56 protein-coding genes (1 of these 56 running past the window's edge) are annotated in these 53704 nt (G+C 75.5%); 22 read left to right on the top strand and 34 right to left on the bottom strand.

Translation table 11 applies throughout. The features are described 5' to 3' along the window. The first annotated feature begins 257 nt into the window (after positions 1-257). Positions 258-500, top strand: a complete 243-nt coding sequence (locus ACIRBY_RS02715; protein WP_403894994.1) for a protealysin inhibitor emfourin — start codon at positions 258-260, stop codon at positions 498-500. A gap of 56 nt (positions 501-556) precedes the next feature. Here the strand turns inward: ACIRBY_RS02715 and ACIRBY_RS02710 are convergent, their stop codons facing one another. Next, positions 557-937 carry a helix-turn-helix transcriptional regulator gene (locus ACIRBY_RS02710; RefSeq protein WP_403894991.1) on the bottom strand — a complete coding sequence of 127 codons (381 nt, stop codon included), beginning with the start codon at positions 935-937 and terminating at the stop codon, positions 557-559. Positions 938-1110: 173 nt separating this feature from the next. Here ACIRBY_RS02710 and ACIRBY_RS02705 point away from each other — a divergent pair, with 173 nt between their 5' ends. Beyond that, on the top strand, positions 1111-2061 hold the full coding sequence (locus tag ACIRBY_RS02705; RefSeq protein WP_403894989.1) for a SigB/SigF/SigG family RNA polymerase sigma factor: 951 nt from the start codon (positions 1111-1113) through the stop codon (positions 2059-2061). A gap of 30 nt (positions 2062-2091) precedes the next feature. Here the strand turns inward: ACIRBY_RS02705 and ACIRBY_RS02700 are convergent, their stop codons facing one another. After that, positions 2092-2508, bottom strand: coding sequence for an ATP-binding protein (locus ACIRBY_RS02700; protein ID WP_403895275.1), 417 nt, complete (start codon positions 2506-2508; stop codon positions 2092-2094). Positions 2509-2578: 70 nt separating this feature from the next. Then, the gene (locus ACIRBY_RS02695; RefSeq protein ID WP_403894986.1) at positions 2579-3289 is read right to left on the bottom strand and encodes a hypothetical protein; all 711 of its coding nucleotides are present in this window, start codon (positions 3287-3289) and stop codon (positions 2579-2581) included. 177 nt (positions 3290-3466) lie between these two features. Here ACIRBY_RS02695 and ACIRBY_RS02690 point away from each other — a divergent pair, with 177 nt between their 5' ends. Continuing rightward, positions 3467-3817 (top strand): hypothetical protein, encoded by a 351-nt coding sequence (locus tag ACIRBY_RS02690; protein ID WP_403894983.1) that lies wholly within the window; start codon positions 3467-3469, stop codon positions 3815-3817. An 80-nt stretch (positions 3818-3897) separates the two neighbouring features. On the opposite strand, the gene ACIRBY_RS02685 is transcribed toward ACIRBY_RS02690, so the two are convergent. Together ACIRBY_RS02685 and ACIRBY_RS02680 are read right to left on the bottom strand one after the other, a co-directional pair. Then, on the bottom strand, positions 3898-4296 hold the full coding sequence (locus ACIRBY_RS02685) for a YybH family protein (protein ID WP_403894981.1): 399 nt from the start codon (positions 4294-4296) through the stop codon (positions 3898-3900). Between the two features lie 7 nt (positions 4297-4303). Further along, entirely contained in the window at positions 4304-5275 is a 972-nt protein-coding gene (locus tag ACIRBY_RS02680) for a hypothetical protein (protein WP_403894978.1), read from the bottom strand. A 284-nt stretch (positions 5276-5559) separates the two neighbouring features. Here ACIRBY_RS02680 and ACIRBY_RS02675 point away from each other — a divergent pair, with 284 nt between their 5' ends. Beyond that, positions 5560-7104 (top strand): SDR family oxidoreductase, encoded by a 1545-nt coding sequence (locus ACIRBY_RS02675; RefSeq protein WP_403894975.1) that lies wholly within the window; start codon positions 5560-5562, stop codon positions 7102-7104. A 13-nt stretch (positions 7105-7117) separates the two neighbouring features. Here the strand turns inward: ACIRBY_RS02675 and ACIRBY_RS02670 are convergent, their stop codons facing one another. Further along, positions 7118-8395 (bottom strand): MFS transporter, encoded by a 1278-nt coding sequence (locus ACIRBY_RS02670; protein WP_403894973.1) that lies wholly within the window; start codon positions 8393-8395, stop codon positions 7118-7120. A 126-nt stretch (positions 8396-8521) separates the two neighbouring features. Between ACIRBY_RS02670 and ACIRBY_RS02665 the strand changes: the two genes are divergently transcribed. Next, positions 8522-9466 (top strand): LysR family transcriptional regulator, encoded by a 945-nt coding sequence (locus tag ACIRBY_RS02665; RefSeq protein WP_403894970.1) that lies wholly within the window; start codon positions 8522-8524, stop codon positions 9464-9466. Positions 9467-9561: 95 nt separating this feature from the next. Here the strand turns inward: ACIRBY_RS02665 and ACIRBY_RS02660 are convergent, their stop codons facing one another. Further along, complete coding sequence (locus ACIRBY_RS02660) at positions 9562-10095, bottom strand: hypothetical protein (RefSeq protein WP_403894967.1); 534 nt, start codon at positions 10093-10095, stop codon at positions 9562-9564. 376 nt (positions 10096-10471) lie between these two features. Between ACIRBY_RS02660 and ACIRBY_RS02655 the strand changes: the two genes are divergently transcribed. Continuing rightward, on the top strand, positions 10472-11359 hold the full coding sequence (locus ACIRBY_RS02655; protein WP_403894964.1) for a DUF4436 family protein: 888 nt from the start codon (positions 10472-10474) through the stop codon (positions 11357-11359). Positions 11360-11408: 49 nt separating this feature from the next. On the opposite strand, the gene ACIRBY_RS02650 is transcribed toward ACIRBY_RS02655, so the two are convergent. The 4 genes from ACIRBY_RS02650 to ACIRBY_RS02635 form a co-directional block, all read right to left on the bottom strand. Further along, positions 11409-11780: a peptidase inhibitor family I36 protein gene (locus ACIRBY_RS02650; RefSeq protein WP_403894961.1), complete on the bottom strand. Its 372-nt coding sequence runs from the start codon at positions 11778-11780 to the stop codon at positions 11409-11411. After that, on the bottom strand, positions 11777-12382 hold the full coding sequence (locus ACIRBY_RS02645; RefSeq protein WP_403894958.1) for a hypothetical protein: 606 nt from the start codon (positions 12380-12382) through the stop codon (positions 11777-11779). The genes ACIRBY_RS02650 and ACIRBY_RS02645 overlap by 4 nt, the downstream gene beginning before the upstream one ends. 189 nt (positions 12383-12571) lie before the next feature. Then, positions 12572-12826, bottom strand: coding sequence for a hypothetical protein (locus ACIRBY_RS02640; RefSeq protein WP_403894955.1), 255 nt, complete (start codon positions 12824-12826; stop codon positions 12572-12574). Positions 12827-12915: 89 nt separating this feature from the next. Continuing rightward, on the bottom strand, positions 12916-13335 hold the full coding sequence (locus ACIRBY_RS02635) for a hypothetical protein (RefSeq protein ID WP_403894952.1): 420 nt from the start codon (positions 13333-13335) through the stop codon (positions 12916-12918). Between the two features lie 140 nt (positions 13336-13475). Here ACIRBY_RS02635 and ACIRBY_RS02630 point away from each other — a divergent pair, with 140 nt between their 5' ends. Further along, entirely contained in the window at positions 13476-14516 is a 1041-nt protein-coding gene (locus tag ACIRBY_RS02630) for a vWA domain-containing protein (protein ID WP_403894949.1), read from the top strand. Positions 14517-16220: 1704 nt separating this feature from the next. Further along, complete coding sequence (locus ACIRBY_RS02625; protein WP_403894947.1) at positions 16221-17003, top strand: polysaccharide deacetylase family protein; 783 nt, start codon at positions 16221-16223, stop codon at positions 17001-17003. Here the strand turns inward: ACIRBY_RS02625 and ACIRBY_RS02620 are convergent. The 3 genes from ACIRBY_RS02620 to ACIRBY_RS02610 all read right to left on the bottom strand — a co-directional run bounded on the left by ACIRBY_RS02620 (position 16975) and on the right by ACIRBY_RS02610 (position 19131). Further along, complete coding sequence (locus tag ACIRBY_RS02620) at positions 16975-17601, bottom strand: hypothetical protein (RefSeq protein WP_403894944.1); 627 nt, start codon at positions 17599-17601, stop codon at positions 16975-16977. The genes ACIRBY_RS02625 and ACIRBY_RS02620 overlap by 29 nt on opposite strands. 112 nt (positions 17602-17713) lie before the next feature. Next, on the bottom strand, positions 17714-18757 hold the full coding sequence (locus ACIRBY_RS02615; protein ID WP_403895273.1) for a DUF6745 domain-containing protein: 1044 nt from the start codon (positions 18755-18757) through the stop codon (positions 17714-17716). Positions 18758-18804: 47 nt separating this feature from the next. Beyond that, positions 18805-19131 (bottom strand): hypothetical protein, encoded by a 327-nt coding sequence (locus ACIRBY_RS02610; RefSeq protein ID WP_403894942.1) that lies wholly within the window; start codon positions 19129-19131, stop codon positions 18805-18807. 177 nt (positions 19132-19308) lie between these two features. Here ACIRBY_RS02610 and ACIRBY_RS02605 point away from each other — a divergent pair, with 177 nt between their 5' ends. The 6 genes from ACIRBY_RS02605 (at position 19309) to ACIRBY_RS02580 (ending at position 25739) form a co-directional block, all read left to right on the top strand. Then, positions 19309-20268 (top strand): STM4015 family protein, encoded by a 960-nt coding sequence (locus ACIRBY_RS02605; RefSeq protein WP_403894939.1) that lies wholly within the window; start codon positions 19309-19311, stop codon positions 20266-20268. 10 nt (positions 20269-20278) lie between these two features. Continuing rightward, entirely contained in the window at positions 20279-21385 is a 1107-nt protein-coding gene (locus ACIRBY_RS02600; protein ID WP_403894936.1) for an STM4014 family protein, read from the top strand. Positions 21386-21446: 61 nt separating this feature from the next. Next, positions 21447-22253 carry an STM4013/SEN3800 family hydrolase gene (locus tag ACIRBY_RS02595; RefSeq protein WP_403895271.1) on the top strand — a complete coding sequence of 269 codons (807 nt, stop codon included), beginning with the start codon at positions 21447-21449 and terminating at the stop codon, positions 22251-22253. After that, on the top strand, positions 22250-23638 hold the full coding sequence (locus ACIRBY_RS02590) for an STM4012 family radical SAM protein (protein ID WP_403894934.1): 1389 nt from the start codon (positions 22250-22252) through the stop codon (positions 23636-23638). The genes ACIRBY_RS02595 and ACIRBY_RS02590 overlap by 4 nt, the downstream gene beginning before the upstream one ends. 8 nt (positions 23639-23646) lie before the next feature. Next, a complete protein-coding gene (locus tag ACIRBY_RS02585; protein ID WP_403894931.1) occupies positions 23647-24510 on the top strand; it encodes an STM4011 family radical SAM protein in 864 nt (287 codons plus the stop codon). A gap of 518 nt (positions 24511-25028) precedes the next feature. After that, the gene (locus ACIRBY_RS02580) at positions 25029-25739 is read left to right on the top strand and encodes a DUF4190 domain-containing protein (RefSeq protein ID WP_403894928.1); all 711 of its coding nucleotides are present in this window, start codon (positions 25029-25031) and stop codon (positions 25737-25739) included. An 88-nt stretch (positions 25740-25827) separates the two neighbouring features. Here ACIRBY_RS02580 and ACIRBY_RS02575 read toward each other — a convergent pair whose 3' ends face one another. Beyond that, a complete protein-coding gene (locus ACIRBY_RS02575; RefSeq protein WP_403894925.1) occupies positions 25828-26691 on the bottom strand; it encodes an LLM class flavin-dependent oxidoreductase in 864 nt (287 codons plus the stop codon). Between the two features lie 132 nt (positions 26692-26823). Between ACIRBY_RS02575 and ACIRBY_RS02570 the strand changes: the two genes are divergently transcribed. Both ACIRBY_RS02570 and ACIRBY_RS02565 read left to right on the top strand, forming a co-directional pair. Next, positions 26824-27603: a class I SAM-dependent methyltransferase gene (locus ACIRBY_RS02570; RefSeq protein WP_403894923.1), complete on the top strand. Its 780-nt coding sequence runs from the start codon at positions 26824-26826 to the stop codon at positions 27601-27603. 438 nt (positions 27604-28041) lie between these two features. Beyond that, positions 28042-28851: a class I SAM-dependent methyltransferase gene (locus ACIRBY_RS02565; protein ID WP_403894921.1), complete on the top strand. Its 810-nt coding sequence runs from the start codon at positions 28042-28044 to the stop codon at positions 28849-28851. Positions 28852-28911: 60 nt separating this feature from the next. Here ACIRBY_RS02565 and ACIRBY_RS02560 read toward each other — a convergent pair whose 3' ends face one another. Continuing rightward, a complete protein-coding gene (locus ACIRBY_RS02560) occupies positions 28912-29094 on the bottom strand; it encodes a CsbD family protein (protein ID WP_403894918.1) in 183 nt (60 codons plus the stop codon). A 157-nt stretch (positions 29095-29251) separates the two neighbouring features. Here ACIRBY_RS02560 and ACIRBY_RS02555 point away from each other — a divergent pair, with 157 nt between their 5' ends. The 3 genes from ACIRBY_RS02555 to ACIRBY_RS02545 all read left to right on the top strand — a co-directional run bounded on the left by ACIRBY_RS02555 (position 29252) and on the right by ACIRBY_RS02545 (position 31536). Further along, the gene (locus ACIRBY_RS02555) at positions 29252-29407 is read left to right on the top strand and encodes a DUF6131 family protein (RefSeq protein WP_366454784.1); all 156 of its coding nucleotides are present in this window, start codon (positions 29252-29254) and stop codon (positions 29405-29407) included. A 243-nt stretch (positions 29408-29650) separates the two neighbouring features. Beyond that, the gene (locus ACIRBY_RS02550) at positions 29651-30877 is read left to right on the top strand and encodes a cytochrome P450 (protein WP_403895269.1); all 1227 of its coding nucleotides are present in this window, start codon (positions 29651-29653) and stop codon (positions 30875-30877) included. 65 nt (positions 30878-30942) lie between these two features. Then, positions 30943-31536 carry a TetR/AcrR family transcriptional regulator gene (locus tag ACIRBY_RS02545; protein WP_403894916.1) on the top strand — a complete coding sequence of 198 codons (594 nt, stop codon included), beginning with the start codon at positions 30943-30945 and terminating at the stop codon, positions 31534-31536. A 17-nt stretch (positions 31537-31553) separates the two neighbouring features. Here the strand turns inward: ACIRBY_RS02545 and ACIRBY_RS02540 are convergent, their stop codons facing one another. From ACIRBY_RS02540 to ACIRBY_RS02515, 6 genes are all read right to left on the bottom strand, one after another. Further along, complete coding sequence (locus ACIRBY_RS02540) at positions 31554-32255, bottom strand: DUF2993 domain-containing protein (RefSeq protein ID WP_403894913.1); 702 nt, start codon at positions 32253-32255, stop codon at positions 31554-31556. A gap of 107 nt (positions 32256-32362) precedes the next feature. Then, positions 32363-34696: an MMPL family transporter gene (locus ACIRBY_RS02535; protein WP_403894911.1), complete on the bottom strand. Its 2334-nt coding sequence runs from the start codon at positions 34694-34696 to the stop codon at positions 32363-32365. Between the two features lie 103 nt (positions 34697-34799). Further along, entirely contained in the window at positions 34800-35036 is a 237-nt protein-coding gene (locus ACIRBY_RS02530; RefSeq protein ID WP_403894908.1) for a hypothetical protein, read from the bottom strand. Positions 35037-35126: 90 nt separating this feature from the next. Continuing rightward, positions 35127-36347, bottom strand: coding sequence for a glycosyltransferase (locus ACIRBY_RS02525; protein WP_403894905.1), 1221 nt, complete (start codon positions 36345-36347; stop codon positions 35127-35129). Then, positions 36344-37144, bottom strand: coding sequence for a MerR family transcriptional regulator (locus ACIRBY_RS02520; RefSeq protein WP_403894902.1), 801 nt, complete (start codon positions 37142-37144; stop codon positions 36344-36346). The genes ACIRBY_RS02525 and ACIRBY_RS02520 overlap by 4 nt, the downstream gene beginning before the upstream one ends. A gap of 97 nt (positions 37145-37241) precedes the next feature. Then, positions 37242-37754 carry a GNAT family N-acetyltransferase gene (locus tag ACIRBY_RS02515; RefSeq protein WP_403894899.1) on the bottom strand — a complete coding sequence of 171 codons (513 nt, stop codon included), beginning with the start codon at positions 37752-37754 and terminating at the stop codon, positions 37242-37244. 79 nt (positions 37755-37833) lie between these two features. On the opposite strand from ACIRBY_RS02515, the gene ACIRBY_RS02510 reads away from it, so the two are divergent. Continuing rightward, on the top strand, positions 37834-38166 hold the full coding sequence (locus tag ACIRBY_RS02510) for a YnfA family protein (protein ID WP_403894896.1): 333 nt from the start codon (positions 37834-37836) through the stop codon (positions 38164-38166). A gap of 91 nt (positions 38167-38257) precedes the next feature. After that, positions 38258-39151 carry a TIGR03619 family F420-dependent LLM class oxidoreductase gene (locus tag ACIRBY_RS02505; protein ID WP_403894893.1) on the top strand — a complete coding sequence of 298 codons (894 nt, stop codon included), beginning with the start codon at positions 38258-38260 and terminating at the stop codon, positions 39149-39151. 61 nt (positions 39152-39212) lie between these two features. On the opposite strand, the gene ACIRBY_RS02500 is transcribed toward ACIRBY_RS02505, so the two are convergent. The 7 genes from ACIRBY_RS02500 to ACIRBY_RS02470 form a co-directional block, all read right to left on the bottom strand. Continuing rightward, positions 39213-39920 carry a helix-turn-helix domain-containing protein gene (locus ACIRBY_RS02500; RefSeq protein ID WP_403894890.1) on the bottom strand — a complete coding sequence of 236 codons (708 nt, stop codon included), beginning with the start codon at positions 39918-39920 and terminating at the stop codon, positions 39213-39215. 7 nt (positions 39921-39927) lie between these two features. After that, a complete protein-coding gene (locus ACIRBY_RS02495; RefSeq protein WP_403894887.1) occupies positions 39928-41334 on the bottom strand; it encodes a nucleobase:cation symporter-2 family protein in 1407 nt (468 codons plus the stop codon). Positions 41335-41715: 381 nt separating this feature from the next. Then, a complete protein-coding gene (locus tag ACIRBY_RS02490; RefSeq protein ID WP_403894884.1) occupies positions 41716-42297 on the bottom strand; it encodes a hypothetical protein in 582 nt (193 codons plus the stop codon). Positions 42298-42406: 109 nt separating this feature from the next. Beyond that, a complete protein-coding gene (locus ACIRBY_RS02485; protein WP_403894881.1) occupies positions 42407-44560 on the bottom strand; it encodes a hypothetical protein in 2154 nt (717 codons plus the stop codon). 54 nt (positions 44561-44614) lie between these two features. Continuing rightward, a complete protein-coding gene (locus ACIRBY_RS02480; protein WP_403894878.1) occupies positions 44615-45703 on the bottom strand; it encodes a cysteine synthase in 1089 nt (362 codons plus the stop codon). Positions 45704-45847: 144 nt separating this feature from the next. Continuing rightward, positions 45848-46462: a serine O-acetyltransferase EpsC gene (gene epsC, locus ACIRBY_RS02475; protein WP_390691413.1), complete on the bottom strand. Its 615-nt coding sequence runs from the start codon at positions 46460-46462 to the stop codon at positions 45848-45850. Continuing rightward, on the bottom strand, positions 46462-47034 hold the full coding sequence (locus tag ACIRBY_RS02470; protein WP_403894874.1) for an NADPH-dependent FMN reductase: 573 nt from the start codon (positions 47032-47034) through the stop codon (positions 46462-46464). The genes epsC and ACIRBY_RS02470 overlap by 1 nt, the downstream gene beginning before the upstream one ends. 425 nt (positions 47035-47459) lie before the next feature. Between ACIRBY_RS02470 and ACIRBY_RS02465 the strand changes: the two genes are divergently transcribed. Next, on the top strand, positions 47460-48650 hold the full coding sequence (locus ACIRBY_RS02465) for an MFS transporter (RefSeq protein ID WP_403894871.1): 1191 nt from the start codon (positions 47460-47462) through the stop codon (positions 48648-48650). A 59-nt stretch (positions 48651-48709) separates the two neighbouring features. Here the strand turns inward: ACIRBY_RS02465 and ACIRBY_RS02460 are convergent, their stop codons facing one another. From ACIRBY_RS02460 to ACIRBY_RS02440, 5 genes are all read right to left on the bottom strand, one after another. Then, positions 48710-49618 (bottom strand): amino acid ABC transporter ATP-binding protein, encoded by a 909-nt coding sequence (locus ACIRBY_RS02460; protein WP_403894868.1) that lies wholly within the window; start codon positions 49616-49618, stop codon positions 48710-48712. A 16-nt stretch (positions 49619-49634) separates the two neighbouring features. Then, positions 49635-50465: an amino acid ABC transporter permease gene (locus ACIRBY_RS02455; RefSeq protein WP_403894866.1), complete on the bottom strand. Its 831-nt coding sequence runs from the start codon at positions 50463-50465 to the stop codon at positions 49635-49637. Beyond that, complete coding sequence (locus ACIRBY_RS02450) at positions 50432-51202, bottom strand: ABC transporter substrate-binding protein (RefSeq protein WP_403895266.1); 771 nt, start codon at positions 51200-51202, stop codon at positions 50432-50434. The genes ACIRBY_RS02455 and ACIRBY_RS02450 overlap by 34 nt, the downstream gene beginning before the upstream one ends. A gap of 256 nt (positions 51203-51458) precedes the next feature. Beyond that, complete coding sequence (locus ACIRBY_RS02445) at positions 51459-51626, bottom strand: hypothetical protein (protein ID WP_403894863.1); 168 nt, start codon at positions 51624-51626, stop codon at positions 51459-51461. 165 nt (positions 51627-51791) lie between these two features. Continuing rightward, on the bottom strand, positions 51792-53704 hold the 3' portion of the coding sequence (locus tag ACIRBY_RS02440; protein WP_403894860.1) for a hypothetical protein. It continues 1621 nt past the right edge of the window; the window shows 1913 of its 3534 coding nt (coding positions 1622-3534); its start codon lies off the right edge, out of view; its stop codon occupies positions 51792-51794.

Raw genomic sequence — 53704 nt, 5'->3', positions numbered from 1 at the left:
GGCGGCGCCGCTCCCTCGGCCGGCTCACACGTCGCACGGCTGCGGCGGCGCGGCAGCGGGGACACCGGGCGCGGGGGCGCCCGTCGGCCACAGGACGGCGCTTTCCGGCCGATCCGCGGCGTGCGGGGCCGCGCGCCGGGACGCGGCCGCGATGCGGGGCAGCCGAGGCGGAGGCGGTCGAGGGGCCGCCCCCGCCGCGGCGGGCCCGGCCGGGTCACGCGGCGGGACACCGGAACAGGAAGGGAAGGCAGGGGACCATGCTGATCACCGTCACCCGCACCGGAGGGTTCGCCGGGATCGAGAAGGAGCGCGAGCTCGACACCACGGGCCGCCGGGACGCGCCCCGGTGGGAGGGCCTGGCGCACCGGGCCGTCACGTCCACGGCGGACGGCTACCACTACCGGATCACCGTCGACGGCCGGGCGGTCGACCTCCAGGACCCCTACCTGTCCGAGGACCAGAAGGAGCTGATCCGCGGGGTGCTCGGCGAGGGCGCCTGACCGGGGTCGGGGCGGCCGCCCGGACGACCCGGCCCCGTGTCCGCACCGGCCGGGGGCTACGCCGTCGCGCGGGGTCCCCGGTCGGCGGGGGCGTCGGCGGCCGCTCCCCCGACAGGGGGCGGTGTCGGTGCGGCCAACGGGGCGGCGAGGTAGGCGAGCAGGCCGGCGATCTCGTGGTCGGCCTCGGCCGGGTGGCGGAAGCGCGCCCCGGGGGCGATGACGTAGCGGTTGCGCCGGCCGTCACGGGTCCGGGTGAGGTACCCGTCGGCCTCCAGGTCCGTGACGATCGCCTGCACGGTGCGCTCGGTGAGACCGCAGGCCAGGGCGATGTCGCGCAGGCGGACTCCCGGGTCGCGCGCGATGGCGATCAGGACCCGGGCGTGGTTGGTCAGGAAGGTCCAGCGGTTGCGGCGGGACCCCACGTGCTCGTTCTCCACCCGGCCATTCTTGGGCGGCCACTCACGAAAGGCAAATCCAGAAATGTTTTTCCGGTATCACTTGACGTGTGTCCGTTCACCGGGCAGGGTGCAGGGTGAGCGGAATCGGACCTCCGTTTGAACGGACGATCGAGCCACGCACCGCAAGCCCACGTGCCCAAGGAGCGGAGACGATGACCTTTACGGCCACTGCCGAGGTGACGACCCGGACGACACCGGCCACGGCGCCCCCTGCGCCCGCGGCCTCGTGTCACGTCGCGGGAACCCCCGCGGACGCGACCGCGTTCGACGGGTTGCCGGACGTCCCCTGCCCCCGTGAGGTGGACCCGGGCGAGGCCCGGCAGCTGACGCGGGTGTTCTTCGAACGCCTGAGGAGCCTGGAAGAGGGCACCCCCGAGTACCAGTACGTGCGCAACACCCTGATCGAGATGAACATCTCCCTGGTGAACTTCGCCGCACGGCCGTTCCGGGACCGCCCGGGCGGCCCGGAGAACGAGGACATCGTGCAGGTCGGCGTGATCGGGCTGATCAAGGCCATCGACCGGTACGAACTCGACCGCAACACCCAGTTCTCCACCCTCGCCCTGCCGTACATCACGGGCGAGATCAAGCGGCACTTCCGGGACACCACCTGGACCGTACGGGTACCCCGCCGCCTCCAGGAGCTGCGGTCACTGCTGGCGAGGACCACGGAGGACCTGACCGCCGCGACGGGCCAGGCCCCCACCCCCGCCGAACTCGCCGCGCACCTCGACCTCGACGAGGAGGAGGTCCGCCAGGGCCTGGTCGCGGCGAACGGCTACTCCGCCCAGTCGCTCGACGCCCCCGCGGGTCCCGCCGAAGGTCGCGAGTCGGCCCCCGGACCCTCCCGGTCCGCGCACAGCCTGGCCGAGACCCTGGGCGGCGCCGACCCCGCGCTGGAGACGGTCGAGGACCTGCACGCCCTGGCCCCGCTCCTGTCCGGGCTCGACGAACGCACCACGCGCATCCTGCGGATGCGCTTCGGACAGGAGATGACGCAGCGGGAGATCGGCGAGGAGATCGGCATGTCCCAGATGCACGTCTCACGCCTGCTCACGCGCACCCTGGGGGCCCTGCGCGAGGAACTGCTGCACGACGACTGACCCCTCCCCCGGCACCTCGGACGGCCCGCGTCACGGCGGGCCGTCCTGCCGTACCGCGCCCTCGGGCGGCCGGAAGCACGCGGTGATCGTCTTCCTGTGGTCGCCGGGGTGCACCTCCCACGCGTCGGCGAGCGCGTCGACGATGCCCATGCCCCGCCCGGAGGTCGCCCGCTCGCCGGCCTCCCGGGGGCGCGGCGGGGTCGGGTCGGCGTCCGCCACGCTGACGTGCAGGCAGCGGCCGTCCCAGGTGAGGACCAGGTGTGCGGTGCTCACGGCGTGCACGTGGGCGTTCGTCACCAGCTCGGACACGGCGAGCAGGACGGAGTGCACCGTGTCCGGGGCGTCCCGGGCCCATTCCAGCGAGGCCAGGTGCCCGGCGGTCCACACCCGGGCCGCGCGGACCCCGTTCGCCACCGGGAAGGCGTGTGCCCAGCCGACCGCACGCAGTTCCACCGTCCTCGACCACCCTTCTTCCGACTGCTCGCGGTCCGCACCTACCCGCAACCCCCGCCCGCACTCACCGCGCCCCGGAGCCCGCGCCGGGACGGCGCTGGTGGCGCAGCCAGGCCGTCAGCGCGGCCTGGAGCTCGGCCACTTCGCGGTGGCTGAGGTCCTCGCCGGCGGGGCCGACGTTCAGGCGTACGCCCGCACCCGTGACGGTCCAGCCCGCGCCGCGCCGGGGACGGGAGACGAGGGTGCGGCCCTCGGCGAGGCAGCGCAGGGCCTCGCGGACCGCCGGGGGCACGCCGGGCGGGGCGACGGGCGGAACGGCGGCGGCCGGGCCCGGCGACGCGGTGCTCCCGGAGCGGGTCATGAGGCCGATAGCCCGGTAGAAGCCGGCCACCGCGTCCTCCAGCGAACCGGGACCGGCGGGGGCGGCGCCGGTGAACTCGGCGATCAGCTCCGGATGCGCCTTCGGCGCGTGCTCGCCCCACGGGCGGGGGTGGAGCGGGCGCTCCCCCGTGTCGAGCCGGACGCAGGCCGGGGCGATCAACGTGCGGGTGTAGCCCTGGTGGAGCAGCTCGGCGTACAGCTTGCGCAAGGTCGCGACCTGGCGCGGCACCGGGTGCGGGTCCGCGCCGACCGGGGCGTGCGGCCGGGTGGGCCGCGGCGCCAGGCCGAGGAGTCCGCTGCTGTGGTGCAGGACCCCCGCCTCGGTGAGCACCACCGTCGTCTGCCGGCCCTTCCTGTCCCAGCCGAGCCGGAACCCCACCACCGTGGTCCCCATCGAACGCGCTCCTTCCCGGCCGCCGTGCGGCGCGGCCGAGCACCCGACGGTAGTCAGGGCGACGCACGACGCGGGCCGACATCGCGGAGGTCCACACCCGGTCGGGCCGTTTGTGCTACGGCACACATGCGGCCCGTTCCGCTGATCACGGTCGGGCGCCCCGTCCAGGCTCACCGGATGGCCACTGCACTCGTCATCGGATACGACCCCACCGCGATACCCGGCGTAGACGCGACGGCCCTGCGTGCCTCGCTCGACGCGGAGTTGGCCCGGTTCGGCGAACACGGCATCGACGCCGCCATGGCGCTGGTCGTCTTCGACGGCTCGGCCGAGTCCATCCTCGTCGCCCCGCTGACCGAACGGCCCTGGGACGTGGTGGTCGTCGGCGGCGGGATCCGCAAGACGGAACAACTGCTCCCGCTCTTCGAGCAGATCGTGAACCTGGTCCGGCTCCATGCGCCCCAGGCCGCCGTCGCGTTCAACACCGGCGGCGGGGACAGCGTCGAGGCGGCACGGCGGTGGCTGTGACCACCGCCCGGACGGACGGCCGACGGCCGACGGAGGCACGGTGTTCGCCTCCACGGCCCCCGGAGGCGGCGCGCCGGGGGTCATCCGGTGACGGTGTCCCCGTGGCGGTGGGCCACCCTCCACTCCCCGCCCTCCCTGCGGTACACCTGGGTGACCCGCAGGGTATAGGTCCGCGGCTCCCCGTCGACCGAGACCGAGACGTGCTCGAGGCCGGCCGTGTAGGCCATGTCGCCAGCGACGTCGTACGCCTGGAGCTCGAACGCGTACGACGTGCAGGCGGAGAAGCTCTCCTCCAGGGCTGAGAAGAGCGCGTCGACCTCCTGCCGTCCGACTGCGTTGCGCCACGCCCCCAGCACGCTCACCGGCTCGTTGCGCGACCACAGCGCCCGGCGCGGGGCCGCGTCTCCGTCGTGCAGCGCGCGCTCCGCCGCGCGGAGGGCCGTCTCGACCCACCGCCGGAAGTCGTCGCGGTCGTTCATGCCCTCATCATGCACCCGCGGGGCCCGGGTGGGCCGGGGCCGCGGCGGAGGCGGCGAGGGCCTCGGCCAGGTTCTCCTTGCGCATCCGCTGGTCCACGTAGAGCAGGGACAGGACCAGCTGCGGGTACCCGAGCTGGAACACCGAGGCGATCACCGTGCCGATCAGGGCGCAGACCGCGTACCCGACGATGCCGAGGACCAGCGTGCCCGCGCGCGCCTCGTCGGCCGTCGCCATGACGGCGGGAACGAGCGCGACGATGCCGAGCAGGGTGAACGGCAGCTGGACGATGTAGCCGACCACCGACGCCAGGAGGTACGCCGCCGCCGAGACGCCGAACGTACGCCACCAGCCGCCCGCGACCAGACGGGAGGAGCGCCGCATCGCCGCGATCGGGCCGAGCCCCTCGCACACCGCGACGGCGGGAGCGAGGCTGAACCGGATGGCGAGCCACACCAGCACGGGCAGCCAGAGCAGCAGGCCCAGCGGCAGCAGGAACACGGCCGCCGGCGGGGCGGCGTCGTGCGCGGCGGCCGAGAGGAGCGGCGGGAAGCAGAGCGCGTAGAGGACCAGCACCGGCCCGCCCGCGAGCAGCCCCACGCACAGCAGGACGCCGAGGACGGAGGGCAGCCGGGACCAGCAGCGCCGCCAGAGCGCCGAGAAGGTCACGGCGCGTCCGAGCACCGCCTCCTGGATCACCGCGGGGCACGCGGCGCCGATCATCCCGGTGAGCAGCACCATGACGAGCAGCAGCAGTACGGCGACCGGTGCCAGGTACAGGAGCAGGGCCGCCACGTCGCCGGCCGCGGGCGTTTCGCCGTCCGGCAGGTTGAACACCGCGGCGAACCGGGTGTCGATGCCGAGGGCGGCGAGGCCGATCGCCGCGGCGATCAGCAGGATCCCGACGCCCTGGGCCAGGAGGACGACGCCGGTCAGGGGCTTCCAGTAGCGGCGGAACGCGGTGAAGGCGCCGCCGAGCACGTCGCCCGCCCCGAGCGGCCTGAGCGGTACGACGCCCGGTTGCGGCGGGGGCGGCGCCCACCCTCCCCACGGTGGTACCGGCTGTCCCGGGTGGTTCGGTCCCCACCCCGTGTGGTGCGACATCGCTGTCTCCCCCCTCGAAAGGGGACACCGTAACCCGCCGGTCCGCGCCCCCGGCCCGCCGCCCCCCGCGGGCGGCGGCGTTGCGCCCGGGCCGCGCCGGGTCCAGGCTCGAAAGGGCGGTGCCGCCCGTGCGCCGCCGCCGCACAGACAGGAGCGAGCCCATGGCGGGTGAGGAGTCGGCGGGTGCGCTGTGCCTGGTCACCGGGGCCACGGGATACATCGGCGGCCGCCTGGTGCCCGAGCTCCTCGACGCCGGCTACCGGGTCCGGGCGCTGGCGCGCTCCCCCGAACGGCTGCGCGACCACCCCTGGGCCTCCCGCGTCGAGGTGGCGCGCGGCGACGTCACCGACGGGCGCTCGCTGGACGCGGCCCTGAGCGGGGTGGACATCGCCTACTACCTGGTGCACGCCCTCAACGCCGGACCGGGCTTCGAGGAGCGCGACCGGGCCGCCGCCCGCCTGTTCGCCGAGCGGGCGCGGCGGGCCGGCGTACGGCGCATCGTGTACCTGGGCGGCCTCACCCCGGCCGGGCTGCCGCCCGAGGGGCTCTCCCCGCACCTGCGCTCCCGGGCCGAGGTGGGCACCATCCTGCTGGCGTCCGGCGTCCCCTGCACGGTGCTGCGGGCGGCCGTGGTCATCGGCTCGGGCTCGGCCTCGTTCGAGATGCTCCGCTACCTGACGGAACGGCTGCCCGTCATGATCACCCCGAGCTGGGTGGGCACCCGGGTGCAGCCCATCGCCGTGCGCGACGTGCTGCGCTACCTGGTGGGCAGCGCCTCGATGCCGCCGGAGGTCAGCCGGTCCTTCGACATCGGCGGACCGGACGTCCTCACGTACGAGGTGATGATGCACCGCTACGCCGAGGTCGCCGAGCTCCCGCACCGGCGCATCCTGCGCGTGCCCATGCTCAGTCCGGGCCTCTCCAGCCTGTGGATCGGCCTGGTCACCCCGGTGCCCCGGGCCCTGGCCCGGCCCCTCGCCGAGTCGCTGCGCCACGAGGTGGTGTGCGCGGAGCACGACATCACCCGCTGGGTGCCCGACCCGCCGGGCGCGCCCCTCCCCTTCGACCAGGCCCTGGCCCTGGCCCTGGAGCGGGTCCGCGAGGCCCGGGTGACCACCCGGTGGTCCAACGCCTCCCTGCCCGGCGCCCCCAGCGACCCCCTGCCCACCGACCCGGACTGGGCCGGCGGCAGCCTCTACACCGACCACCGCAGTGCCGGCGTGGCCGCCCCGCCGGGGGCCCTGTGGCGGGTGGTGGAGGGCATAGGCGGCGAGAACGGCTGGTACTCCTTCCCCCTGGCCTGGGCCGTACGGGGCTGGCTGGACCGGCTGGCGGGCGGCGCCGGCATCCGCCGGGGCCGCCGCGACGCCAGCCGGCTGCGGGTGGGCGACGCCCTGGACTTCTGGCGGGTCGAGGAGATCGAGCCGGGACGGCTGCTTCGGCTGCGCGCCGAGATGCGGGTGCCCGGGCTGGCCTGGCTGGAGATGTACGCCGAGCCCGACCCGGTGCACGCGGGCCGGTCGCGCTACCGGCAGCGCGCGCTGTTCCACCCGCGCGGCCTGCTCGGCCACATGTACTGGTGGGCCGTGAGCCCCTTCCACTCGGCGGTCTTCGGCGGCATGGTCCGCAACATCGCCCACGCGGCGGAACAGGCCCCGGCCGCCCCCGACGCGCCCGCGGGGGCCGGCCCGAGGACCCTGGGCTAGCGCCGGCGGTCCGTCAGGTACGGGTGGGGGCGGGTTCGGGTTCGGCGGGGGGCGCGGCCGTCCGGCGCGGGAGCAGCAGCGGGGTCGCCAGGAGGAGGAGTCCGGCGAGGGCGATGGCCGTGCGCGGGCCGAGCAGGCTGCCCAGGACGCCCCAGGCCGCCGTGAGCAGCGCGGCCGCGGCCTTGGTCGTCACCGACCACGCGGAGAGCGTACGGGTGACGTGGTCGGACGGGGTGCGCTCCAGGCGGTAGGTGGCGCAGACGGGGTTGAACACCCCGCAGCAGAGGATGAGCCCGAACTCGACGCCGATCACCAGCAGCAGCCCGCCGGTGCCCGGCCCCACGAAGGCCAGGCCGACGGACCACACCGCGCGCAGGGAGCCGGACACGGCCAGGACCCGGTGCTGTCCGTACCGGGTGGCGAGCGGGCGGGCCAGCCGGGAGCCGAGGAGCCCGCCGACCGAGGGCGCGGCGAAGGCGAGGCCGTACTGCCAGGGCTCGAACCCGAGGGGGCCGAGCATCAGGACGGCCAGCAGCGGCGAGGCGGCCATCACCAGGCCGTTGAACAGGGCGGTGTTGAAGAAGAGCGGGCGCAGCCCCGGGTCGGCGAGGACGCACCGCCAGCCGTCGAGCAGGTCCCCGGCCCGCGGGCGCCGGCTCTCCCGGCGCCCGGGCGCCGGCTCCTGCCCGCGCGTGGTGCGGAGGGCCAGGGCCGAGAGCAGGTGGCTGACCGCGTCGGCCACCACCGTCGCCACGGGTCCGAGGAGCCCGATCGCGAGGCCGCCCAGCGGCGGGCCGGCGATCGTGGTGGTCCAGGCCGTGGACTCCAACCGGGCGTTGGCCTCCAGCAGGTGCCCGGCCGGCAGCAGGGCCTTCAGGTAGGCGCCGGAGGCGGCCCGGAAGGTGATGTCGGCCGCCGCGACGACGACGGACACCAGCAGGAGCTGGAGGAAGGTGAGCGCGCCGAGCGCGAACGCGGCGGGGACCGTGAGCAGCGCCGCGCACCGCACCAGGTCCGTCGCGATCAGCACGGGCCGCTTGCGGCGGAACTCCACCCACGGGCCGAGCGGGACCGCCACGGCGGCGCCCACCGCGGCCCCGGCGGAGGAGAGCGCCGCCACCTCGGCCGGCCCGGCGTGCAGCACCTGGACGGCGATCAGCGGGAACGCCCCGAAGGCGAGCCAGGTGCCGAGCGCGCTGGTCCCGTACGCCGCCCGGAACCTGCCGAACGGGCGCCCCAGCCGCCCGCCGCGCCGGCGCCCCCGGCCCCGTCCGTCCCTCGTTTCCCACATCGCCCCTCACCCTCCCCGTACAACCGGTCGGCGTTCCGGAGCATCAAAGCGGGTGGTGCGGCCGGGGATCAAACAACCGGGAGGGACCCCGCCCACAACCCCTGGTTGTCCCCTTAGGGTGGCGGTATGGACCTCGACACCGTCCGCACGTTCGTCGCGGCCGCCGACGCGGGGCGGTTCCAGGAGGCCGCCGCCGAGCTGTCGGTGACCCAGCAGGCCGTCTCCAAGCGCATCGCCGCGCTGGAGCGCGGCCTCGGGGTGCGGCTGTTCACCCGTACACCGCGCGGCGCCGAGCTCACCATCGACGGGCAGGCGTTCCTGCCCCATGCCCGCGAGCTGCTGCGCACGGCCGAGCGCGCGATCGCGTCCGTGCGTACGGACCGGCGTCCGCTGCGCGTGGACGTCATCAACTCGCGCGGCGCGGCGACGGGCCTGATGCGCGACTTCCACCGCGCGCACCCCGAGGTCGAGCTCGACGTGGTGATGCTGCTGGAGATCGACGCGGCCGTCGCGGCCCTCCGCTCCGGTGCGATCGACGCGTCCTTCCGCGCCGTCACCGCGCCCGGCCGGCCCCTTCCGGAGGACGTCGAGGCCGTCCGGGTGCTGGACGAGCCCCTCCAGCTCCTCACCGGCCCCGACCACGCGCTGGCGGGCGCCCGGTCGGTCACCGTGGCCGAGCTGGCCGGGCACCGGATCTGGATGCCCGGCGTCGTCCCCGGCACCGAGTGGACCGCCTACTACGACGACCTCGTCGCCGAGTTCGGACTCTCCCTGGAGTCGACCGGGCCCAACTTCGGTTCCGACGCGCTCCTCGACACCATCGCCGACACCCCGGCCCTGGCCACCTTCATGAGCGAACGGACCCGGCTCGTCTGGCCGGCCGGGCACGGCCTGCGCCGCATCCCGGTGACGGATCCGACGCCCGTCTACCCGCACTCGCTGCTCTGGCGCCGCGACAACCCCCACCCGGGGCTTGCGGCCCTGCGCGCCCACCTCGCGACCGCGGCGGGCCTGCGCGCCCCCGCCGGGACCGCCGGGACCTGGATGCCGGACTGGGTGATCCCGCGCTGAGCCGCGCGCCGGCCGCGCGGCCCGTGCGGGCGCACGCGGAGGCCGCCCGGCGCCCCGCCGGTGGGGGCGGGGTGCCGGGCGGCCGGGTGAGGGGGTCAGCAGGGGCGGATGTGGTAGACCGGGGTCCAGGAGGCCGTGCCGCTGTCCTTGGCCACGTTCGACCAGCGCTCGCTGCCGTTCTGGTTGTAGAAGCGGGCCCGGGTGCCCGAGCTCTGGTTGTTGTTGAAGGTGCCGTCGCCGACGCCGCCGAAGTCGTAGTAGCCGCAGTAGTAGTAGTCGTAGTTGTTGCCCAGGCCGTCCCTGATGCACAGGTGGCCGTCGGCGCAGGCCAGCTCCGCGTCGGGGGCGGCCAGGTCGCGGGTTTCGGACCGGCCCGGAGCCCTGAGGACCAGGTCTCCGCCGGCGATGGCGAGTTTGTTCGCGGAGATCTGTCGGGCCTGCGGGTCGGACGCGAGCACGGCGTCGACCCGCTGCCGGAGTTCGGCCGCCTGCGCGGCGGTCAGTCCGGCGGCGCGGGTCTGCTCGGAGAAGGTGTTCCGGAGTGGGGTCGAGGCCTGGGCGGTCAGTACCGGGCCCGCGATCAGTGCCGCGGTGGCGGTCATCATCGCCAGGATCCTGCGCGGTGACATGCGTGTTCCCCTCTGGTTCGGCGGCCGGGAGGCCGACCGCTCGCAGCGGCGGCCCTGGAGTCGCGGAGCCCATCGTTGCGAAGCGGCACCCGGCGCCTGAAGAGGGAAATCAGCCGGATCGCGGCTCTTGTGCGGATACCTCGGGTACGCCCGGGTCCCAGCGGGCACGGCAGTATCCGATCAGATGTATGGGCCGTGCATCGTTTCCCCTGGCGGGGTCTGGTTTTCACCGTTCCGCCGGGAAGGCCCGTTACGGGTGGCGCGATGGGAGGGGCCGCAGGGGCTCCACCCGGGCCATCCGGGGTGGCGGCGGCACCGCCGAAAGGTTTCGCTTGCCGGACGAGAACGTTCCGCCCCCCGTCCCGCCGGAGCCGCCATGACCCCGCCCTCGGAGGCGCCTCCCCCGCGCCGCTCCGGGACCTCGCTGCTCCCCGTCCTGCTGCCCATCGCGCTGCTCATCGTCGCGGCGGTGGCCGTCGGATCCTGGCTGCAGTTCGCGGAGCGGCAGGCGGGCGACACGGTCCACGCGGTCGGCTCCACCGCCCCCGACCGGGTGGACGTCGAGGCCACCGTCCAGCACGTCGACGCCGCGGCCAGGGAGCTGGTGCTCCGGGTCCGGGTCGTCCCGCGCGGAAGCCTCGGCGAGGCGGAAGGCACCGCCCCGGTGGACGACCTCGCCCTCCAGACCTCCGCGGCGACCCTGGGCGACCTGGCGTTCAAGGCGCACGAGCGGCTCGCGACCAGGGACGTGAAGGTCGCGCTGGCGGGCGGGTCCATCGGCGACTACCCGTTCGACAGCTACGAGACCGACGTGGAGTTCTGGGCGGTGCTGGGCGGCAGGCAGGTGCCGGTGCGGATGCTGTTCTCCAACAACGACACGCTCTTCTCCGTCTCCGCCGAGCCCCTGTCCTCCCGGCCGGAGGCGGTCTTCGGACTGGAGCTGAGGCGTTCGGGCAGCCTGCTCGTCTTCGCGGTCTTCATGATGATGGTGATGTGGGCGCTGGCGGCGTCCGTGCTCATCGGGACCTGGTACCTGATGACACGGCGCGAAGGCCTGGTCTGGCCCGCGCTCTCCTGGATGGCCGCCACCCTGTTCGCCCTCGCGGCCTTCCGCAACACCGCCCCCGGGACACCGCCCATCGGCTGCGTCCTGGACTGGTTCGCCTTCCTGTGGGCGGAGACCGTCATCGCCCTCTGCCTGATCGCCGTGGTCCTCGCCGGCGTCCGCGCCGCCCTCCACCCGGACGGCGCCCCGCGCACGTAGCGGGGCGCCGGTGCACGGGGCGGGGCCTGAGGAACGTCCGGGGACCGCCTCAGCAGCCGGTGGACCAGGTGTGGGATCCGCCCCGGTCGTTGGCGCCGGCGTCGTAGCCGACCTCCTGACCGGGAGCCAGGCAGAGCGTGACCCTGCCCAGCAGCTCACGGCCCTCGTACACCTTGACGTGGTCGGCCACGCCCGGGCCGGAGAGGCCGTGGTTGGCCCAGGAGGAGTCCTGCTTGAACATGTCCCCCTCCCACCAGTGGTCGTCGCCGCTGTGCTCGATCTTCATGCCGTTGAAGTTCGCGTCCGTCCAGACGCAGAAGTAGCCGCTGCGGCAGTCGGCCGCCTCGGCGGCGGCCGAGGTGGCCAGGACCGCGCCGGTGGTGATCACGGCGGCGGCGAGGAGGGTGGTGAAGCGCTTCATGCGGGCGGGTTTCCCTTCGGTGGCGGGTTCTCGAGCACGGCGGTGGCTTCGGTGAGGGCGTGGGCGCGCAGCCGCTCCCACGCGGCGATCTCGGCGCGGTGGCGGGCGCGGACCTCGGCGAGGTCCCGGTGGCCGCGGTCGGCTTCGGGCCGGAGGTTGTTGACGACGACCGAGGCGCGGAACCAGCCGGGCTGGTCCCCGTACAGCCGCTGCTGGGCGGCGGCGAGGCAGCCGTCGGTGTGGGCGCGGACGACGTAGCCGGTGGGCAGGGTGAGCGACAGCTCGGCAGGGCCCGAGCCGAAGAGGGCCGCACCGACCCGCTCCTCGTCGGTACCGGGCGGCCTGCCGGCCCCGCTGCGGGGCGGGACGAGCCCCTGGCGGACCAGGCACGCGTCGGTGAGGCGCTGGGTGGCGGCCTTGATGACCTCGTCGGGGTCGGGGGCCCGCCCCGGGGGCCCGGCGGTGCAGCCCGTCAGCAGCGCGCAGGCCGCGACGGCGACGCGGGCCAGGGCGGCGGCGCGGGCCGGGCCGGCCGCGGTCGACGGCCTCGCGGGCGGGCGTGCGCGCTGTCGCCACCCGGTCCCGGACGGTTCCTTGATCACGACATGCTGTCTACCGGCCCGGGCCCCCGGCGCGACAGGGCGGGGGCCCGGGGCTCACCCGAGCGGGTGCAGGTTTCACCCGGGGAAACGTTCCGGCAGGACCGCACCGGGGCGGCGGGGCGGGAACGCCGCGGGGGCGGGCCGACCTCGCGGTCGGTCCGCCCCCGCGTTTCGGGATCCGTTCCTGGATCAGGCACCCAGGTGGGCACCCTTGAGCCACTCCTTCTCGCCCTCCTTGGCGCAGGTCGAGTTCCAGACCGGGCCGGCGAAGGACGGGAGGTTGTGGGGCACCGCGGCGAACGAGGAGCAGTTCGACGACCAGCCGGCGTGGCCGCCGGAGAAGTAGTCGATGTCGACGCCTTCGTTGGCCAGGGCGGCGCCGGCGCCGCCCAGGAGGATGCCGGCGGCCAGGACGGAAGCGGTGACGGCGGAACGAATACGCATGACTCCCCTAGGGATCGGTAGGAACGGCGCGCGGTCGGTGTGCGCGTCGGCCGGTCCAACCGACGTGGACCCCGGACGGGAACGGCCGTTCACTCAGATGCCACAGACGTATCGTTTCGCCGCCGGTCGAGCTCGGTCAGGACCCGCGCCCGGAGGAGTTCGTACTCCTCGCGGAGCCTGCCCCATTCGGCGACGGGCGGGCGGGGGACCACGACTCCCCCGGTGACGGTCTCCTGCGGCCCGAACTGCTCGCGGGTCAGGTCGACCTCGACGCCCGCGCCCAGGCGGTTCCACCAGTGGTAGTCGACGCGGACCCCGTCGACGTGGACCTCGCCGCGGATCAGCTCGCCGCCCAGCAGGTCGTTGAGGACCATCGCGGTGACCCCGCACTGGTCGCGTGCGGGGTTGTCCTCGGTCCAGCGCGACCGGTACTCGGGGGTGCAGGTCCGGGCGCTCCAGCCGTTCCGGACGGCTCGTTCGATGTCGGTGAGCAGCAACGGTGTCGTCATGCCGTCGATCCTGCCGCGGACCACTGACAACGGCCCCCGCGCGCCGACCCGTTGCGATCCGCCGGGAGAAGCGGTCGGGGACGATTGTCAGTGGTGGCTGCGAGGATCTGTTCATCACGTCGGAGAAACGGGGAGCGGCCATGTCCGGAAACCAGAACTACATCAATCACGTTGCCCTTGTGCTGGATGCCAGTTCGTCGATGTCGCACCTCAGGAACAAGGTCGTCGAGGTCGCCGACCAGCAAATCGCCTATCTGGCCCGGCGGTCGCAGGAACTCGACCAGGAAACCCGTGTCACGGTGTACGTGTTCGCCGACAAGGTGGAATGCGTCATCTACGACAAGGACGTGCTGCGCATGCCGTCCCTGAAGGAGCTCTACCGGGTCGGCGGGATGACCGCGCTGCTGGCGGCCACGCTCAAGTCGCAGCAGGAGCTGGCGCAGACGGCCCAGCTCTACGGCGACCACAGCTTCCTGACGTTCGTGCTCACCGACGGGCAGGAGAACGCGAGCCACCGCTGCCCGGACGTCCCGTCCCAGTCGCAGCGTGCCCTGCGGCAGGCCATGGCGACGATGATCGAGACGCAGCAGGACAACTGGACCCTGGCCGTCCTCGTGCCGGACCAGATGGGCAGGCGGGAGGCCATGCAGTGCGGTTTCCCGAAGGACAACATCGCCATCTGGGACGCCACGAGCACGCGGGGCCTGGAGGAGGCCGGACAGGTCATCCGGGAGGCCACCGAGAAGTTCATGGTGGGCCGCACCAAGGGAATCCGGGGTTCCCGTGCGGTTTTCTCCACGGGCGCCGAGACGGTCAACAAGAAGTCCATCGAGGCCGCGGGCCTCACCCCTGTGGATCAGACGCGGTATCAGCTCATTCCCGTGGCCCGTGCGGCGGCGATCCGGGAATGGGTCGTGGAATCCGGGCACACCTACCGCACGGGTGCCGCGTATTACCAGTTGAGCAAGGTGGAAAAGGTCCAGGCGCGCAAGCTGATAGCGGTGCTGGAGAAGAAGACGGACCGGGTGTACACGGGTCCGGAGGCGCGCGCCCTGCTGGGTCTTCCGGACGCGGAGGTCCGCGTGAAGCCGGACCACAACGACGACTTCACCATCTTCGTGCAGAGCACCAGCGTGAACCGGAAGCTGGTGCCCAACACCCGGCTGCTGCTGATGGGCTGACGCCGTGGAAGCCCCGCCGGCCGGGCCGGCGGGGCTGCGCGGGCCGATCTCGTGGCGGCGCTCCGACACCGAGATGATCACCCCGTTGGCCACGCCGACCCCGCCCGCGAGCAGGGTGATCGCGCCCGGCCCGAACAAGAGCGCGCTGATGGCACCCTCGGCGGCGGCCTTGGCCTGCAGGGCCGCGGAGGGATCGGTCACCGACACCGCGGTCGGGCCCTGGGGGTCGGCCGTCCGCGCGATCAGGGCCCGGACCTGGGCGACGCGGTCGTCCGCGGACCGCTCGTACACGGCCGTCGGGTGTCCGCGGAAGCCGAGCAGCTCCTCGGCCGCCTGCCAGCCGACCAGCGCCGAGCGCTCGATCTCGGGCGCCGGCGGGATCACCGGGCGGCCGGACTCCGTGTCGAGCGCGCCCGTGGCGTCGGCGGGGAGCAGGTCCGGTGCGCGGGCCACCACCCGGGCGATGGCCACGCGCTGCTCCTGCCCGCCGAACAGCTCGTGCGGCCGGTGTTCCAGCCGGTCGCCGAGGCCCACGCGTTCCCCGCGCAGGGCCCTGACCCCGCCGGAGTACTGCTCGCTGCCGAAGCCGCCGCCCGCGAGGGCGAGCAGGGCGTTGACGGGGACGGAGAGCACCCCCGTGCGGGTCTCGCCGGTCAGCCGCCCCGATCCCGGGGACTGATCGGGGCCGGTGGCCCGGGCGGCGTCGTCCAGGGCCACGGTGACCTGGATCTTCGGTGTGCCGCTGCCACCGCCGCCCGGCCCGCCGGAGCCACCGCCCACCGAGTCGGTCTTCCCGGTGGCCGTCCCGCCGCCCGGCAGGGTCACGGTCACCGGGTCGCTGCTCTTCACCGTGCCCGCCTTGGCGGGGTTCAGCTGGACTGGAAGCGGGCCGTCCGCTCGGTGCCGGTCAAGGTGAGGACGGGCGTGCCCGGGCCGGGCTCGTCGCCGACCTGGGCGTCGTTGCGCCGTACCCGTTGCGGGCCGGAGGCGAAGGCGATGTCCTCCTTGCCGACCTCGCCGGCCCCGGGCAGCGTGCGGGCCTTCTGCCGGCGCTCGACCGCGGTCGCCGTGCCGGCCGCGGGTCGAGCCCGGTCCCGTACCCGAGGGCGACGAGGTTGCGCTTGAGCTGTCGCACGCCCTCGCCCTTGTCGCCCGCCTTGAGCTGCCGGTACACGGGCGTGGTCCCGTACATCAGGCGGACCGCCCCGCCGCCCACGTGGTAGAGCCTGCCGTGCCGGCAGACCTCGCGGCCCTGGCCGGGCCTTTCCGGCACCGGGCCGAGCGCCGTCACACGGCGGGCGAGGGTGCCGGCCCCGGTCTGTCGATCGTCGCCTCGATCAGCCGGGCCCACGGCGCCCGCGCGCGGGCGGAGGCGAATCCGGCGCCGGACGGGGGGGACGACCATCCGGGTCCGCTTCCGGCCCGCAGACGGGCCCCAGGACGACCGGAGCGGGCGATCTGCACCTTTTCACCCGGTGTGAGGCGCCCCACGCTTCCTTGACCCGGAGCGGAAGGGGTCCCTAGCTTCGATGGGGTGGCCCTGGGCCCCCTCCGCGGCACGGCCGCGCCGGCAGGGGCCGATCGGGGGGACGACGGGCGCGGTTCCCGCTCCCCGGACCGCATCGCACCGCACCGCACCGCACCGCACCGGCCACACGCGATCCGGCGACCGTACGCACCCGCAGAGGAAGAGCATCCATGGGCATGAGCAGCAGTTCCGTGCGCCGTCGACGGACGGGAGCCGCCGTGGCGGCGACCGTCCTCGGCCTCCTGGCGGCGGCCGGCACGCCGGCCTTCGCCGCGACGGACGCCTCCTCCGCCGCCGGCCGGTCGCCGGCCACGTCCTCGGCCGGTCCGGTCCACGCGGCCGCCGCCGTCCCGCAGGGCATCTCCCGGCTCGCCCAGGGCACGGGCCGCGACATCGCGATCACCGTCGACGACGGGCCGGACCCGACGTGGACCCCGCAGGTCCTGCGGGTGCTGCGGGAGAACCACGTCAAGGCCACGTTCTGCCTGGTCGGCACGCGCGCCCGGCAGTACCCGGAGCTGGTGCGCGAGATCGCGGCCGACGGACACCAGCTGTGCGACCACACCGTCGACCACGACGAGACCATGGACCACAAGCCCGTCGCCTACCAGCGGCAGCAGATCCTCGACGGCAAGGCCATGATCGAGGCGGCCGTACCGGGTGTCGCGGTGAACTACTACCGCGCGCCGGGCGGCGCCTTCACGCCCGAGAGCCGGGCGATAGCCGCGGCGAACGGGATGCGCCCCCTGGGCTGGAGCGTGGACCCCAAGGACTGGAGCCGCCCGGGCCTGCCGGCCATCGTCTCCGCGGTGGAGGGCAAGCTCCCCGAGCTGCCCACGGTCCTCTTCCACGACGGCGGCGGCGACCGCAGCCAGACCGTCGCCGCACTGCATCAGTACCTCCCCTGGCTCAGGTCCCAGGGCTACGCCTTCACCTTCCCGGCGCGGGCGGCGCACTGACGCGCGCGCGGAGCGCCGCCGCGAGCTCGGACGGGGAGTCCGCCGACGCGTAGAGCGTCGTCGCGTCCAGGCGTCCGAGGCGGCCCAGGTCCAGTCGGACGGGCGGGTCCAGGCGCAGGGCGACGTTGAGGGACGCCCCCACCGAGCAGGCCACCGCGCCCGGTTCGCCCGGCACGGGGCGCGGGCCGCGCCCCGGGACGGTGCGGATCACCGGCGCCGAGGACCGGACGGCCGAGCGGGGCAGGGCCACCTCCCCGAGGAACCCGGTCCGCACCACCACCCGCTCTTCGTCGACGGTGTGCGGATGCCGCAGCAGTGCGGCGACCAGCCCCAGCCCGGCCAGGACCACGAGCAGTTCGCACACCGCGTGCACGGGCCGCACGGCGGGCGGCAGCACCGAGGAGAGCACGACCGCCGTCACGACCTCCGTCACCGCCATGACCAGCACCAGCTGCCGCGTCGCCGCCGAGTGGCGCAGCCCCGGCCCGGTCCGGCGCACGAGCGGCCACCGCACCAGTGATCCGGCCCACACCCGCACCATCGCGGCCGTGGAAGGCCTGGGCGTCACGGCCCCCGTCATCCGCTCCTGCGCCGTCATACGCTCTCCCCGCCTCGTCGTCCCGTCCTCGTCCCTCCCAGGTTCGGGCCGGACCGCTCGGGCCGGAAGTGACGTATGTCAGGGATCTCCCCGCACCGGCCGACGCGACGGGTCAGGTCTCGCGCAGCGGGGCGTAGGCCTCGGCGTCGACTCCGAAGGTCCAGGCCACGCCCTGGCGGGCGGTGCGGGTGTCCGGCGGGACGCGGAGCCAGTACGTGCGGTGCGTGCCGTCCGGCTCCGGCGTGGAGTTGACGACCTCCACCATCACGACGTCCTCGTCGTCCGCCAGGGGTATGCGCCACAGCACGCCCGCCTCGTCCCGGTGCACCGGCTCGGCCCCGGAGGCGTCCAGGTAGCGCTCGTAGCCGTAGTGCTCCAGCATCACCCGGCGCAGCTCGGCGTTCTCCTCGCCCCGGATCCGCTCCGGCGTCAGCTCGCCCAGCCCGGCCAGGAAGCCGGCCGGTACGGGCATCCCGCGCCAGGCGTGCAGGGCGAAACCGTCCGGGAAGGCCAGGGCCGGCCCGTCGGCGCGGTCGAGGCGGCCCGCCTCGTCCCGGTGTAGTTCCACCGGGCGTTCGCAGACGACGGCCAGCCGCTCGTAGGGCCACCACCAGCCGGCCGTACGGGCCACCGCGGCGAGCCCGGCGAGCGGTGAGCCGGCCGCCGTGTCGAACGCGCACAGCCAGGCGGCGTCGTGCTGGCCGAGCACCGCGTCGAGGAGCAGCAGCCGCAGTGCGGACTCCTCGGCGGGATCCGCCGCGAGCGTCTCGACCAGCCCGGTGCGGATGCGCTCCGCCAGCCGCTCGGTGTTCTGCCACAGGCGGGCGCCGGTCAGGGCCCAGCGCCGACCCCAGCCGCGGGGTCCCAGCTCCGTGTGCAGCCGGTCGCGCTCGGCCGCCCACGGAAGGCTGCGCACCTGCTCGCGGACGCTGCGGCCCCTGGCCCCCGGTCCCCACTCCCCGTCGGGAGCGCCCAGCAGGAGGACCGCGGCGCGGGGCGAGTCCGCCCACAGGATCCGCTCGGGCTCGGGCAGCCCGGCCGCGGTGTAGGCCAGGCGGACCCCGGCCTCCGCGGCTTCCCGGTCCGCGGCCCCGGTGGCCGCGGCGGCAGCCCGCCACGGGCCGGTCCCGTCCGCCTCCCGCGCCGTCTCCGTCATGTCCGTGTCGTCCACCGCGGTCTTCGTCCTCACGGTCCCCACTCCCCTCAGTCCGCCACGATCCGTACGGCGCCGGGCACGTACTCCCGCTGCCGCACCACCCGGTACCAGCCCTTGGGCAGCGCGATCGCGGCGTGCTCCTCGTGCACCACGCGCCCGCCGTCGGGCAGGTGCAGCAGTTGCGGCCCGAACGGGCCCGCCTCGCGGACCAGCCGCCCCGGCCCCACCACCGCGTGCGCGTGCCCGGTCACCTCGCCCCGGGCCAGCACCAGCCGCCCCCGCGCGTCCCTCGGCTCCTGCGGGCCGTCGGCCGCCTGCGGCGGCACCGCAGACTCCCCGATCGGCACGATGAGCACGTCCCCCTGCCGGTACACGGCTGTCCCCTTCCCACGCGCCGCCCGGTGCGGCACATCCGGTTCCGAAGCTACGGGGAGGGTCTGACAACGGCCGCCGGCCCGCCCCGCCAGGGGCGCTGTCAGAGCCGCTTGCTACAACTTGCAGCACATCTCCGCGGCGGACGACGGCGCGACGGACCAGGAACGGCGAGGGACATGAGCTACGCGAGGCATCTGACGGAGTCGTACGGACTGCCCGTCTTCACGTTCCCGGGCCCGGGGAGCGAGGGCCCCGCCCCGCTCCCCGAGGCCGGCTCCGTCGCCTGGCGCATCGTCTCCGACGCCTACGACGCCGAGGAGACCTGGACGGAGGCCTTCGCCCGGTTCACCGCCGCCGTCGACACCTCCGGCGTCCGGGCGATCGTCGTCGGCGCCTGGGAGGAGGCGTACGACAGCGGACCCGAGGACATCGTCGAGGCGCTCGTGGCCGCTCGCGCCCAGCTCCCGGCCCTGCGGGCCCTGTTCCTCGGAGACATGGAGTCCGAGGAGTGCGAGATCTCGTGGATCAACCAGGGCGACGTCGGGCCGCTCCTGGAGAACTTCCCCGAGCTGGAGGAGTTCGGGGTCCGCGGCGGCACCGGGCTGGTGCTGGCCCCCTTCACCCACCGCCGGCTGCGCTCCCTGACCGTCGAGACCGGCGGCCTGCCCGCCCGGGTCGTCCGCGGCATCGCCGCCTCCGGGCTGCCGGCCCTCGAACACCTCGACCTCTGGCTCGGTACGGCCGAGTACGGCGGGGACTGCGCGCTCTCCGACGTCGAGCCCGTCCTCCAGGGGGACAGACTGCCGAGCCTGCGTCATCTGGCCCTGCGCAACAGCGACATCCAGGACGAGATCGCCGCCGCCATGGCCTCCGCGCCGGTGGTCGCCCGGCTGGAGACCCTGGACCTGTCCATGGGCGTCCTCACCGACCAGGGAGGCGCCGCGCTGCTCGGCGGCCAGCCCCTCACCCACCTCAAGAAGCTCGACCTGCACCACAACTACCTCGGCGACCCGCTGAAGCAGCGCTTCCGGGACACTCTGGACAGCGCCGGCGTCACCCTCGACCTCGACCGCGGCCACGCCGAGGAGGACGAGTGGGACGACCGCGTCTGGCGCTTCGTCGCCGTCGGCGAGTAGCGAGCCGGTCATGACGCAGCACACGCCCCCGCGCTGGGCGGTCGTCGGCAATCCGGAGAACCGCCGCGTCGCCCTGTTCCGCCGGGCCGTACGCGAGGCCGGGCAGCCCGCGCCCCGCATCGTGCCCTGGACCTCGGTCCTGCGCGGGGGCGGTGCCGCCTTCGCCGCCGACGAGCTGGTGCGCCTCGACTCCCCCGGGGAGGACCCCGAGGTGGACGCGCTCCTGCGCGGCGCCGCCGAACCCACCCGGGTCGAGGGCGGCGCCCGCTGGTACGCCCGCTTCACCGCGGCCGTCCGGAGCCTCAGCGGCGGCCTGCGCCTCGACGACCCCGGGGAACTCGCCGTCCTGTTCGACAAGCGGCTCTGCCACGCGGCCCTCGCCCGGGCCGGCGTGCCCGTGCCGGCGTCCCCGACCTCCGGCGGCGCCGTACCCGTCCGCGGCTGGGACGACGTACGGGAGCTGATGGCCGCGCACGCCATGCCGCGCGTGTTCCTCAAACCGGCGCACGGCTCCTCCGCGTCCGGCGTGGTCGCCGTCGAGACGGCCGGCCGGGGCCGGATCCGGGCCACCACCTCCGTCGAGACGGCCGCGGACGGCGGCCTGTACAACTCCCTGCGGGTGCGCCGCATCACGAGCGAGCAGGAGACCGCCGCCCTCGTCGACGCCCTCGCCCCCGACGGGCTCCAGGTCGAGCGCTGGTGGCCCAAGGCCTCCCTCGGCGGCCGGGCCGCCGACCTGCGCGTGGTCGTCGTGGCCGGCCGGGCCACCCACGCCGTCGTCCGCACCAGCCGCTCGCCCATGACCAACCTCCACCTCGGCGGCAGCCGCGGCGACCTCGCGGCCGCCACCGGGGAGGCGGGCCCGAGGTGGGCCGACGCCCTGAAGACCTGCGAACGGGCCGCCGCCTGCTTCCCCGGCACCCTGTGCGTGGGCGTCGACCTGCTGCCCGCCGTCGGCTGGCGGCGGTTCGCCGTCGCCGAGGTCAACGCCTTCGGCGACCTGCTCCCCGGGCTCACCGGCCTGCCCGGCAGCGGGGCCGAGGGCCTGGACACCTACGCGGCCCAGGTGGCCGCCGCACCGCACCACATCTCAAGGAACCACCGTGCACCTGCCTGACACCCACCCGGCGGCCGGAGCGGCCCTCCCGGCCCCCCGGCCCCGCGCCGCGGATCCCGACATGAACGAGGTCGTCGGCCGCGACGACCTGCTCCTGCTCACCCTGGACACCCTCCGCCACGACGTCGCCGCCGAGCTGGCCGCCGCCGGACGGATCCCGCACCTGGCCCGCCACCTGCCCGGCGGCGCCTGGGAGCGCCGGCACGCCCCGGGGAGCTTCACCTACGCCTCCCACCAGGCGATGTTCGCCGGATTCCTGCCCACGCCCGCCGCACCCGGGCCGCACCCGCGCCTGTTCGCCGCGCGCTTCGCCGGCAGCGAGAGCACCGCCGGGCGCACGTACGTCTTCGACACCCCCGACCTGGTCTCCGGGCTCGCCGCGGCCGGGTACCGCACGGTGTGCATCGGCGGCGTCGGCTTCTTCAACAAGCAGGGCGCGCTGGGCGGCGTCCTGCCCGGCATGTTCCAGGAGAGCCACTGGGAGCCCGCGTTCGGCGTGGCCTCGCCCTCCTCCTTCGAGGCCCAGGTGGAACGGGCCGAGCAGGTCGTCGCCGGACTCCCCGCCGACCAGCGGCTGTTCCTCTTCCTCAACGCCTCGGCGCTGCACCAGCCGAACTGGTTCCACCTGCCCGGCGCCACCCGTGAGGCCGGGGACACCCGCGCCAGCCACGCCGCCGCCCTGGAGTACCTGGACCGGCACGTCGGCCGCCTCTTCGCCGCGATGAGCTCGCGCCGCCGCTGCTTCGCCATCGTCTGCTCCGACCACGGCACGACCTACGGCGACGACGGCTACACCGGCCACCGCCTCGCCCACGAGGCCGTGTGGACCGTGCCGTACGCCCACTTCTTCCTGGAGCCTTCCGCATGACCGCCCCCGCCGCGCCCGCCGCCACCGCGCCCGTCCCCGCCCCGCACACGGCCACGGCGCCCCGGGCCGTCCGCCCGTACGAGAGCTACGTCTACGCCTACCCCCACAAGACCGCCTACCGGCCCCTGCCCGGCCGGCCGGACCTGCGCGAGCTGTGGCGTGACGAGCCGAAGCAGGCCCTCTCGCTCTACGTCCACATACCGTTCTGCGAGGTCCGCTGCGGTTTCTGCAACCTGTTCACCCGCATCGGCGCCCCCGAGGGCCTCACCGGCCGCTACCTCGACGCCCTCGACCGCCAGGCGGCAGCCGTGCGCGAGGCGCTCGGCGACGACGGCCCGGTCCGGTTCGCCAACGCCGCCTTCGGCGGCGGCACGCCCACGTTCCTCACCGCCGACGAGCTGAACCGGCTGTGCGACATCGCCGAGCTGCGCATGGGCGCCGACCTGCGGGCCGTGCCGCTCTCCGTGGAGGCCTCCCCCGCCACCGCGACCGCCGACCGGCTCGCCGTCCTCGCCGAGCGCGGCGCCACCCGCCTCAGCCTCGGCGTCCAGAGCTTCGTCGAGGAGGAGGCGCGCGCCGCCGTGCGCCCCCAGCGGCGCGCCGACGTCGAGGCCGCGCTCGGCCGGATCCGCGAGGCCCGCATCCCCGTCCTCAACATCGACCTCATCTACGGCATCGACGGCCAGACCCCCGCCGGCTGGCGCGCCTCCCTGGACGCGGCGCTCGCCTGGGAGCCCGAGGAGCTGTACCTCTACCCCCTCTACGTCCGCCCCCTCACCGGCCTCTCGCGGCGCACCGCCCACACCGACCGCGAGTGGGACGAACAGCGCCTGGCCCTGTACCGGCAGGGCCGCGACCACCTGCTGGCGCAGGGGTACGAGCAGGTGTCGATGCGGATGTTCCGCCGGCCCGGCGCGGCGCCCCAGGGCCCCGACGACCACGCCTGCCAGACCGACGGCATGATCGGCCTGGGCTGCGGCGCCCGCTCCTACACCTCCGCCCTCCACTACTCCTTCGACTACGCCGTCGACATGGGCCAGATCCGGGCGATCGTGGACGCGTACACGGCCACCGCCGACTTCGGGAGCGCCGTGCACGGCCGGTACGTCGACGGCGACGAGGCCCGCCGCCGCCACCTCCTGCAGTCCCTGCTCCAGGCACAGGGCCTGCCGGTCGCCGACTACCGCGCGCGGTTCGGCACGCACCCGTCCGAGGACTTCCCCGCCGAGCTCGCGGACTTCGCCGCGCGCGGATGGCTGGACGGGACGGCGCCGGACGCCCTGCTGCGCCTGAGCCCCGAGGGGCTCGCGCACTCCGACGCGCTCGGCCCGGCGCTCTTCTCCCCCGCCGTCCGCGCCGCCATGGCCGCCTACGCACCGAAGTAGGCCGCCCCATGGACCTCACGATCCTCTACCGGGGCCCGCTCGCCTCCTGCGACTACGACTGCCCGTACTGCCCGTTCGCCAAGCGCCGTGACGGCCCGGAGCTGCTGCGCGCCGACCGGGCCGCCCTCGAACGCTTCACCGCCTGGGCGGGGGCGGCCTCCGGCGACCGGCTCAGGATCCTGTTCACCCCGTGGGGCGAGGGGCTGGTCCGCTCCTGGTACCGGCGCGCCCTGGTGGAGCTCTCGCACCTGCCGCACGTCGAGCGCGTGGCGATCCAGACCAACCTGAGCTGCCGCACGGACTGGCTCGCCGACGCCGACCCCGACACGCTCGCCCTCTGGTGCACGTACCACCCCGGGCAGACCCCGTACGACCGCTTCCTGACGAAGGTCCACGACCTCGCCGACCGGGGCGTGCGCCACAGCGTCGGCATCGTGGGCCTGCCGGAGAACCTCGCGCACGCCCGCCGGCTGCGCGCCGCCCTGCCCGCGCAGGTGTACCTGTGGGTCAACGCCGCCGAGGGCCACGCGTACACCGACGCCGAGGCCGACGCGTGGACGGCCGTCGACCCGCTGTTCCCGTACAGCCGCCACCCGCACCGCTCGGCCGGCCTGCCCTGCCGTACGGGCGAGTCGGTGGTGTCGGTGGACGGCGAGGGCACGGTCCGCCGCTGCCATTTCGTGCGCGCGGAGCTCGGCAACCTGTACGACGGCTCATACCGCGCCGCGCTCGGCCCGCGCCCCTGCCCGCTGGCCGTCTGCGACTGCCACATCGGCTACGTGCACCTGGAGACGCTCCCGCTGTACGACGTGTTCGCGGGCGGGGTCCTGGAACGCGTCCCCGCTCCGGGGGTCCTCGGGGGCTCCCGGTGACGGGCCGTCGACCGCACGGCCTGCCCCGGTGACGCCGGGTTCCAGCGCGCGGTGCGGTCGCGCCGGCTCGTCCGGGTGCCGGGCGGCGGCGATGCGGGCACGGGCCCACAGGGGATGGCACACGGGATGACTCCTGTCGTCGCGGGCGGCCGGCGGGACCGCGCAAGGCGCGGTCGTCCGGATGTCGGAAGGCTAAGTCCGGGCGCCGGGCCCGTGCTTCTCCGATCCTGACCGGTCCGTCCGCGACGGCCCGCCCGCCCCCGGCGGCCCGGACGGGCACCGGTGCCCCGTCAGGGGATACTGGGGCGCGGCCGATTCGAACATCATCCGTACACCGAGCCCCGCCCCGCGGCTTCACCGCCCGGCCGGCGGTCCTGTCCCACCCTCCCGCGAGGAGCACCACGCGCATGTCGACACCCCCTCAGCCACCTCCGTACGGTCAGCAGCCGTACGGGCAGCAGCCGTACGGGCAGCAGCCGGGGCCTTACGGACAGCCCGGACCTCCGGGACCTCCCGGAATGCCCGGGCCCGCGGCGCCGTACGGCGCTCCGCAGGGCTGGTACCCGCCGCCGCAGAAGACCAACGCGACGGCGATCGTGGCCTTCGTGATGTCGATCGTCTGCGCGATACCGACGGTTCCGCTGATCCTCGGCATCGTCTCCCTCTCCCAGATCCGCAAGAACGGTGAGAAGGGCAGGGGGCTGGCGATCGCGGCCATCGTCATCCACGGCCTGACCATCGCGTTCTACGCGGTCGCGATCGTCCTCGGGCTGTCCGGGGCCTTCGACGAGGGCCCGCGGCCCCAGCGCGACACCCAGGGCCAGGTCACCGCGCCGGGCTCCAGCAAGGTGGAGGACATCCGCAAGGGGGACTGCTTCAACACCGACGACGACCTGGCGAAGACCCAGAAGGGCGACGGCACCCAGGCCCGCCTGTCGGTGCGGACCGTTCCCTGCACCCAGCCCCACGAAGGCGAGGCCTACGCCGTCTTCACGCTCGACGGCGGTGTGTTCCCGGGCGCGGAGAAGGTCGTCGCGATCTCCGAGGAGAAGTGCGGCGGGACCGCGCTGACCGACTACGTGGGCAGCGCCGCGAAGCTGCCGAAGAGCCTCGAGGTCTTCTACTACTACCCGCAGCCCAGCAGCTGGGCGCTGGGCGACCGCACGGTCACCTGCTTCCTGGGCAGCTCCGGCGGCACGAGCACCGGCTCGGCCCGCGCCGGTTCCTGACCCTCCGTCCTCGGCCGCCGTCCCACGGGAGCGGCGGCCGAGGACGAGCCGGAGCGGCCTTCTGTACGGGCGTCCCGGCCGCGACCGGTCAGAGGACGGGCGGCCCCGCCTCGACGCGGCGCAGCACGGCGGGCAGGCTGTCCAGGTCGGGGCCGCCCTGGACCTGGCGTTCGTCCCACCAGGTGGCTCCGGCGTCTCGGAGCGGCCCGATCACCTCCCCGGCCTTGGCCGCGTCGGGGGGCGTGGCCCCGCCGAGCACGAGCTCGAAGGGGCGCCCGGCCCCCTCCGTGCGGTGTTCGTCCACATAGGCCACCAGCTCCCGCACCTCGGCCACATCGGGCACGTGCCCGTGCCGGGCCGTCTCGAAGAGCGGGACCGCGCCGTCCCACCGGGCCGCCCTTCTCATGGGCGCGCGGTGCGGCCAGAACCCGCCGATCCACACGGGCGGGCCGGGCCGCTGCACGGTGGCCGGCAGCAGGGCGACGTCCCGGACCTCGTAGTGCCGGCCTCGGTGGTCCACCGGCTCCCCCGACCAGAAGCGCGCCAGCAGGTCGAGTCCCTCGTCGAGGCGTTCGGCCAGGACGCGCGGCCCGGCGGTGTCGCCGAAGCTGTGGTACTCGTCCTCGGCCGGGCCGCCCAGGCCGGCGGCGAAGACCACCCTGCCGCCGGTGAGCTGGTCCAAGGTGGCCACCTGGCGGGCCAGTTGCTGCGGCCGGTAGCGGGGGACCGGGGTCAGGAGGGTGCCGATCCGGATCCGGGAGGTCGCCAGCGCGGCGGCGGTCAGCAGGATCCAGGGGTCCGCGAAGGGCCGCCCCTGGTGCCTGCGGTGCAGTACGTGGTCCCAGACGAAGAGCCCGTCCCAGCCTGCCTGTTCCGCGGCCGTCGCCACTTTCGCGACGTTGCGGGGATCTGCGAAGTCACCGAAGTTCGGGATGTTGACGGAGAAGCGCATCCCAGCATGATGCGCGGCCGGCCGGTCCCGGGCCATCGAATTCCCGGCGGCCCGGTGCACCGGGCCGGTGTCCCCGGGCACGGTCCGCGAGGCGGCCTGGTGCGGGGCGGGGGCCGGCGTCATAGTCGGGGCATGACCCACGAGATCCCCGCCGCCGCCGAACGGGCCCTCGCCTTCGACCGGGCCGCCCGTGCCTACGCCGCCTACCGGCCCGCGTACCCGGCGGGCGTCCTCGACGCCGTCGAGGAGCTCGGCGGGCTGCGGCTGGCCGGGGCCCGGGTGGCCGATGTCGGCGCCGGCACCGGCATCGCCTCCGGGGCGCTGCACGGGCGCGGGGCCCGGGTGACCGGTATCGAGCCCGGGGCCGCCATGGCGGCGCAGTTCCGCCGGGACCTCCCGGAGGTGCCGCTGGTCCGCGGCGACGGCAACCGGCTGCCGCTGGCGGACGGCTCGCTGGACCTGGTCGCGTACGCCCAGTCCTGGCACTGGACCGACCCGGCGCTGGCGGTCCCCTCGGCCCTGCGGGTCCTGCGCCCCGGGGGCGCGCTCGCCCTGCTGTGGAACGATCCCGACCCGTCCGTGCCGTGGGTGGCCGAGCAGCAGGCCCGGATCGTGGAGCGGATCGGCGACGGCTGCTACATCAGCGACCGCACCCTGCCGGGCGGGCTGTCCTGGCGCACCCGGGAGCTGCGCTGGTCGCGCGCGGTCACCGTCGACTTCCACCTGGCGAAGCTGGCGACGCACTCGGCGTTCATCCTGCTGGGCGCGGCCGGCGCCGCGGAGTTCCTCGCGGAGGAGCGCAAGCACCTGCTGCGGCGCTTCCCCGACGGTGCGCTGGAGGAGCCGTACACCGCCTTCGTCGCGGTGGCCCGCCGGCCCGACGCTCCGGCCGGCGGGCGCCCGTCGGGCTGATGCGAGCAGCGGGCGGGGGTCCGCCTCGACGGCCCGGCCTGCCGGTGCGCCAGTCCTCGGTCCTTCTTCTGCGCCGGGTTCTCGACGAGGTCCTGCGCCTGGTCGACCGCCGTGTCGATCGACCGTCTCCTCCGCTGGATTCCTGCAAGGGACATGATTCCACGGCGGCGCCGTGGCGAGCGGCGGGAGGGGCATCCGGACACAGGTGCGAAGGACGGGAGCCGCCGGACGCGGAGGACGGCCGTCCGGGCGATGCCCGGGGCGCGCGCACCCGGTCCCGGCGCGCCTCGGCCCCGGGCGGGGCCCGCGGTGCAGGATCGGGGGCGGCGGCCCCGACGGGGGCGCCCGGCACCGCCCCACCGTGTGAAGAGGTCCGGCCATGAGGCTGCTCGACGATCCGCCGCCCCCGTGCCCCGGCCCCGTTCGGGCGGTGGCGCCGTGACCACCGGGCCTGAGGGCCGCTACGGCGAGTCAGTCTTTCGCCCCGAGCAGGCGGGCGAGGGGGAGCGCATCGACTTCGGCGCCCTCGCGTACGACGACGTCACCATGGCCCGGCTGCGGGCGCTCGGGGTCGGCCCCGGGTGGAGCTGTCTCGACGTGGGCGCCGGGACGGGTACGGTCTCGCGCCGGCTGCTGGACGAGGCCGGGGTGGCGGGTGTGCTCGCCGTGGACCGGGACGTGCGGTTCCTCGCCGCGCGGCCCGGCCTGGAGGTAGTGAAGGCCGACGTCACCGGCCCGGGGTTCGCCGCGGGCCGCCGCTTCCGCCTCGTGCACGCGCGTTTCGTCCTGATGCACCTGCCCGAGCGCGAGCGCGTCGTCGCGGCTCTGGCGGAACGCGTCGAGCCCGGCGGTGTGCTGGTGCTCAGCGACGCGGTCGACCTGGCGGGCGACCGGGCGCCCGCCACGCCGTACACCGACGCGATGCGGGCGATGTGGGCCGGGCTGCGGACCACGATCGGGACGGACGTGTCCCGGGTGCCCTCGTACCCGCGGCTGCTGCGCGGGGCGGGACTCCTGCCGGTCGCCGCGGAGGTGTACGTGCCGCCGCTGGTGCCCGGCAGTCCCATCAGCCGCTTCTGGGCGGACACCTGGGAGCGCAGCCGCACGGCGATGGTCGGCACCGGCCTGGTCGACGACGCCGCCCTGGACGCGGCGGTCCGCTACCTGGCCTCCGAGGAGTGCGCCGCGCTGTCGGCCGGCATGCTCACGGCCTGGGGGTGGAAACCGGCGGGGCCCGCCGCGGGCTGACCCCGTCCGCGCGGGCGGCGGGCACGGCGCGCGTGCGCCGTGCCCGCCGCGCTGGGTCGGTCACCGGTTCGCTTCGTGGATCTTCCTCATCCGGGCCGCCGCGTCCGCCCTGGACTCCTCCATGCGGCCCTCGGCCTTCTCGGCCCGGCCCTTCATCTCCATGCCCTTGTCATCGGCCATCGAGCCGATCTCTTCCTTCGTCCTGCCCTTGCGCTGCTCGGCCTTGCCCTTCGTCTTGCCCATGTCGGCCTCCCGGCTGGGGTACGGAATGCCTGGCGGCTACCCGGAATGCGGGGCCGCATGCTCCCCGGATCGGCTGGTGCCGCGCCGCAGGCATGAACGCGCGCGACGGTGGTAGACGCAGTGGGTCCCCCCGTCCGAGAGGGACCAGGAGGTACTCATGATTATCCTCGGTGTCATTCTGCTGATCATCGGTTTCCTGACCGGGATCTCGATCCTGTGGACCATCGGCGTGATCCTCGTGGTCATCGGCCTCGTGCTGTGGCTGCTGGGCGCCGTCGGGCACGCGGTGGGAGGGCGGAAGCACTACTACTGACCGGCCGCACCCGGGGCACGGCGCACACCGCGACGCCCCCGCCCCCCGCCTCCCCGGCGACCCCTCGCCGCCGGGGGGCCGGCCGGGCCGGACGACGGGCTCCCGACGAAGCGCCTCGGTCCCGAGCCCCCACCTGTGACCGCCGCCCGGCAGCCGAACGGGCCCGGCGGTCTTCCGGGTGGGGCGGTGAACCGGCAGGATGGCGCGGCGGAGGGGACGGTGGCGGGCGGGGTGGAGGGGCTTGTGGGGGCTGGGCCGGAGCATGAGCTGCGGGACGGGCTGTACCGGGATCCGTATCCGCTGTACGAGCGGGCGCGGCGGGCCGAGGGGCTGGTGTTCGTGCCCGAGGTCGGTGCCTGGCTGGTGGCGCGCGACGAGGACGTCCGGGAGGTGCTGCGGCGGGACGGGGACTTCTCCTCCGCCAACGCGCTGCTGCCCGACGTGGTCGTGTCGGAGGCGGCGCTCGGGGTGCTGGCGGGCGGGTTCGGGCCGCGGCCGACCGTCGTCTCCTGCGACGGGGCCGCCCACCGCCGCCACCGCGCCCCGCTCAACCGGGCGCTGTCCACCGCGCGGTCGGCGGCGCTGCTGCCGTACGCCCGGGAGTGCGCGCGGGAGCTGGTGGCCGAGTTCGCCGGGGCCGGTTCCGCCGAGCTGGTGGAGGCGTACGCGCGCAAGCTCCCCGGGCTGGTGGTGGGGCGGCTGGTCGGACTGGACCCGGCGGACGTGCCCGCCGCCGTGCACGGCGGCTACCGGGCCGAGGAGCTGCTGTTCCGCCCGCTCGCGCCCCGGGAGCAGGTGGCCGCCGCCGCGGACGTCGTCGCCCTGCAGCAGCTGCTGGACGGGTACGTCCGCGAGCGCAGGGCGCGGCCCCGTGAGGACCTGTGCTCGGACCTGGCGTCCGCCGCCGCCCCGCCGGGCGCCGCACTGGGCCTCGAAGAGCGTCACGAGCTGGTGGCCCACCTGCAGAACCTGCTGATCGCCGGCTTCCTGACCACCGGCGCCCTCATCGCCACCACCCTGCTGCACCTGCTCTCCGACCGCAGGCAGTGGGAGCTGCTGTGCTCCGATCCGGCGCTCGTACCGGCGGCGGTGGAGGAGGGCCTGCGGTTCGACACCGCGATCCAGGCCTTCCGCCGGGTCACGACCCGTCCGGTGGAGCTCGCCGGGACGGAGCTGCCGGCCGGCGCCGCCCTGCTCGTGGCGTACGCCTCGGCCAACCGTGACGGGCGCCGGTACGAGGACGCCGGCGTCTTCGACGTCCGCCGGCCCGGGGGCCCGCCCCACCTCGCCTTCGGTCACGGGCCCCACGCCTGCCCGGGCGCGCACCTGGCCCGCGGCCAGCTCCGGCTCACCCTGGAGCTGTTCACGGGGGCCCTGCCGGGCCTGCGGCTCGACGGGACCCGGCCCGCCCCGCGGATGCGCCCCACCCTCATCCACCGCTCGCCCGAGGCCCTGCACGTGACCTGGTGAAGCCCGTCGGGTGCGAAGATGCTGCTGTCGGAGCGGATGGACGGGCGGCGGAGGGCGGGCGAGCGGTGGCGGACGGCCGGACGGAGCGGGGACGGCGGACCCGGGAGAAGATCGCGGACGCCTTGCTCGAACTCCTCGACGAGGGGGTCGTGGAGTTCCCAGCGGAGCGCGTGGCCGAACGGGCCGGGGTCTCGCGCCGGCTGGTGTTCCACCACTTCGCCGACATGTCCGAGCTCGTCGACCTCGCCATCACCCGGCGGCTGGAGCAGCTGGCCGAGCAGATCCGGCCGCTGCCCGTGACGGGCCCGCGGCGCGAGCGGGTGGCGGCGCTGGCCGAGCAGCGGGCCCGCATCCTGGAGTGGATCACCCCGGCCCGGCTGACGCTCATGCGGATCGAGCACCCCTCTCCGCGCATCGTGCAGGTCACGGACGAGGCGTTCGCGGACGCCCGGCGCCGCGTCGCGGAGATCTTCGCGGAGGAGCTCCGCGTTCTCGACGGGGACCGGGCGGCCGCCCTGCTGGACGGCTTGGACGCGGTGACCACCTGGGGGGCCTGGCACCACTGGCGCTCCGGCGGGAAGAGCCCGGCGCAGGCGCGTGCGGCGATGGAGGCCACCGTGCTGAACCTGCTGGTCGCGGCGGACCACCCGCGGCCCTGAGGCCGCCCGCCGGCGGGTCAGCCCAGGGCGACCTCCCCGGCCCGCGCGGTCACGGTCACCCCGGCCGCCCCGACCGAGACGCCCGTGGGCCGCAGGCCGAGGGGCAGGGCCGGGAGGGTGCGGGTCTGGCGGGCGAGCGCCCGGGTGATCAGCGGGCTGCCGGGGTCCAGGGGCCGTCCGGCCAGGGAGGCGGACTCCGCGTGCAGGGACAGGACCGCGCCGTCGAGCCGGACGTCCGCCGTCAGCGTGAACGGGGCGCCCAGGACGCTGCGCCGGACGAGCAGTCGGCCCCCGCCCGCGTCGGAGAGGCTCGTGCCCCCGTCCGCGGCGTCGCCGAGGGAGGCGTAGGGGGCGGTGAACCGGGCCGAGGCCGAGGACGCCCGGTATCCCCCGCCCCCGCCCTGCGGGGTGACGTCGTCGAGGGTGACGTCGGCCGTGACGGGGCGGCCGCGGTCGGTGGTCGCGCCGGCGCGCACCCGGACCTCGGGGTAGCCGTGGCGGGCGGCGTGCAGGAGGAAGGGGAACCCCTCGACGGTGACCTCGGGCCGTGCCGTCAGGCCCGGCTGCCGCCGGGCGATCCGGTCCGCGAGTCGGCTCTCGGCCAGGCCGCGGGCGGTGGCGTCGGCGACGGGCAGGGCGAGCAGCAGGACGGCGGCGGCCGCGGCGAGGGCCGTGCGGGGGCGCCGGAGGGCGCGCGGGGAGGGCATGCGGATCCTCATCGGGGGTTTCTCGCGGTCCCTTCGGGGGCTCTTCACGGTCTCCTCGGCGGCTTCTCGGGGGCTTTGCATGCTCTTCGGGGGACTCTTCCGGGGGCGCTTCGGGTGTCTCACGGGGTGGGGAGGGCGGGCCGCGCGGGGTGCGGGACGGCGGGGTCGGCCTCCCCGCCGTCCGTCCCCTCCCCGCCGTCCGTCCCCTCCCCGGCGTCCGACGGCCCCGCGCCGGCCGACGCCGGACCGGTGTGGGCGGAACCCTCGATGTCCAGGTCGGGCAGGATCCGGTCCAGCCACCGCGGCAGCCACCAGCCCCGGTCCCCGAGCAGGGTCATCGTGGTGGGCACCAGCAGCCCGCGCACGACGGTGACGTCCAGGGCCACGGCCGCGGCCAGCCCCGTGCCGAACATCTTCACCACGGGGTCGTCCGAGAGCAGGTAGGCGAGGAAGACGCTCACCATGATCAGTGCGGCGGAGGTGATGATGCGGCCGGTGGAGGCCAGTCCGAGGACGACCGCCCGGCGGCCGTCGCCGGTTTCGAGGTACCGCTCGCGGACCGCGGTGAGCAGGAAGACCTCGTAGTCCATGGACAGGCCGAACAGCACGGCGAACATCAGCAGCGGCACGTATCCGGGCACCGGCACCGGCCCCTCCAGCCCGATGGCCCGCGCGCCCCAGCCCCACTGGAACACCGCGGTGAGGACCCCGTACGCGGCGGCGACCGACAGGAGGTTGAGCACGGCCGCCTTGAGGGCGAGGAGGGGTGAGCGGAAGGCCGCCAGGAGGAGCAGCCCGGCCACGGCCACGACCACGCCGATCACGGCGGGCAGCCGGTCCGCGAGGCGGTCGTTGAGGTCGGCGACCGCCGCCGGGGCGCCGCCCACGTGCGCGGTGCCCGCGCCGCCGGCGGTGGCACCGGGCAGCACCCGCGCGCGCAGGGTGTCGACGAGCCGTGCCGTGTCCGGGTCTCCCGGGGCGGTCGTGGGCGTGACCTGCCAGCGCACGGTGCGGGCGTCGGCGGAGATCTGCGCCGGGCCCACCGAGGCCACGCCCGGGGTGCGGGCCAGGGCCGTCGAGACCTTCGCAATGCGGGGGTCCTGGGGTCCGGCGGGGGCGGTGGGGAGGGTGTCCGTCACCTGGAGGGGGCCGTTGACGCCCGGTCCGAACGCGGCCGAGAGCCGCTCGTAGGCGGTGCGGCTGGCGGAGCCGGCCGGCTTGTCCCCGGCGTCGAGCTGGCCGAAGGCGAGTCCGGCGGCCGGGGCGGCGAGCAGGAGGAGCAGGGCGAGGCCGGCGAGCAGGTGGCGCCAGGGCCGGGCGGCGACCCGTTCGGCCAGCCGATGCCAGCCGGCCGCGGGCCGGCCGGAGGCTGCGGGGTCGGCGGCCGGCGGGGCGGAGCCGAGGAACCGGCCCAGCAGGCTCAGCAGGGCGGGCAGCAGGGTGAGGGTGGCCGCGACGGCGACCAGCACCGCCACCGCCGGGGCCAGCGCGAGGGCGTGCAGCAGCGGCAGCCCGCCGAGGGCGAGCCCCGCCAGCGCGGCGATCACCGCGCAGCCGGCGAAGGCGGCGGCCTTGCCGGCGGTGGCCGTGGCGAGGGCCGCCGCCTCCGCCGCGGCGGCGCCGCGGCCGCGCAGCTCGCGGAAGCGGGTGAGGCTGAACAGGGTGTAGTCGATGCCGACGCCCAGGCCGATCATGGCGGCGATGGTGGTGCCGGAGGAGGGCATGTCCATGAGGTGTCCGGCCAGGCCGACGGCGGCCAGGGACACGGCCAGCCCGGCGATGCCGATGACCAGGGGGAGCCCGGCGGCGGCCGCCTTGCGGAAGCCGAGGAGGAGCACCACGGCGGCGGCCGCCAGGCCTATGAGCTCGCTGTGGCCGGTGTCCGGCCGGTCCACGGCGGCGGCCAGGTCTCCGCCCGGGGTGACCTCGACGCCGGCGGCGCGGGCCGGGGCCGCGGCGTCGACGATCCGGTCGGTGAGGCCGGGCGTGATGTCCCGGCCGGTGACGTCCAGCGCGACGGAGAGGTAGGCCGTGTGCCCGTCCGCGGCGACCGCCGGGCCGCCCGGGCGGTCGTAGGGCGAGACGACGCCCACGACGTGCGGCACGCCGGCCACCGCCCGGGCGCTCTGCTCCACCGCGGCCCTGGCGGCCTGCCCGGTCAGGACCGGGCCGTCGGCCGCGGTGTGCAGGACGAGCGGCTGGTTCCCCGAGGCGGGCCCCGGGAAGGCCCGCGCCGCGGTGTCCAGGGCGGCCTGGCTGTCGCTGCCGGGGATCCTCACCGCCTCGCTGGTGACCCGTCCGTAGGCCAGGACGGCGCCGCCCAGCGCCAGGAGCAGCAGGAGCCACGCCGCCACCACCCGTTTCGGCCGGTGGGCACACCAGCGCCCCAGTGCGAGGAACATCCGGTACTCCCCTTCCGTCCGGCGCGGGCGGGCCGCGCCGGAGTCGATCACACATTCATTGCACTAGCCGTGCAGCCATTACGCTTGCACTCGGCGTGCAACAATGTCAATCGGAGAGTCGGACCGGTGGGGGAGGCCGTGGGTGCAGGCCCCCTCAGGGCATGGTCCAGTGGAACTTCCCGCCGCCGACCCACCGGACCTCGTCCAGGTCGTCGAGGTCGTGGATGGTGACGCCCTCCTCGGCGGCGATCAGCAGCACGTCCGTCATCGACGTCGCCCTGCCCACGACCTCTCCGTCGAACTGGACGATGCGGAAGGGCGGTTCGCCGGGCTGGACGCCGAGGACGGTGATGCGCGCCGGGGAGATGTGGGGTGCCGATCCTTCAGTCATGGGAAGACGGTTCCACGAGGCGGCCGGGGACGGGCCCGGCGACACGTTTTCGGGGCTCCGATCCACCGCTTGCGGTTCCCGGCGCACCCCTCACCGCCCGCGGGCGAGCCGCTCGACGGCCTCCAGGACGCGTCCCGCTCCGTCCTCGGTGCGCATGCGCTCCGCGGCCGCCCGGGCGGCCCGGGCGTACTCCGGGCGCTCCACCGCCCGGCCCAGGGCGTCGGCGAGCAGCTCGGCGGTGAGGGACCCGAAGGGGATCGGGGCGGTGGCGGCGCCGGTCGCGGCGAGGCGGCGCGCCCAGAACGGCTGGTCCGCCGTGACGGGGACCGGCACCGCCGGGACGCCGGCCCGCAGCGCGGCCGCCGAGGTGCCGGCCCCCGCGTGGTGGACGACCGCGGCCGTCCGCGGCAGGAGGAGGGCGTGCGGGACGTCCCCGACGGTGAGGACGTCCGGGCCGTCCGCGGCCGCGAGTCCGGCGCTGCCGCCCTGGAGGATGCCGCGCAGCCCGGCACGGCGCAGGGCCCGTACGGCGAGCTCGCCGAGCCGCTCCCCCTCGCCGGAGGCCATGCTGCCGAAGCCGATGAGGACGGGCCGGGGGCCGGCGTCGAGGAAGTCCTCCAGGGCCTCGGGGAGCCGGGCGTCCGCGTCGACGTGGGGCCACCAGTTGCCCACCACGTCCAGGCCGGGCCGCCAGTCGGACGGCGCCGGCGCCAGGGCCGTGCTGTAGCCGTGCAGGACGGGCCAGCGCGCCCGCTCCTGCCTGCGGCGCATGGCGGAGGCCGCGAGCGGCGGCAGCGCGAGGCGCTCGCGCAGCCGGGCGACGCCCTGTTCGGCGATCCGGTCGGCCATGCGCAGGGCGAGGCGTCCGGCGGCGCGGTTGCCGAGGCGGCCCAGTGAGCGCGCGCCGGTGACGACCGGCGGGAAGTCGCCGGTGGGCGTGGTGGGCTGGAGGTAGACGCCGAGGGCGGGCGTGCCGGTGGCCTCCGCGAGGTGCCAGCCGAGCGGGGCCGTGGTGGTGGACAGCAGGAGCAGGTCCGTGTCCCCGTCCACGGCGTCGGCGAAGCCCTGGCCGAGTTCGGTGAGGAAGGCGGCGGCGGTGCGCATCAGCCCGCGCCGGTCGGCGGCGTCGCCGCGCGGCCGGGTGTCTGCGGCAAGGCCGCGGAACTCCAGTCCCGCGGCGCGTACGAGGGGGGCGAAGGCGCCGGTGGCGGCCAGGGCGACCTCGTGGCCGGCGCCGCGCAGTGCGGCGCCCAGGCCCGTGTAGGGGTCGACGTCGCCGCGCGATCCGGCGGCGGCGATCAGTATCTTCATCGGTTCTCTTCCGGGTCGGTACGGGCGGGCGCGCGACGGGCGGCGTTGGCGTGGACGGCCTCGTGGAGGTAGGCGGCCAGGCCCGGGCGCTGCTGCGAGGGCGGTACGACGAGGGCGAAGGCGCGGGGGTCGGCGAGGAAGTCGTCGGCGATGCGCCGGTGCATGTCGGGCGGGCAGGAGGTGAACCACCGCGAGATGTGCAGGCGGTGTTCCTCGGCGAGGTCCCCGGCCCGCTCCCCGTCGCCGGGCTCCCCCTCGTCGAAGGCGGTGAGGAGTTCGGCGCGCCAGGCGGTGGCCTCGCGCATGAGCCGGCGCCAGTCCTCCTTGGTGTGGGCGGCGGCGCGCGCCATCGCCTCGCGGCGGCCCTCCGACCCGGTCCACTTCAGCTCCGCCTCCGTGGCGTAGCTGAGGTCGAAGGCGATCTCCCCGAACACCTCGAAGCGCTCCTGCGGGGTCATCGCGACCCCCGTCCGCTGGACCTCGATGGCCCGCTCGGCCACCTCGGAGAGCCGCTGGAGCCTGGCGATCTCCTCGCTCAGCCGCCGTTGGCGGGCCTGGAGGTGCTCCAGGGCGTTCGCCTGCGGGTCCTCCAGGATCGCGGCCGTCTCGTCGAGGGTGAACCCGAGCTCGCGGTAGAAGAGGACCTGCTGGAGCCGGGCCAGGTCCGCGTCGTCGTAGAGCCGGTAGCCGGCGTGGCTGCGGCTGCCGGGAGAGAGCAGCCCGGCCTTGTCGTAGTGGTGCAGCGTGCGCACCGTCACCCCGGCGAACGCCGCGACCTGACCCACCGAGTAACCCATCCGCCTGCCCTTTCGTCGGCTTCAGCCTGAAGCCTGACGTAGGGGGAGGGTCAACTCCGGCCGGGGGCCGCCCCTGCGGGCCGTCGGACGGCGGCGGTCAGCGCCTGAGTTCGACGGCCAGGAGGTCCATCAGGAGGCCGTCGTGCCAGGTGCCGTCCGGGCCGCGCTCGTACTGGCGCATGGTGCCGACCGGCCGGAAGCCGACCTTCTCGTAGCAGCGGATCGCCGCGGCGTTGTCGGCCGCCGGGTCGATGACGAGGCGGTGGAAGCCGTGGTCGTCGACGAGGTGGCGGGCGAGGGTGCGCACGGCGTCGGTGCCCAGGCCGATGCCGTGCACGGCGGGGTCGAGGAAGAGGTCGATCCCGGCGTGCCGGTAGTCCGGCTCCTCCTCGGCGTGCCACTGGATCATGCCGACGATCCGGTCCCGGTGGCTGATGGTGAGGCGGATCGTGTCCGTGTCCTCCAGATCGCCGGCGATCTCCGCCTCCAGGTCGTCCTCGCCGCGCCACCGGGCGCGGACCTCGGGAGTGGCCCGGATGGCGGCCAGGGCGGGGACGTCCTCGGTGAGGGTGGGGCGCAGGACGACGGAGGCACCTCGCAGCACGGTCATGAGCAGGCAGGGTATAGGTGGGGGCGGGCGGGCGCCCGCTGTTAGTTTCGGGTTCCCCCCGTCTTCGAAAGTGGTCCTCGTGCTCGTCGTTCGCTCGGTCGCCCTGTTCCTCGCCGCCGCCCTCTTCGAGATCGGCGGCGCCTGGCTCGTCTGGCAGGGGGTGCGGGAGCACCGGGGGTGGGCGTGGATCGGCGCGGGGGTCATCGCCCTCGGCGTGTACGGGTTCGTCGCGACCCTCCAGGAGGACGCGAACTTCGGCAGGATCCTGGCGGCCTACGGCGGGGTGTTCGTGGCCGGGTCGCTCGCCTGGGGCATGGTCCTCGACGGGTACCGCCCCGACCGGGCGGACGTCGTGGGGGCGCTCATCTGCCTCGCCGGCGTGGCGGTGATCATGTACGCGCCGCGCGGGTGACCCGCGCCGGAGCGCGGGCGGGCGCCACGCGCGCCACGCCGGGCCGCCGCAAACCCTCGGCCCGGCGCCGCGTCCGGCCGAGACTGGCCCGATGGACTTCGGAATAGCGCTGCCCCAGTACGGGGACCACGCCCGACCCGAGTGGATCGTGCCGTTCGCCCGGCAGGCCGAGGAGGCCGGCTTCGGCCTGCTGTGGGTCGGCGACCGGTCCCTCGCACCGGTCTCGCCCAGCGACCTCTACCCCGGCCACACGGCGCGGGACCCGTACCCGGCCGGGTTCCGCACCTTCCTGGACCCGTTGACCGTGCTGACCGCCGCGGCCGGGGCGACCACCCGGGCCCGGCTCGCCACGAGCACCCTCAACGCCCCCTGGTACCCGCCGCTGCTGCTGGCCCGCACCCTCACCACCCTCGACGCGCTCAGCGCGGGCCGGCTGGTCGCCGGACTGGGCCTGGGCTGGCTGCGCGACGAGTACACCGCGGTCAACGCCGACTTCACACGGCGCGGCGCCCTGCTGGAGGAGGTCCTCGACGTCCTGCGCGGCTACTGGACGCGGGAGGTGTTCGGGCACGAGGGCCCGCACTGGTCGATCCCCGAGTCGTACGTCGGCCTGCGCCCGGCCCGGCCCGGCGGGCCGCCCGTGCTGCTCGGCGGCCTCTCCCCCGCCGCGATGCGCCGCGTGGGCCGCCGCGCCGACGGCTGGGCCGGGGTGCTGCTGCCGCCGGACGCGGAGGCGGGGCTGTGGGACGTGGCGCGGCGGGCCGCCGAGGAGGCCGGCCGGGATCCCGGGGCGCTGACCCGGCACATCCGCTACAACGTCCGCCCCGGCGCCGGCGCCGGCGCCGACGCCATCGCCTCGGTGCTCGACGGGGTACGGGCCTCGGGCGCGGACAGCGCCTTCGTCGACCTCCAGCAGTGCACGGCCGGGCCCGCCGAGGCCCTGGAGCTCGGGATTGCGGCGCTGGAGCGCGTACGGGCGGGCTGACCGCCCGCACACCCGTCCGCCGGCCCGCGCGGGCCGGCGGACGGGGCTCAGGGGCGCGGGGTCAGGGGCGCCGGCCGGCCGGGCCGTGGCCGACGAGGGAGCGGAAGCGGTCCGGCAGGGCCCGGAGCCAGGCCGCCCGGTCGGCGGCGATCTCCCTCAGCCGGGCGTCGTCGTTGCGGGCGACGAGATGGCCCATGTAGCGCTCGTCGAACCGGGTGTACTCCCGGTGCAGCGTGCGCAGGGCGCCCGCCACGGCCCGCTCGTCGGCCTGGGCCAGGTCGGCCAGTGCGGCGACGTGGGCCTTCCAGCGCCCCTCGACGGCCTGGTGCAGCAGGCCGACGAGTTCGGCGTCCCGGCCGAGGAGGTCGAGCAGGTCCTCCGTGCCCAGGCCCAGGGCGTCCGCCAGGAGCAGGGTCTGGCGGTCGGTGCCGGGCCAGCGGCGTTCGGCCTCGGCGGCGGCGTAGGCGTACGGGTCCATGCCGATGCGCAGGGCCAGGCGTTCGGCGGTGAACCCGCGTGCCAGGCGGTGCTCGCGCAGGGTGCCGGGCCGTACGGCCATGAGGACCACGACCGGGCACCACAGGGCGTCGGCCAGGGCGAGGAGTTCGGGTTCGGTCGGGGGGACCGTCCCGGCTTCCCAGGCGTGGACCGCTTCCGTCGGCCGGTCCAGGCCCAACTGGGCCATCGCGACGACCACATGGCCGGGCGTCATGCCCAGGCGCAGGCGTGCGGCCCGGGCCTCGGCGGGGGAGAACGGGGGTGTGGGCACGGGGGGATCACCTCGACGGCTGCGCGTCGGCGAAGGCGTCCCAGTCGATCTCCTCCCGCGTCGTGCGGCCGGCCCGGGTGTGGAAGAACAGGTTCAGCAGGACCGCGGTGAGGCTGCCGAGCGTGATCCCGCTGCCCAGGACGGCCCGCACCTCCACGGGCATGCGTGCGAAGAACGGTCCCACGACGGCCGGCAGCATCGCGGCGCCCAGACTGAGCGCCAGGATCAGGGCGTTGCGCTCCTCGCGCAGGTCGACCTTGGCGAGGATCTGGATGCCGACGGTGGCGACCATGCCGAACATCGCGACGGCGGCGCCGCCGAGGACCGGGTGCGGGACGGAGGCGACCACCGCGCCGGCCTTGGGGACCAGGCCCAGCAGGATCATGAGGAAACCGGCGGCGACCACGACGAACCTGCTGGTCACCCGGGAGATGCGGACCAGGCCGATGTTCTCGGCGAAGGCCACGTAGGGGAAGGAGTTGAACACGCCGCCGAGGACGGTGGCCACGCCGTCGGCGCGCAGGGCCCGGCCGACCGTCTCGCCGTCCACCTCGCGGCCGGTGATCTCGCCCATGGCGTACACGTCCCCGGTGGTCTCCACCATGGTGATCACCATGACGACCACCATCGCGAGCATCGGGAAGAGGTGGAACTGCGGTGCGCCGTAGTGGAACGGGGTGCTCACCCCGATCCAGTCGGCCTGCTCCACGGCGCCGAGGTCGGCGTCACCGAGCAGCCAGGCGGCGGCCGTTCCGCCGACGAGGCCGAGCAGGACCGCGACGCTGCGCAGGAAGGGTCCGCCGAAACGGGACAGGAGCAGGATGAGCAGGAGGGTTGCGCCCGCGTAGGCGAAGTGCTCCGGGGCTCCGTAGCCGGGCTTGCCGATCAGGTCGGAGCCGCCGCCCACGTCCTGCAGGGCCACGGGTACGAGCACGATGCCGATGACGGTGAGGAGGGTGCCGGTGACGATCGGGGGGAAGTACTTGGCGAGCCGTCCCACGAACGGGGCGAGCAGGAAGGTGGCGATGCCACCGGTGATCACGGCGCCGTAGACCACCAGCAGGCCGGCGGTTCCGCCGCCCGCGCCCTGGCCGATGGCGATCATCGGGGAGACGGCGGTGAAGGTCGCGCCCTGGACGAGCGGGAGGCGGGCGCCGATCCGCCAGAAGCCCCAGGCCTGGATGATGGTGGCGATGCCGGCCGTGACCAGGTCGGCGTTGATCAGGTAGACGAGTTCCCGGGGGGAGAGTCCGAGGCTGTTGCCCAGGATGATCGGGACGAGGACCGCGCCGGCGTAGAACGCCAGGACGTGCTGGAAGCCGTACAGCGACAGCTGGGAGAACGGGGGGACCACGTCCACGGGATGCCGGTCGGCGGCGGCCGCGGTACGTCGGCGCGAGGCCAGTGGTGCCATCTCTGCCTTGCCTTCGAGGGTAGGTGAATGAGAGGGAACGCGACGCTGGGTCGCGTGGAAGGGAGTTGTGCCTCGGAGGGGGGCGCGTACGGGCGACCGCTCGGATCGGGCGGCTCGCGGGGCGTGGGACGGCACGGGGTTGCCGGTGCTCGTCCGGGCGCGGTGAGGCGGAACGGGGCCGATACTGTCCGAGCCCTCAGGGGTTGCGCAAGTCGTCGGCCGTGTTTTTGTTAGTGAAACCCATAGGTAACTTACGAATCGATGGCCAATGGGCGTCCAGGCTTCGGAATCCGTTGCCGGAGGCGTCTGTGCTCAACTGTCCTCCGGGTGGCGTGACTTCGCCTCCCCGCCGCGGCGGTCCGTGCGCGCCGCGGCCGGGGGTCACGGCTGCGGACGACGGCGGTGCGCGGCCAGGACCGCGGCGAGGGCGAGGAGGAGCAGGGCGGACAGGGCCGGCTTCCAGGGCCGGGCCGCACCGGCCGGCACCGCGGACAGCCGGCCCCGGGGGTCGTAGGCGATGCGGACCTCCGCGCCCCGGGAGAGGGGGGACGGGGCGTCCTTGAGCTCTCCGGGACGGCCTCCGGGGCAGTCCAGCGCGAGGCGGTACACGGTCTTCTCCGCACCTCCCTCGCCGAACGAGGCCTCCGTCTCGGCGTGGACCTCCCGGACCACGCAGGTGGCCGTCTCCGCGCGTGCGGCCGTCCGCTCCGTGGCCGCCACCGTCGACAGCAGCCCCAGCGCGAGGAACAGCGCGCCGAAGAGGCCGCCCGCCCCGCGGACGGACAGCGCGTACGCCGCCGAGGCGCCGAGGACGAGGACCGCGCCGCCGGCCACCGCGACGGCGGGGGACGGGGGCGCGGCGCCGCCGAAGCACCAGCGGGCCCAGGCGTACACGAGCGCCGCGGCGGCCGCGGGCAGCGCCGCCACGGCGGGCCGCCACCCCCGCGGTTCCTCCTCCTGCACGCACACCACCCCCACCCCCGGACGTACGCCGGCCGGCCGGCGGTTGCGCCGGGAGGGCGGTTGCGCCGGGAGGGCAGGGGGGCGGGAGGGCGGGGGCGGCCGCGGGGCGTCAGCCGGCGGGGGCGGGGTCGTTCGGGACGGCCGCGAGCAGGGCGCGGGCCCGGACGCGCAGGAGCTCGTCGTCCTGGACGCCGCGGCCCTCCACCCCCGCACGGAACACGCGCGCGTCCCCCTCGGCGAGCACCGCCAGCCGCTCCCGCTGACCGGGGGTCAGGACGGCCGCGCCCAGGGCTTCGAGGGCCTCGCAGGCCTCCAGCGGGTCGGCTCCCCGCTCGACGGCGTCCAGCACGGCCCCGGCCAGGACGGTCCGGCCCGCCGCGTCGGGCCGGGCGACGGCGACGAGCGCGAGCGCCGCCGCCGGCACCCGTTGGGCGTCGCCGAGCAGCGCTTCCAGACGGGGTGTCAGGGAACCCGCCGCCGGACCCAGGACCGCCGCCGCCCGGACCGCGCGGACCGCGCACCAGTGGCCCCAGGGGCCCTCGGGCGCACGGGCGAGGACCGCGTCGAGGACCGCCACCGCCGTCGCGGCGTCCCCGGCGATGCGCCAGAGGGCTCCGGCGAGCGCGGTGTCGGCCTCCAGGTCGGGGAGGAGTGCGCCGGGGCCGCTCAGGGCCGCGCGCAGCAGCGGGACCAGCGAGGACGCCCGGGAGCCCAGCCCGCCCGCGGCCTGCGCCGCGCGCGCGGCCGCGTGGGCCCCGTCCGAGAGCTGCTGCGCGATGCGTTCCAGCAGCACCCCGTCGTCGCCGGTCAGCTCGTGGAGCGCCGTCGCCACGGACAGCGCCTCGTCCTCCGCGGCGGCCGTCCGCAGCGCCTCGGCCGCCCGGGTGCGCTCCTCCGGTGCGCCGGCGGCCGCGAGGGCGGCCACGACCGGGGCGGTCTGGCGCTGGTGGTGGCGCAGGGCGAGCAGGAGTTCCGGGAGCGCGTCGGCGGCCCGGGCGCCCCAGCCGGTCAGCAGGGCGGCCAGCTGCCAGGCCTCCTTGCCGTCCAGGGAGCGCGGCCGGGCGAACCGGTCGCGGACGGCGTCGAGGAGGTCCGGGTGGAAGGGGAAGGCGGGGACGGGCGGGGCCACCACCCCGACGGCGGCGCCGAGCGCGCGCGGCCGGCGCCCGAGGGACCGGGCGAGGAGCGGCGCGGCCAGGGCCGGGTCGACCCGTACGAGCGCGGCCAGGACCCGGTCCGCGACGTCGTCCTCCTCGTCGGGGCGGCGGCCGGCGACGGCGGCCAGCACCGGCGCCGCCGGTGCGGCGGCGGAGCCCAGGCGGCCCAGGACCGGGGCCACGGCGAGCACGGCCTCCTCGTCGACGGCGGCCGCCGCGAGGGCGGGCACCAGCCGGCCGGCGCTGCGCGAGCGGGTGCACGCCCGGTCGGCCGCCCCCACCGCCTCGGCGCGGACCTCGGCCCGGCCGTCGCCCAGGGCGGTGTCGAGCAGCGCGAACGCGGCCTCGCGGTGGGCCGCCCCGCCCCGGTCCAGCAGTGCCTCCACGGCGTCGGCCAGCGGTTGTCGGCCCGTCAGGTCGCGCCGGCCGGCCACGAGGGGGTCGGCGGGCAGGACCGACAGCAGGGCCGCCTGCTGTTCCTCCGTCCAGGGCAGCCCCGCGTGCAGGCGGACGAGGACCGCCTGCAGGCGCAGCTCCGCCGGATGGCCCGGGTCCAGCACGGAGGCGGCGGTGGCGGCCGCGGCCGGCGCGTCGGTCCGGTCCATCGCGGCCAGCAGCTCCGCGCGTACCCGGGGGTCCGCCTCCACGTCCCAGCGCGCGCGGAGCGCGGGCAGTACGGGCCCGGCCGGGCGGGCCCGCGACACGGCCCACGCGGCGCGGCCGCGCACCTGTGCCTCGGGGGCGTCGAGCAGCGGGAGCAGCAGCGGGAGCCGGCCGGCCACGGCGGCCGCCACCGCGCCCGGCTCCAGTCCGTGCTCGTCCGTGCTCCCGGCCATGCCCGCCAGCAGCGCCAGGACGTCGGCCGTGCGGTGGCCCGCGGCGGCGAGGCGGGCCAGGAAGGGCACGGCCTCCACGCTGGCGGTGAAGACCGTGCCCTGGTGGAGCAGGCTCCCGTACAGCTCGTGCAGGGCCTCGTCCGACCTCTCCTCGTCGGCCCCGGCGAAGTCCCGCAGGAGGGCGGGCAGGTCCTCCGCGCCGCCGTAGGCGTGGGAGGCCTCCGACCAGGGGTGGGAGTCGAGGCCGGCGAGCGCGTGTTCGAGATCCATGGCGGCATGGTGCCAGGCCGCACCGACGAGGGCCCGGCCCGCCCGCCCTCGCGGTCAGGACTTCGCGGTCAGGGCCAGGGGCTGCTCGGCCGTCGGCTGCCCGGCGGCCGGGCGGTCGGCGGCGGGCTGCTCTGCGGCGGGCTGGTCCGCGGGCTGCTCGGCGGCGGAGGGCCGCCGGGAAGCCGGCCGGGCGGCGGGGGCCTGCTCCTCGGCCCACAGGCTGAGGTAGCGCTCGCCGGTGTCGGGCAGCAGGGTGACGATCGACGCGCCGACGTAGTCCGGGTGGGCGGCCAGCCGGGCGGAGGCGTGGGCGACGGCGCCGGAGGAGACCCCGGCGAAGATGCCCTGGCGCCGGGCGAGCTGCCGGGCGGCGGCCAGTGCCTCCTCGTCGGTGACGGTCACCACGCTGTCGATCAGCGAGACGTCGGTGGTGGGCGCCACGAAGCCGCCGTTGAGCCCCGGGATGCGGTGCAGGCCGCCGACGCCCTGGGAGAGCACCGGGGAGTTCTCCGGCTCGACCGCGACGACGCGTATGTCCGGGTTCTGCTCCTTGAGGTACCGGGCGATGCCGGTCAGGGTGCCGCCGGTGCCCACGCCGCAGACCAGGACGTCGACGCGCCCGCCGGTGTCGGCCCAGATCTCCGGGCCGGTGGTCTCGTAGTGGGCCCGTACATTGTCGGCGTTCTCGTGCTGGCACGGGAACCAGGACCCGGGGGTCGCCGCGTGCAGCTCCTGCGCCTTGGCGATGGCGCCGGGGTAGCCCTGCTCGCGCGGGGTCCGCACGACCTCCGCGCCCAGCGCCTTGAGCAGGGCGACCCGCTCGGGGGTGGCGCTGTCGGGGAGCACGATGACGCAGCGGTAGCCGCGGGAGGCGCAGAGGGAGGCCAGGGAGATGCCGGTGTTGCCGGACGTCGCCTCGATGACCGTGCCGCTGCCGGGGGTGAGTTCGCCGCGCTGCTCGGCGGCCCGCAGCATGTACAGGGCGGCGCGGTCCTTGCTGGTGGACATCGGGTTGGCGGCCTCGAGCTTGGCCAGGACCTGAGTACCCGGGGCGGTGTCCTCGAAGTGGAGGCGGATCAGCGGGGTGGATCCGATCAGGTCCTCGATGCTGTCGGCGATGGGGCGCGGCGTACGGCTTTCCACGTGTGGTTCCTCACAAGTCGGGGCGTGCGGCTGCCGGTCGGGGGTGTTCGTACGGTCCGCCCGTACGCCGGTGCAGCCTTCGTGGGGGGAAGGGGACTACCCGAGGCGGGTGGTGGCGCGGAGGGAGCGGAGCGGCGGACGCTCCTACCAGGAGCCGGCCGAGGCCGTCACGGCGTACAGGTCCTCCATGGGCTGCGGCTGCTCGCCGACGGCCTTGATCACGGCGGTGGCGGCGAGTACGCGGGCTCCCGGGGGGACGTCCTTGTTGACGAGGGCCTGGGCGCCGATGACGGCGTGCTCTCCGATGGTGACGGGGCCGAGGACCGTCGCGTTGGTGCCGAGGACGACGTGGTGGCCGACCACGGGGTGGCGGCGTTCGCCGGCGGGCCGCTTGTTGTCGCTCCACCAGCCGACCGCGCCGAGGGTCACCTGGTGGTAGATGGTCACGTCGTCCCCGATCACCGCGGTCTCGCCGATCACGACGGCGGCGCCGTGGTCGATGAACACCCGCCGGCCGAGGACGGCTCCGGGGTGGATCTCCACGGAGGTCTTGCGGCGCGCCTGCCAGGCGATCAGCCCGGCCGTCATGCGCATGCCACGCCGGTGCAGGCGGTGGGCGACGCGGTGCGCCCACAGGGCGGGCAGGGCCGCGTGCAGCAGGGCCTCGCGGCGGTTGCGCATCGAGGGGTCCTGGGCGACGACGACGTCCAGGTCCTCCTTCATGATCGCGAGCAGGCCGGGTTCCTTGTCACGCGCCATCAGACCAGCACCTCCGTCTGCTCCCCGGCGGCGGCGAGGGCCGCGCGGGTCAGGCCCTCCAGGCGGGCCACGAGCTCGGGGTCCGTGAAGCGGCCCCCCTCGGCGGCCACCCCGGCGGCGCGGGTGACTCCGACCGGCTCGTGCTCGACGACCCGCGCGCCGCAGCGGGCGAGCAGGGTGACCAGCCCGGCCTGCGCCTCGAGGCCTCCGCCCGGTCCGGGGGAGGCGCTGGCCACGGCCGCCACCCGGCCGGTCAGCGGGCTCGGGGTCGCGCCGTCCGCCCGGGACAGCCAGTCGAGCGCGTTCTTCAGCGCGCCGGGCATGGCGCCGTTGTAGGAAGGGGTGCTGATGAACAGCAGGTCGGCTCCGGCGACCAGGTCCTTGGCCGCGCGCACCGCCGCCGAGCCGTCGGCGCGCTCCAGGCCCGCCTCGTAATAGGGCAGTTCCGCGACGGCGAGGTACACCGTCTCGTGCGCACCGGGGAGGCCCGCGAGCACGTGCCGCACGGTCTCCAGGACGGTGGTGTTCAGCGAGTCCCGCCGGGTACTGCCCGACATCAGAACGATCTTCATTAGGGGAACTCCTTTGGTTCTCGGCCTCCCGGTCGGCAGGCTTCGTGCGCGCTCGGGACGGGTGGTCCCGGCAGAGGACCGCCGCACCCGCGTCGGAGCGGCGATGGAGTGCGTACGCCATCCGCCCCGCGTCTCCGTCGTTACGGTGCCAGCGCCGGCCGCAGCCGGACTCGACCCCGACTCGCGCCGCACCGGAGGCCCGCTACAGGACCGGCCCGGAGGGCTTGCGCAAACGCCCGGGGTCCGAGCGGCGGTCCGGGCACCGGGCTGGGGCGGGCACTCCCACGTCCTGGACCGCACGCTGCAGCCCGCGCGCCCGGCCTCGCGTACCGGCCCTGCCCCGTGTGGGCGCACCCCGTGTGGGCGCACCCCGCGCAGCCGCGCCTGACCTGTCCGGGGCGGGGGGCGGGGTTACCGTCGGCGGCATGGACGGTGACCGCCGCAGATGGCGCCAGTGCTTGCTCGCCGGGGCGGTGTTCGCCGTGTGCATGACCGGCACCACGCTGCCCACCCCGCTCTACGGCATGTACCAGGAGAAGTTCTCCTTCTCCGAGCTGACGGTGACGGTCGTCTACGCGGTCTACGCCTTCGCGGTCATCGGGGTCCTGCTGCTGGCGGGCGACGCCTCGGACACGGTCGGCAGGCGGCCGGTGCTGTTGGCCGGCCTGGGGTGTGCGGCGGGGAGCGCCGTCTGCTTCCTGTCGGCCACCGGCCTGCCCTGGCTGTACGCGGGCCGGCTGCTGTCGGGGCTCTCCGCCGGGCTGTTCACCGGCGCCGCCACGGCCTACGTCCTCGAACTCGCCCCCGAGCGGGGGAAGGGCCGGGCCACCTTCGTCGCGACGGCCGCCAACATGGGCGGCCTCGGCTGCGGTCCGCTGCTCGCGGGGCTGCTCGCGCAGTACGCCCCCTGGCCCCTGTACCTGCCGTTCGCCGTGCACCTGGTCCTGGTGGCCGGGTCGGCCGTCGTGGTGCTGGGGCTGCCGGAGACCGTGCGGGAGCGGGGCCCGCTGCGCGCCGTACGGCCGCAGCGTCCCGGCCTGCCCGCCCGGGTGCGCCCGGTGTTCGCGCCGGCGGCGATCGCCTCCTTCGTGGGCTTCGCGCTCTTCGGGGTGTTCACCTCGGTCAGTCCGGCGTTCCTGGCGCAGTCGCTGGACGTGCACAGCCACGCCGTGGGCGGGCTGGTCGTCGCGCTGGCCTTCTTCTCCTCCACCGCCGGACAGCTGGCCGTCGGCCGCGTCGGGGTGGGGCGCTCGCTGCCGCTGGGCTGCGCGGGGCTGCTGGGCGGGCTGGCGCTGCTCGCGGGCGCGCTGCGCTGGGATCTGCTGGTCCTGGTGGCGCTGAGCGCGCTGGTCGGCGGCTGCGGGCAGGGGCTGGCCTTCCGCGGGGCGCTGTCCGCGGTGGCCGGGGCCTCTCCGGAGGACCGGCGCGCCGCGGTGATCTCGGCGCTGTTCGTGGTGGCGTACTGCGGCATCTCGGTGCCGGTGATCGGTGTGGGGCTGCTGGTGGGACCGCTCGGACTGGAGGGTGCGGGGCTGGTGTTCATCGCGTGCATGGCCGTCCTGGTCACCGCCGCAGGCGCCTACCTGCTCCGGCGACCGGTGCGGACGGGGGGCTGAGGGACGTGCCGGGGCGGGGACGGGCGCCCCGTCAGCCGGGGGGGGGGACGGCTGCCCCGTCAGCCGTCGGCGCCCGGGCCGGGTTCCCCGCCGTCCGTCCGGTGCCTGCCGCCGTCCTCGGAGCCCGCCGTCCCGGAGCCCGCAGTCCCGGGGCCCGGCGCCGCCTCGGGGCCCGGTGCCTCGACGGCCGCCGGGTCGAGCACGCGGTTGAGGAAGTCACGGGTCCGCTCCTGGGTCGGCCGGGTCACCACCTGTTCCGCCGCCCCCTGTTCCACGATGACCCCGCCGTCCATGAAGACGACCCGGTCGGCGACCTCGCGCGCGAAGCTCATCTCGTGGGTGACGACCATCATCGTCATCCCCTCCCCCGCGAGCACCCGCATCACCGACAGCACCTCGCCGACGAGTTCCGGGTCGAGCGCCGAGGTGGGCTCGTCGAAGAGCATCACCTCCGGCCCCATCGACAGGGCCCGGGCGATCGCCACGCGCTGCTGCTGCCCGCCGGAGAGCTGGGCCGGGAAGGCGTCCGCCTTCCCGGCGAGGCCGACGCGCTCCAGGTTCTCGCGGGCGACGGCGGCCGCCTCGGCCTTGCGCCGGCCCAGGACCCTGCGCTGCGGGAGGGTGAGGTTCCCGGTGACGCTCACGTGCGGGAAGAGGTTGAACTGCTGGAAGACCATGCCGATGCGGCGGCGCGCGGCGTCGATGTCGACATCGGGGTCGGTGAGCTCGGTCCCGCCGACGAAGACCTGGCCCCGGCTCGGCTCCTCCAGCAGGTTCACGCAGCGCAGCAGGGTGGACTTGCCCGAGCCCGACGGCCCGATGACGCACACCACCTCGCCGCGGGCGACGTCGAGGTCGATGCCGCGCAGGACGTGGTTGTCGCCGAAGGACTTGTGCAGCCCCCGGATCTCGATCTCCGCGCGGTCCGCGCCCAAGGTGTCCGCCGCCGTTCCGTTCGTCCGTGACATCGGGTCCCCCTCCTCCTCACGTGGCCTTGTCCGCGCGGGCCTCCAGGCGGCGCACCACGAAGCTCAGCGGCACCGTCACCAGGAGGTAGCACAGGCCCGCGACCAGGATCGGGGTGGAGTTCGCGGTCTCGCTGGCCAGGTCCCGGCCGTACTTGGTCAGTTCCCGCTCCTCCAGGGTGACGCCCAGGAACAGCACCAGCGAGGAGTCCTTGAACAGCAGGACGAGCTCGTTGGTGAGCGGCGGGATGACGATGCGGAAGGCCTGCGGGATGATCACGGACACCATGGCGCGGCCGTGGGAGAAGCCGAGCGAGCGGGCCGCCTCCATCTGCCCCTTGGGGACGGCCTGGATGCCGGCCCGAATCGTTTCCGCCATGTAGGCGGCCGCGACCAGGCCGAGGCCCAGCGCGACCTTCCCGTACGTCCCGCCGGGGATCTCGGTGCCCGGGAAGGCCAGGGGCACCGCGACCCCGACGAAGATGAAGATGAGCAGGGCGGGCAGGCCGCGGAAGAGCTCGATGTAGACGCCGGCGACCCAGCGGTAGGGGGCCACCGACGACAGCCTCATCATGGCCACGACCAGCCCGAGCACCAGGCCGAAGGCGAACCCGGAGAAGGTGTACACCACCGTGTTGCGCAGAGCGATGGTGAGGATGTCCGGGAAGAGCCGCAGGACCAGGTCCTTCTGCGCGAACTGGTTGCGCAGCCGGTCCCAGTCGGCCTGGACGGCCACCACGACCAGCACCGCCACGAACACCGCGTACTGGGTGCCCTGCCAGACCCGGCGCCGCTGGCGCCGGGTCAGCCGGGAGGTCACGACGCCGACTGGGGCATCGGGCCGATCCACTGCTCGTAGATCTTCTTGTAGGTTCCGTCGGCCTTGGCGGTGGTGACGGCCTTGTCGATCGCGGCGAGCAGGGCGGCGTTGCCCTTCTTCACGGAGAACCCGTACTGCTCCCCGGTGTCGATGTTCTGTCCGAGGACGAACTCGGAGGTGTTGGCCTTGTCCTTGAGCCAGCCCTGGACGACCGGGTAGTCGATGACGACGGCGTCGACCTGGCCGGTGCGCAGGCCGTTGAGGACCGCGTCCGAGCTCTCGAAGGCGACGGGGTTGAAGCCCTGGCTCTTGGCGTAGCTCTCGCCGGTGGTCCCGGCCTGGGCGCCGAGCTTGGCCGACTTCGCCTTGACGTCGGCGAGGGTGGTGATGCCGCTCTTCTTGGTCGCCAGCAGCGCCTGGGTGGCGTCGAAGTAGGGGACGGAGAAGTCGACGTTCTTCTTGCGCTCGTCGGTGATGGTCATGCCGGCCGCGGCGAGGTCGCACTGGCCCGAGTTCAGGAAGGCCCCGGTCTTGAAGTTCTCGAACGGGGTGTCGAGGATCTTCTGCTCGACCTTGAGGTCCTTGGCGACGAGGTCGATCAGGGCCACGTCGAAGCCGACGACCTTGCCGTTCTGCTCGAACTGGAAGGGCGGGTAGGGAAGATGGGTGCAGGTGGTGAGCTTGCCCTTCTCGACGACGGGCACGCCGCCGGCCGCCTCCCCCGGTCCGCTCTCGCCGGATGAGGAGCAGCCGGAGACGAGGAACACGCCCGCCGCCGCGGCGGCGCAGGCCGCCCCCCGGAGGCCTGCGCGGCCGCCTCGGCCGGGGCGGCTGCTGGTGCGCTGACTGCGGTGTCCTTCGGCCGTGCGGAACACGGTTGACCTCCACGGGTGCAGGGCGGGCGGCGGTCGCGGGACGGGACCGTCCGTTCGAGATCGTAAGCCCCGGCGGTACGCGGCGGCGGGTGATTCGCCATGCGGCGGGTCCGGGGACGGGACGGCGGTCCGGTCCCCGGCGGCGGCGTCAGCGCGCGGGCCGGTGGGGCTTCCCCGCGGGCGCCGGGGCGGGCGGGAGGCCGGGCTCCCCGAGGGCCTCGGCGTCCTCCAGGCCCTCCAGCCCGGGGAAGCGGTAGGGGTCGAGTGCCCAGCGGGGCGTGCGGGACGACAGTGCGTACGTCGGTGCGGTGTCCATCGAACCTCCCGAAAGTAGTTACTGGCCGTGATGAGTTACTACTCTGCGCATCCGGTTGCGGGTGGCTGCGACTCCCACCCGAACGCCCCCCAAGACATTTCTTCACATCACGTACACATCGGCCCTACACATCGGGGCCTGCGCGTCCTGCCCACGCATCGGCCCTCAGGACAGGAGCGCGGAGACCGGCGACACCGGATCCCAATGGGGGTCGCGGCCCGCCAGCCGGGCGACGGCCCGGTCCCAGGCGGCCGGATCGGCGGCCAGGCGGCTCCCGACGAGGGCGCCGAGTCCGTCCAGGGCGGCCGCGGCCTGCGGCGGGGCGTCCGGTCGTCGGGCGCCCGTGTTCAGGTAGGCGAGGATCCGCGCGGCCGGCGCCGCCGTGTACAGCAGGTCGTCCCCGGTCAGGCCGCCCGAGGCCAGCAGGCCGTCGAGCTGGGTGGCGGGCGGGCAGTGGTGGAGGCCGGCCACTCCGTACCGGGCACGGGCCCGGGTGACCTCGGGCCCGTCGGGCAGACCGTCCGGGCCGGGCTCGGGCAGCAGCGCGGCGTACCGCAGCCGCAGGCCCGCCGGGGCGCCGCGGAGGTTGACCAGGTGGCCCCAGTGGGGGATCGGCTCCTCCTCGTGCGCCTCGGCCAGCGCCTCCCAGTCCACCGCCCCGGGTATCGACAGGACCGTGGCCGTGGTCTTCCAGTGCCCGGTGCTCCGGCGCAGCCGGGTGAGGAGCTTGGCGTGGGCCAGTTCCCGGGCGAGGCGGGTCCGGATCACGGCGGCCGGGTCGGCCGATCCCAGCGCCTTGACGCAGAGCGCGGTGGCCGCCCGGCCGAGCCGGTCCCCGCCGGCGAGTGCGGTGAGGCGGGCGGCTCCGCCGTGTTCGAGCAGGTGGAGGCAGCCCACCGCCTGCTCGGTGAAGCCCAGTTCGGCGCCGTGGCGGGCGAAGACCTCCTCGATCAGGGCGGGTTCGCGCGAGCGCAGCCAGAGGGCGCCCCCGGGCAGCGGGGCGGACGGGTCCGCCAGCAGCTCGGCCGACAGCCGGGCGGCGGTGCGGTCGTGGGGGCGGGTGACGATGCGGCCGGCCAGGTGGGAGGTGGTGCCGTTGCGCAGCAGGGTGAGGTCCACATCGGGATCGTCGAGGTCGACCAGCAGTTCCCTGGCGCCGTCGGTGAGCCGCCGCGCCTGGGAGGCGAGGACGCGCAGGGCCTCGGGGTCGCGTCCCGCGAGCAGCCGGCCGAGCAGGACGCGCGGGGTCCGGTCGTGGCGCAGCAGGTACGCCGCGAGCAGCCAGGGCCCGTCCGGCCCGAGGCGGGGCAGTACCGCGTCGACGACCTCGGGGTCGGCCAGGCACAGCAGCGTGCCCACGGGCCAGGCCCAGCGCCTGTTGCCGCTCCGCAGCAGCCGCAGCGCCTCGTCCGGCGTACTCGGCGGGCCGCTCGACGCACCCCACAGGGGAGGGTCGCAGGGCAGGGGTCCGGCGGGCGGCGCGTCGGCGCAACGGGACCGTTCGAGGAGTTCCGCCCAGCTGGGGCCGCCCTCGGCGGTGTGCCGGTCCAGGCCGGCGGCCTGCCCGGCCGCGTGCGCCAGCCGGAGCCAGCGGTCGGGGTCGGTGCCCAGTTCGGTGCGCAGCCGGCGGGCGAGGGCCGTCCGCCAGGCCGAGGCGAAGGCCAGGCGGCGCCAGTCGTGGGGTTCCAGCAGCATGCCGCGCGCCGGGAGCAGGCCGAGCAGTGCGTCGGCGGGGAGCAGCCCGTGGGTGTAGGCCTCTTCGGTGAGCCGGGCGCTGCTGCCCCAGCTGCGGGGGCGCTCCGCGCGGATCTCCTCGGGGGTGGGGGCGGTGTGCCAGGCGCCGTGGGGCGGTGCGATCGCGGTGTCCGCGCAGGCCCGGGCGAGCCATCCGGGGGTGGCGAGGCCGGGGGCGTCCTCCTGGCGGTGGTGGGCGAGGAAGGCCAGGGTGCCGGGGTCCGCGGGAAGCGGGGTGCCGGCGGGGGCGAGGGAGTACAGCAGGTCGAGGGCGGCGAGGGCGGCCCGCTCGTGGTGGGTGCGCGGGGACCCCGGGGGCTGGTCGGCCCGGTCGGCGGGTCCGT

This window comes from Streptomyces sp. NPDC096136, from assembly GCF_044763325.1.
Classification (GTDB): Bacteria; Actinomycetota; Actinomycetes; order Streptomycetales; family Streptomycetaceae; genus Streptomyces.
Note: the sequence above shows the minus strand (reverse complement) of the source record. Positions and strands in the feature narration are given on the sequence as shown.

Bases quoted from the DNA above. Each gene is read 5' to 3' on its own strand.
- ACIRBY_RS02590 (WP_403894934.1), top strand. From the start codon at position 22,250: ATGACCGCCCCCGCCGCGCCCGCCGCCACCGCGCCCGTCCCCGCCCCG.
- ACIRBY_RS02495 (WP_403894887.1), bottom strand. From the start codon at position 41,334: ATGGCACCACTGGCCTCGCGCCGACGTACCGCGGCCGCCGCCGACCGG.
- ACIRBY_RS02620 (WP_403894944.1), bottom strand. From the start codon at position 17,601: ATGACGGCGCAGGAGCGGATGACGGGGGCCGTGACGCCCAGGCCTTCC.
- ACIRBY_RS02460 (WP_403894868.1), bottom strand. From the start codon at position 49,618: ATGTCACGGACGAACGGAACGGCGGCGGACACCTTGGGCGCGGACCGC.
- ACIRBY_RS02630 (WP_403894949.1), top strand. From the start codon at position 13,476: ATGTCCGGAAACCAGAACTACATCAATCACGTTGCCCTTGTGCTGGAT.
- ACIRBY_RS02520 (WP_403894902.1), bottom strand. From the start codon at position 37,144: ATGGGTTACTCGGTGGGTCAGGTCGCGGCGTTCGCCGGGGTGACGGTG.
- ACIRBY_RS02695 (WP_403894986.1), bottom strand. From the start codon at position 3,289: ATGGGGACCACGGTGGTGGGGTTCCGGCTCGGCTGGGACAGGAAGGGC.
- ACIRBY_RS02445 (WP_403894863.1), bottom strand. From the start codon at position 51,626: ATGGACACCGCACCGACGTACGCACTGTCGTCCCGCACGCCCCGCTGG.
- ACIRBY_RS02685 (WP_403894981.1), bottom strand. From the start codon at position 4,296: ATGAACGACCGCGACGACTTCCGGCGGTGGGTCGAGACGGCCCTCCGC.
- ACIRBY_RS02650 (WP_403894961.1), bottom strand. From the start codon at position 11,780: ATGAAGCGCTTCACCACCCTCCTCGCCGCCGCCGTGATCACCACCGGC.
- ACIRBY_RS02670 (WP_403894973.1), bottom strand. From the start codon at position 8,395: ATGTGGGAAACGAGGGACGGACGGGGCCGGGGGCGCCGGCGCGGCGGG.
- ACIRBY_RS02505 (WP_403894893.1), top strand. From the start codon at position 38,258: ATGGACTTCGGAATAGCGCTGCCCCAGTACGGGGACCACGCCCGACCC.
- ACIRBY_RS02715 (WP_403894994.1), top strand. From the start codon at position 258: ATGCTGATCACCGTCACCCGCACCGGAGGGTTCGCCGGGATCGAGAAG.
- ACIRBY_RS02540 (WP_403894913.1), bottom strand. From the start codon at position 32,255: ATGAGGATCCGCATGCCCTCCCCGCGCGCCCTCCGGCGCCCCCGCACG.
- ACIRBY_RS02585 (WP_403894931.1), top strand. From the start codon at position 23,647: ATGGACCTCACGATCCTCTACCGGGGCCCGCTCGCCTCCTGCGACTAC.
- ACIRBY_RS02530 (WP_403894908.1), bottom strand. From the start codon at position 35,036: ATGACTGAAGGATCGGCACCCCACATCTCCCCGGCGCGCATCACCGTC.
- ACIRBY_RS02595 (WP_403895271.1), top strand. From the start codon at position 21,447: ATGAACGAGGTCGTCGGCCGCGACGACCTGCTCCTGCTCACCCTGGAC.
- ACIRBY_RS02470 (WP_403894874.1), bottom strand. From the start codon at position 47,034: ATGAAGATCGTTCTGATGTCGGGCAGTACCCGGCGGGACTCGCTGAAC.
- ACIRBY_RS02600 (WP_403894936.1), top strand. From the start codon at position 20,279: ATGACGCAGCACACGCCCCCGCGCTGGGCGGTCGTCGGCAATCCGGAG.
- ACIRBY_RS02640 (WP_403894955.1), bottom strand. From the start codon at position 12,826: ATGCGTATTCGTTCCGCCGTCACCGCTTCCGTCCTGGCCGCCGGCATC.
- ACIRBY_RS02605 (WP_403894939.1), top strand. From the start codon at position 19,309: ATGAGCTACGCGAGGCATCTGACGGAGTCGTACGGACTGCCCGTCTTC.
- ACIRBY_RS02690 (WP_403894983.1), top strand. From the start codon at position 3,467: ATGGCCACTGCACTCGTCATCGGATACGACCCCACCGCGATACCCGGC.
- ACIRBY_RS02525 (WP_403894905.1), bottom strand. From the start codon at position 36,347: ATGAAGATACTGATCGCCGCCGCCGGATCGCGCGGCGACGTCGACCCC.
- ACIRBY_RS02555 (WP_366454784.1), top strand. From the start codon at position 29,252: ATGATTATCCTCGGTGTCATTCTGCTGATCATCGGTTTCCTGACCGGG.
- epsC (WP_390691413.1), bottom strand. From the start codon at position 46,462: ATGGCGCGTGACAAGGAACCCGGCCTGCTCGCGATCATGAAGGAGGAC.
- ACIRBY_RS02660 (WP_403894967.1), bottom strand. From the start codon at position 10,095: ATGTCACCGCGCAGGATCCTGGCGATGATGACCGCCACCGCGGCACTG.
- ACIRBY_RS02625 (WP_403894947.1), top strand. From the start codon at position 16,221: ATGAGCAGCAGTTCCGTGCGCCGTCGACGGACGGGAGCCGCCGTGGCG.
- ACIRBY_RS02675 (WP_403894975.1), top strand. From the start codon at position 5,560: ATGGCGGGTGAGGAGTCGGCGGGTGCGCTGTGCCTGGTCACCGGGGCC.
- ACIRBY_RS02570 (WP_403894923.1), top strand. From the start codon at position 26,824: ATGACCCACGAGATCCCCGCCGCCGCCGAACGGGCCCTCGCCTTCGAC.
- ACIRBY_RS02705 (WP_403894989.1), top strand. From the start codon at position 1,111: ATGACCTTTACGGCCACTGCCGAGGTGACGACCCGGACGACACCGGCC.
- ACIRBY_RS02465 (WP_403894871.1), top strand. From the start codon at position 47,460: ATGGACGGTGACCGCCGCAGATGGCGCCAGTGCTTGCTCGCCGGGGCG.
- ACIRBY_RS02560 (WP_403894918.1), bottom strand. From the start codon at position 29,094: ATGGGCAAGACGAAGGGCAAGGCCGAGCAGCGCAAGGGCAGGACGAAG.
- ACIRBY_RS02635 (WP_403894952.1), bottom strand. From the start codon at position 13,335: ATGACGACACCGTTGCTGCTCACCGACATCGAACGAGCCGTCCGGAAC.
- ACIRBY_RS02615 (WP_403895273.1), bottom strand. From the start codon at position 18,757: ATGACGGAGACGGCGCGGGAGGCGGACGGGACCGGCCCGTGGCGGGCT.
- ACIRBY_RS02655 (WP_403894964.1), top strand. From the start codon at position 10,472: ATGACCCCGCCCTCGGAGGCGCCTCCCCCGCGCCGCTCCGGGACCTCG.
- ACIRBY_RS02665 (WP_403894970.1), top strand. From the start codon at position 8,522: ATGGACCTCGACACCGTCCGCACGTTCGTCGCGGCCGCCGACGCGGGG.
- ACIRBY_RS02575 (WP_403894925.1), bottom strand. From the start codon at position 26,691: ATGCGCTTCTCCGTCAACATCCCGAACTTCGGTGACTTCGCAGATCCC.
- ACIRBY_RS02580 (WP_403894928.1), top strand. From the start codon at position 25,029: ATGCCCGGGCCCGCGGCGCCGTACGGCGCTCCGCAGGGCTGGTACCCG.
- ACIRBY_RS02485 (WP_403894881.1), bottom strand. From the start codon at position 44,560: ATGGATCTCGAACACGCGCTCGCCGGCCTCGACTCCCACCCCTGGTCG.
- ACIRBY_RS02515 (WP_403894899.1), bottom strand. From the start codon at position 37,754: ATGACCGTGCTGCGAGGTGCCTCCGTCGTCCTGCGCCCCACCCTCACC.